56 protein-coding genes, 1 pseudogene and 1 other annotated feature (2 of these 58 cut by a window edge) are annotated in these 56,910 nt (G+C 60.4%); of the genes and pseudogenes, 24 read left to right on the top strand and 33 right to left on the bottom strand.

Annotated elements, in window-relative coordinates:
- The 6 genes from mobF to NUH86_RS23080 all read left to right on the top strand — a co-directional run.
- On the top strand, positions 1 to 1,634 hold the 3' portion of the coding sequence (mobF, locus tag NUH86_RS23105) for a MobF family relaxase (RefSeq protein WP_044663374.1). It extends 1,408 nt beyond the left edge of the window; only the last 1,634 of its 3,042 coding nucleotides appear in the window; its start codon lies off the left edge, out of view; its stop codon occupies positions 1,632 to 1,634.
- Positions 1,635 to 2,047: 413 nt separating this feature from the next.
- The gene (locus tag NUH86_RS23100; RefSeq protein ID WP_238320208.1) at positions 2,048 to 2,413 is read left to right on the top strand and encodes a DUF2726 domain-containing protein; all 366 of its coding nucleotides are present in this window, start codon (positions 2,048 to 2,050) and stop codon (positions 2,411 to 2,413) included.
- A 152-nt stretch (positions 2,414 to 2,565) separates the two neighbouring features.
- Positions 2,566 to 3,015: a universal stress protein gene (locus tag NUH86_RS23095; protein WP_044663569.1), complete on the top strand. Its 450-nt coding sequence runs from the start codon at positions 2,566 to 2,568 to the stop codon at positions 3,013 to 3,015.
- Positions 3,016 to 3,185: 170 nt separating this feature from the next.
- Positions 3,186 to 4,301 carry a rod shape-determining protein gene (locus NUH86_RS23090; RefSeq protein WP_323749043.1) on the top strand — a complete coding sequence of 372 codons (1,116 nt, stop codon included), beginning with the start codon at positions 3,186 to 3,188 and terminating at the stop codon, positions 4,299 to 4,301.
- 545 nt (positions 4,302 to 4,846) lie between these two features.
- Positions 4,847 to 5,101 carry a zf-TFIIB domain-containing protein gene (locus NUH86_RS23085; protein ID WP_084694428.1) on the top strand — a complete coding sequence of 85 codons (255 nt, stop codon included), beginning with the start codon at positions 4,847 to 4,849 and terminating at the stop codon, positions 5,099 to 5,101.
- A gap of 404 nt (positions 5,102 to 5,505) precedes the next feature.
- Positions 5,506 to 6,465, top strand: a complete 960-nt coding sequence (locus NUH86_RS23080) for a Tim44 domain-containing protein (protein ID WP_196227625.1) — start codon at positions 5,506 to 5,508, stop codon at positions 6,463 to 6,465.
- Positions 6,466 to 6,546: 81 nt separating this feature from the next.
- On the opposite strand, the gene NUH86_RS23075 is transcribed toward NUH86_RS23080, so the two are convergent.
- From NUH86_RS23075 to NUH86_RS23055, 5 genes are all read right to left on the bottom strand, one after another.
- On the bottom strand, positions 6,547 to 6,753 hold the full coding sequence (locus tag NUH86_RS23075; RefSeq protein ID WP_157009862.1) for a hypothetical protein: 207 nt from the start codon (positions 6,751 to 6,753) through the stop codon (positions 6,547 to 6,549).
- Positions 6,754 to 6,769: 16 nt separating this feature from the next.
- The gene (locus tag NUH86_RS23070; RefSeq protein WP_044663378.1) at positions 6,770 to 7,204 is read right to left on the bottom strand and encodes a CBS domain-containing protein; all 435 of its coding nucleotides are present in this window, start codon (positions 7,202 to 7,204) and stop codon (positions 6,770 to 6,772) included.
- Between the two features lie 48 nt (positions 7,205 to 7,252).
- Entirely contained in the window at positions 7,253 to 7,471 is a 219-nt protein-coding gene (locus tag NUH86_RS23065) for a hypothetical protein (RefSeq protein ID WP_157009863.1), read from the bottom strand.
- 533 nt (positions 7,472 to 8,004) lie between these two features.
- Positions 8,005 to 9,201: a tyrosine-type recombinase/integrase gene (locus NUH86_RS23060; RefSeq protein WP_052628280.1), complete on the bottom strand. Its 1,197-nt coding sequence runs from the start codon at positions 9,199 to 9,201 to the stop codon at positions 8,005 to 8,007.
- Between the two features lie 318 nt (positions 9,202 to 9,519).
- A complete protein-coding gene (locus tag NUH86_RS23055; protein WP_044663379.1) occupies positions 9,520 to 10,107 on the bottom strand; it encodes a hypothetical protein in 588 nt (195 codons plus the stop codon).
- A gap of 201 nt (positions 10,108 to 10,308) precedes the next feature.
- Here NUH86_RS23055 and NUH86_RS23050 point away from each other — a divergent pair, with 201 nt between their 5' ends.
- Together NUH86_RS23050 and NUH86_RS23045 are read left to right on the top strand one after the other, a co-directional pair.
- A complete protein-coding gene (locus NUH86_RS23050) occupies positions 10,309 to 10,584 on the top strand; it encodes an HU family DNA-binding protein (protein WP_044663380.1) in 276 nt (91 codons plus the stop codon).
- Positions 10,585 to 10,652: 68 nt separating this feature from the next.
- A complete protein-coding gene (locus NUH86_RS23045; protein ID WP_044663381.1) occupies positions 10,653 to 11,495 on the top strand; it encodes a hypothetical protein in 843 nt (280 codons plus the stop codon).
- 23 nt (positions 11,496 to 11,518) lie between these two features.
- Here NUH86_RS23045 and NUH86_RS23040 read toward each other — a convergent pair whose 3' ends face one another.
- Positions 11,519 to 11,929, bottom strand: a complete 411-nt coding sequence (locus tag NUH86_RS23040) for a MarR family winged helix-turn-helix transcriptional regulator (RefSeq protein WP_044663382.1) — start codon at positions 11,927 to 11,929, stop codon at positions 11,519 to 11,521.
- A gap of 79 nt (positions 11,930 to 12,008) precedes the next feature.
- Here NUH86_RS23040 and NUH86_RS23035 point away from each other — a divergent pair, with 79 nt between their 5' ends.
- Together NUH86_RS23035 and NUH86_RS23030 are read left to right on the top strand one after the other, a co-directional pair.
- A complete protein-coding gene (locus NUH86_RS23035) occupies positions 12,009 to 13,787 on the top strand; it encodes a chloride channel protein (RefSeq protein WP_044663383.1) in 1,779 nt (592 codons plus the stop codon).
- A gap of 34 nt (positions 13,788 to 13,821) precedes the next feature.
- Positions 13,822 to 14,205: a hypothetical protein gene (locus tag NUH86_RS23030; RefSeq protein WP_044663384.1), complete on the top strand. Its 384-nt coding sequence runs from the start codon at positions 13,822 to 13,824 to the stop codon at positions 14,203 to 14,205.
- Between the two features lie 135 nt (positions 14,206 to 14,340).
- Here the strand turns inward: NUH86_RS23030 and gdhA are convergent, their stop codons facing one another.
- From gdhA to cfa, 3 genes are all read right to left on the bottom strand, one after another.
- Complete coding sequence (gene gdhA, locus NUH86_RS23025) at positions 14,341 to 15,705, bottom strand: NADP-specific glutamate dehydrogenase (RefSeq protein ID WP_044663385.1); 1,365 nt, start codon at positions 15,703 to 15,705, stop codon at positions 14,341 to 14,343.
- Positions 15,706 to 15,735: 30 nt separating this feature from the next.
- Positions 15,736 to 16,146: a nucleoside diphosphate kinase regulator gene (gene rnk, locus NUH86_RS23020; protein WP_044663386.1), complete on the bottom strand. Its 411-nt coding sequence runs from the start codon at positions 16,144 to 16,146 to the stop codon at positions 15,736 to 15,738.
- Between the two features lie 343 nt (positions 16,147 to 16,489).
- Complete coding sequence (cfa, locus tag NUH86_RS23015; RefSeq protein WP_084694429.1) at positions 16,490 to 17,572, bottom strand: cyclopropane fatty acyl phospholipid synthase; 1,083 nt, start codon at positions 17,570 to 17,572, stop codon at positions 16,490 to 16,492.
- Between the two features lie 561 nt (positions 17,573 to 18,133).
- Here cfa and NUH86_RS23010 point away from each other — a divergent pair.
- Complete coding sequence (locus tag NUH86_RS23010; protein ID WP_157009865.1) at positions 18,134 to 18,406, top strand: hypothetical protein; 273 nt, start codon at positions 18,134 to 18,136, stop codon at positions 18,404 to 18,406.
- Positions 18,407 to 18,612: 206 nt separating this feature from the next.
- Here the strand turns inward: NUH86_RS23010 and NUH86_RS23005 are convergent, their stop codons facing one another.
- The 7 genes from NUH86_RS23005 to NUH86_RS22975 form a co-directional block, all read right to left on the bottom strand.
- Entirely contained in the window at positions 18,613 to 18,999 is a 387-nt protein-coding gene (locus NUH86_RS23005) for a DUF488 domain-containing protein (protein WP_044663393.1), read from the bottom strand.
- Between the two features lie 358 nt (positions 19,000 to 19,357).
- Positions 19,358 to 19,603 carry a hypothetical protein gene (locus NUH86_RS23000; protein WP_044663571.1) on the bottom strand — a complete coding sequence of 82 codons (246 nt, stop codon included), beginning with the start codon at positions 19,601 to 19,603 and terminating at the stop codon, positions 19,358 to 19,360.
- A gap of 37 nt (positions 19,604 to 19,640) precedes the next feature.
- Positions 19,641 to 20,813: a cystathionine gamma-synthase gene (metB, locus tag NUH86_RS22995; protein WP_044663394.1), complete on the bottom strand. Its 1,173-nt coding sequence runs from the start codon at positions 20,811 to 20,813 to the stop codon at positions 19,641 to 19,643.
- Positions 20,806 to 21,726 (bottom strand): flavodoxin domain-containing protein, encoded by a 921-nt coding sequence (locus tag NUH86_RS22990; RefSeq protein WP_238320212.1) that lies wholly within the window; start codon positions 21,724 to 21,726, stop codon positions 20,806 to 20,808. The genes metB and NUH86_RS22990 overlap by 8 nt, the downstream gene beginning before the upstream one ends.
- A 269-nt stretch (positions 21,727 to 21,995) precedes the next feature.
- Positions 21,996 to 23,144, bottom strand: coding sequence for an aspartyl protease family protein (locus tag NUH86_RS22985; RefSeq protein WP_238320213.1), 1,149 nt, complete (start codon positions 23,142 to 23,144; stop codon positions 21,996 to 21,998).
- A gap of 181 nt (positions 23,145 to 23,325) precedes the next feature.
- Positions 23,326 to 23,808 (bottom strand): DUF6306 domain-containing protein, encoded by a 483-nt coding sequence (locus NUH86_RS22980; RefSeq protein WP_044663395.1) that lies wholly within the window; start codon positions 23,806 to 23,808, stop codon positions 23,326 to 23,328.
- The gene (locus tag NUH86_RS22975; RefSeq protein WP_044663396.1) at positions 23,805 to 24,653 is read right to left on the bottom strand and encodes a LysR family transcriptional regulator; all 849 of its coding nucleotides are present in this window, start codon (positions 24,651 to 24,653) and stop codon (positions 23,805 to 23,807) included. Before NUH86_RS22975 ends, NUH86_RS22980 begins: the two co-directional genes overlap by 4 nt.
- A 711-nt stretch (positions 24,654 to 25,364) precedes the next feature.
- On the opposite strand from NUH86_RS22975, the gene NUH86_RS22970 reads away from it, so the two are divergent.
- The 3 genes from NUH86_RS22970 (at position 25,365) to NUH86_RS22960 (ending at position 27,672) form a co-directional block, all read left to right on the top strand.
- Positions 25,365 to 25,997 carry a peroxiredoxin gene (locus NUH86_RS22970; protein ID WP_044663398.1) on the top strand — a complete coding sequence of 211 codons (633 nt, stop codon included), beginning with the start codon at positions 25,365 to 25,367 and terminating at the stop codon, positions 25,995 to 25,997.
- 10 nt (positions 25,998 to 26,007) lie between these two features.
- Positions 26,008 to 26,655, top strand: coding sequence for a carbonic anhydrase (locus NUH86_RS22965; RefSeq protein ID WP_052628281.1), 648 nt, complete (start codon positions 26,008 to 26,010; stop codon positions 26,653 to 26,655).
- A gap of 468 nt (positions 26,656 to 27,123) precedes the next feature.
- The gene (locus NUH86_RS22960; RefSeq protein WP_052628282.1) at positions 27,124 to 27,672 is read left to right on the top strand and encodes a hypothetical protein; all 549 of its coding nucleotides are present in this window, start codon (positions 27,124 to 27,126) and stop codon (positions 27,670 to 27,672) included.
- A 27-nt stretch (positions 27,673 to 27,699) separates the two neighbouring features.
- Here NUH86_RS22960 and NUH86_RS22955 read toward each other — a convergent pair whose 3' ends face one another.
- The 8 genes from NUH86_RS22955 to NUH86_RS22920 form a co-directional block, all read right to left on the bottom strand.
- Positions 27,700 to 29,124, bottom strand: a complete 1,425-nt coding sequence (locus tag NUH86_RS22955) for an efflux transporter outer membrane subunit (protein ID WP_044663400.1) — start codon at positions 29,122 to 29,124, stop codon at positions 27,700 to 27,702.
- Positions 29,118 to 30,017: an efflux RND transporter periplasmic adaptor subunit gene (locus NUH86_RS22950; protein WP_044663401.1), complete on the bottom strand. Its 900-nt coding sequence runs from the start codon at positions 30,015 to 30,017 to the stop codon at positions 29,118 to 29,120. Before NUH86_RS22950 ends, NUH86_RS22955 begins: the two co-directional genes overlap by 7 nt.
- 1 nt (position 30,018) lies before the next feature.
- On the bottom strand, positions 30,019 to 30,243 hold the full coding sequence (locus NUH86_RS22945; RefSeq protein ID WP_044663402.1) for a DUF1656 domain-containing protein: 225 nt from the start codon (positions 30,241 to 30,243) through the stop codon (positions 30,019 to 30,021).
- Positions 30,240 to 32,303, bottom strand: coding sequence for an FUSC family protein (locus tag NUH86_RS22940; RefSeq protein ID WP_044663403.1), 2,064 nt, complete (start codon positions 32,301 to 32,303; stop codon positions 30,240 to 30,242). The genes NUH86_RS22945 and NUH86_RS22940 overlap by 4 nt, the downstream gene beginning before the upstream one ends.
- A 217-nt stretch (positions 32,304 to 32,520) precedes the next feature.
- Entirely contained in the window at positions 32,521 to 32,721 is a 201-nt protein-coding gene (locus NUH86_RS22935) for a hypothetical protein (protein WP_044663576.1), read from the bottom strand.
- Positions 32,722 to 32,956: 235 nt separating this feature from the next.
- A complete protein-coding gene (gene hmpA, locus NUH86_RS22930) occupies positions 32,957 to 34,168 on the bottom strand; it encodes an NO-inducible flavohemoprotein (protein ID WP_044663404.1) in 1,212 nt (403 codons plus the stop codon).
- 9 nt (positions 34,169 to 34,177) lie between these two features.
- Positions 34,178 to 34,483, bottom strand: a complete 306-nt coding sequence (locus tag NUH86_RS22925) for a DUF1971 domain-containing protein (RefSeq protein ID WP_084694432.1) — start codon at positions 34,481 to 34,483, stop codon at positions 34,178 to 34,180.
- Complete coding sequence (locus NUH86_RS22920) at positions 34,476 to 34,886, bottom strand: group III truncated hemoglobin (protein WP_044663405.1); 411 nt, start codon at positions 34,884 to 34,886, stop codon at positions 34,476 to 34,478. Before NUH86_RS22920 ends, NUH86_RS22925 begins: the two co-directional genes overlap by 8 nt.
- Before the next feature lie 104 nt (positions 34,887 to 34,990).
- Between NUH86_RS22920 and NUH86_RS22915 the strand changes: the two genes are divergently transcribed.
- Positions 34,991 to 35,467, top strand: a complete 477-nt coding sequence (locus NUH86_RS22915) for an Rrf2 family transcriptional regulator (RefSeq protein WP_084694433.1) — start codon at positions 34,991 to 34,993, stop codon at positions 35,465 to 35,467.
- Between the two features lie 408 nt (positions 35,468 to 35,875).
- On the opposite strand, the gene NUH86_RS22910 is transcribed toward NUH86_RS22915, so the two are convergent.
- The 4 genes from NUH86_RS22910 to NUH86_RS22895 are packed head-to-tail and all read right to left on the bottom strand — an operon-like array spanning position 35,876 to position 39,893.
- The gene (locus NUH86_RS22910; RefSeq protein ID WP_044663406.1) at positions 35,876 to 37,504 is read right to left on the bottom strand and encodes a Na+/H+ antiporter; all 1,629 of its coding nucleotides are present in this window, start codon (positions 37,502 to 37,504) and stop codon (positions 35,876 to 35,878) included.
- Between the two features lie 36 nt (positions 37,505 to 37,540).
- Positions 37,541 to 37,849: an alkylphosphonate utilization protein gene (locus NUH86_RS22905; protein ID WP_044663407.1), complete on the bottom strand. Its 309-nt coding sequence runs from the start codon at positions 37,847 to 37,849 to the stop codon at positions 37,541 to 37,543.
- Positions 37,850 to 37,873: 24 nt separating this feature from the next.
- A complete protein-coding gene (locus NUH86_RS22900; protein ID WP_044663408.1) occupies positions 37,874 to 39,574 on the bottom strand; it encodes a SulP family inorganic anion transporter in 1,701 nt (566 codons plus the stop codon).
- Positions 39,564 to 39,893 (bottom strand): helix-turn-helix domain-containing protein, encoded by a 330-nt coding sequence (locus tag NUH86_RS22895; protein WP_044663578.1) that lies wholly within the window; start codon positions 39,891 to 39,893, stop codon positions 39,564 to 39,566. Before NUH86_RS22895 ends, NUH86_RS22900 begins: the two co-directional genes overlap by 11 nt.
- 120 nt (positions 39,894 to 40,013) lie before the next feature.
- Between NUH86_RS22895 and NUH86_RS22890 the strand changes: the two genes are divergently transcribed.
- From NUH86_RS22890 to NUH86_RS22880, 3 genes are all read left to right on the top strand, one after another.
- Positions 40,014 to 41,621, top strand: a complete 1,608-nt coding sequence (locus NUH86_RS22890; protein ID WP_044663409.1) for a phosphoenolpyruvate carboxykinase — start codon at positions 40,014 to 40,016, stop codon at positions 41,619 to 41,621.
- On the top strand, positions 41,614 to 42,075 hold the full coding sequence (locus NUH86_RS22885) for a DUF983 domain-containing protein (protein ID WP_084694434.1): 462 nt from the start codon (positions 41,614 to 41,616) through the stop codon (positions 42,073 to 42,075). The genes NUH86_RS22890 and NUH86_RS22885 overlap by 8 nt, the downstream gene beginning before the upstream one ends.
- Before the next feature lie 93 nt (positions 42,076 to 42,168).
- Positions 42,169 to 42,348, top strand: a complete 180-nt coding sequence (locus NUH86_RS22880) for a hypothetical protein (protein WP_172668341.1) — start codon at positions 42,169 to 42,171, stop codon at positions 42,346 to 42,348.
- A 423-nt stretch (positions 42,349 to 42,771) separates the two neighbouring features.
- Here NUH86_RS22880 and NUH86_RS22875 read toward each other — a convergent pair whose 3' ends face one another.
- Positions 42,772 to 43,062: a hypothetical protein gene (locus tag NUH86_RS22875; protein ID WP_044663411.1), complete on the bottom strand. Its 291-nt coding sequence runs from the start codon at positions 43,060 to 43,062 to the stop codon at positions 42,772 to 42,774.
- A gap of 818 nt (positions 43,063 to 43,880) precedes the next feature.
- Positions 43,881 to 45,413: a DUF389 domain-containing protein gene (locus NUH86_RS22870; RefSeq protein WP_044663412.1), complete on the bottom strand. Its 1,533-nt coding sequence runs from the start codon at positions 45,411 to 45,413 to the stop codon at positions 43,881 to 43,883.
- Between the two features lie 319 nt (positions 45,414 to 45,732).
- Positions 45,733 to 45,788, top strand: a sequence feature (sul1 is cis-regulatory element that is thought to sense ions involved in sulfur or methionine metabolism; They are found in Alphaproteobacteria).
- Between the two features lie 70 nt (positions 45,789 to 45,858).
- Here NUH86_RS22870 and NUH86_RS22865 point away from each other — a divergent pair.
- A pseudogene (locus NUH86_RS22865) lies at positions 45,859 to 47,341 on the top strand (SulP family inorganic anion transporter).
- 96 nt (positions 47,342 to 47,437) lie between these two features.
- On the opposite strand, the gene NUH86_RS22860 reads toward NUH86_RS22865, so the two are convergent.
- Entirely contained in the window at positions 47,438 to 48,238 is an 801-nt protein-coding gene (locus NUH86_RS22860; protein WP_044663414.1) for an AraC family transcriptional regulator, read from the bottom strand.
- A 95-nt stretch (positions 48,239 to 48,333) separates the two neighbouring features.
- Here NUH86_RS22860 and NUH86_RS22855 point away from each other — a divergent pair, with 95 nt between their 5' ends.
- From NUH86_RS22855 to NUH86_RS22835, 5 genes are all read left to right on the top strand, one after another.
- Positions 48,334 to 49,539 carry an MFS transporter gene (locus NUH86_RS22855; RefSeq protein WP_044663415.1) on the top strand — a complete coding sequence of 402 codons (1,206 nt, stop codon included), beginning with the start codon at positions 48,334 to 48,336 and terminating at the stop codon, positions 49,537 to 49,539.
- A gap of 457 nt (positions 49,540 to 49,996) precedes the next feature.
- Positions 49,997 to 50,347 (top strand): DUF2200 domain-containing protein, encoded by a 351-nt coding sequence (locus NUH86_RS22850; RefSeq protein WP_044663416.1) that lies wholly within the window; start codon positions 49,997 to 49,999, stop codon positions 50,345 to 50,347.
- A 146-nt stretch (positions 50,348 to 50,493) separates the two neighbouring features.
- Entirely contained in the window at positions 50,494 to 50,949 is a 456-nt protein-coding gene (locus NUH86_RS22845) for a carboxymuconolactone decarboxylase family protein (protein ID WP_044663417.1), read from the top strand.
- Entirely contained in the window at positions 50,949 to 51,800 is an 852-nt protein-coding gene (locus NUH86_RS22840) for a sigma-70 family RNA polymerase sigma factor (RefSeq protein ID WP_267253179.1), read from the top strand. Before NUH86_RS22845 ends, NUH86_RS22840 begins: the two co-directional genes overlap by 1 nt.
- A 262-nt stretch (positions 51,801 to 52,062) precedes the next feature.
- Positions 52,063 to 52,494: a PaaI family thioesterase gene (locus NUH86_RS22835; protein WP_267253054.1), complete on the top strand. Its 432-nt coding sequence runs from the start codon at positions 52,063 to 52,065 to the stop codon at positions 52,492 to 52,494.
- A gap of 277 nt (positions 52,495 to 52,771) precedes the next feature.
- Here the strand turns inward: NUH86_RS22835 and NUH86_RS22830 are convergent, their stop codons facing one another.
- The gene (locus NUH86_RS22830; RefSeq protein ID WP_267253053.1) at positions 52,772 to 54,079 is read right to left on the bottom strand and encodes an Hsp70 family protein; all 1,308 of its coding nucleotides are present in this window, start codon (positions 54,077 to 54,079) and stop codon (positions 52,772 to 52,774) included.
- A 475-nt stretch (positions 54,080 to 54,554) separates the two neighbouring features.
- Positions 54,555 to 56,910, bottom strand: partial view of a S8 family peptidase gene (locus tag NUH86_RS22825; RefSeq protein ID WP_267253052.1) — the 3' portion only. It continues 101 nt past the right edge of the window; only the last 2,356 of its 2,457 coding nucleotides appear in the window; the start codon falls outside the window, past its right edge; the stop codon is at positions 54,555 to 54,557.

Genomic DNA, 56,910 nt, shown 5'->3' with positions numbered 1-56,910 from the left:
CCCTGATCCTCACCTCGGCCGACCGCACGGTCTCGGTGCAGGGCGTCGCCGGCGCCGGCAAGTCGACGATGCTCGGCGCGGTCGCGCGCGTGGCGGAGGCCGAAGGGCGCGTCATCACCGGTCTTGCCTTCCAGAACAAGATGGTCGCGGACCTCTCGGAAGGCGCCGGCATCAAGGCGCAGACCATCGCGTCGTTCGTGCTTGCCAACGAGCGGTTCATCGCCGAGCGCGGTACCCCGCGCTTCGAGGCCGCGCGCGAGAAGTTCGCCGGCACGATGCTGGTCGCCGACGAAACTTCGATGGTCTCGTCGGCCGATATGCTGAAACTCCACCAGATCAGTGAGGCGCTGGGCGTCGACAAGCTCGTCCTGGTCGGCGATCGGCAGCAGCTCTCCTCGATCGATGCCGGCAAGGCCTTCGCGATGATCCAGGCAGGCGGCGGCACCATGGCGCGCATGGATCAGAATATCCGCCAGCGTACCGATCTGCTGCGCACCGTTGCCGCGCTCGCCAATGTCGGCAAAGCCAGCGCCGCGATGAAGGTGCTGGGCGACCGGGTCGTCGAGTCCGGCGCCCCGGCGGAGCAGGCGGCCGACATGTGGCTCGCGCTTGGCGCTGCCGATCGCGAGGTAACGGCGGTCTTCGCCTCAGGGCGCGACGCGCGCGCGACCATCAACCAGCGGATCCAGGACGGCCTGGTCGCGGAAGGGTCGGTGAAGGGGCCTTCGGTTCACCTCACCGTCTACGAGCGGGTCAACACGACCCGTGAGGAGCTGCGCTACGCCTCGACCTACCGGGCCGGGCAGACGCTCGAGGTGGGGCGCGGCGGCGCGCAGGATGTCGGCCTCAAGGGCGGCCGCTACGACGTGCTCAAAGTCCACGCTAACGGCAAGGTCGATCTGGCCGATGGGCGCCGCAAGATCCGGTTCGATCCCCAGAAGCTCTCCCCGACCGAGCAGCGCGACCGGCTCCAACTGGCCGGGAAGAAGAGCATCGAACTGCGCGAGGGTGACCGCATCCGCTGGACCGCCAACGACAAGGATCGGGGGCTCCTCAATGCAGCGATGGCGCGGGTTGTCGGGATCGATGAGGACGGCGTTCGCGTCGAGACCGCGGACAAGCAAACCCTCACACTCGGCCTCGGCGACCCCATGCTCTCGCGGCTCGACCTTGCCTACAGCCTCAACATGCACATGGCGCAGGGCATCACCACCGACAAGGCGATCACCGTCATGTCGTCGCACGAGCGGCACCTTTCGAACCAGCGCCTGTTCAACGTCGGCGTCACGCGCGTGCGCGACGAACTGACCTTGGTGGTCGACGACAGGGAGAAGCTCGAACGGCAGCTCGACCGCAACCTCGGCAACAAGACATCCGCCCTCGAAACCCTGGGTCGGCTCGATATCGACGGGAAGAAGGGACCCTCGTCCCAGCCGTCGGTGCCGTTCGATCCCGGCCCCATCGATGGGATGGATCTGCCCGATCTGCCGCCGCTCCCAAGCGATCTGCCGCCTCTGTCGCCTGGCCCGGCACACTCGGCCGAGGAGGCGAAGGCGCCGCCGCCCGATCTCAAACCCGATCGGCGTGACCAATTGCCGCCGCTGCCCGAACGCAGCCTTGGCCTCGACTTGTGATGCGAAGCGGCCGGCACGGCGCCGGGTGAGATGAAGGAGGACATGATGGGTCGGGAATTTGAACGAGCCGGCAAGTTGGGCAGCGAGCGCACGACCGAGACGTGCGTCGAGTGCCCCGGCGCCGACCGGCGCGACCTGCCGATAACGCAAGGCGGATGAGGTGGAACTCAGCATTTACCGATCACTGCTCGAGCGCGGCACGCGCAGCCGCGCCGAGGGGCGCTGAAATGGATGAATTGAGAACGCGAACCATGGAAACTTTGAACATCGGCGGCCCTATGGAGCGTGCGATCCTGCCGGTTGTTATCCTTGCGGGCGCGCTGTGAATCCTTCTCGCGCTGCTGTTGGGAGGGGGTGGTTCCATCCGGCTCGCCCCGGTCGCCAAGCCGTTCATGACCGGCCGGGAAGAGGCCATGCTGATCGTGTTGGAGGAGATATTCCCGATGTACCGCTTCCATGCACAGGTCGCGATGGGCGCTCTTCTCAAGGCTCCCGCATCAATCGGGCGCCGGGCGACATCTGCGGATCGCAACGCCTTCTCGCAGAAGATCGTCGATTTCGTGGTGCAGGATCCCACGACCGGTCGTGTCGTCGCCCTGATCGAGGTTGATGACGGCTCCCACAATGCAGCGCGCGACCGGATCCGCGATACGATGACAGGCGCCGCCGGTTACCGGCCCTTCCGGATACCGGCGTCCGTTCGTCCGACCATTCCGGCAGTACTCAGAATCGTCCACCCACTTCGTGAAGACTTGGTGCAGGGGCGGCGCCAGGACTAATTTACCATAAGGATAGATGACTGCCTCGGGCCTGGCCCCACATCAAGCGTTGGCTCTGGTCACACGCCTCGCGCAAGAAGGTAGAGGCTTGACGAAGCGGCGGGATATTGATGCACTTCAAACTGAGTGACAACCCGCTGGGAGGCATGCTCATGTATAATCATATACTCATTTCAACTGACGGATCGGAAACTGCCCAGAAGGGCGTGGATCATGGTCTTGCCTTGGCCAAGGCCCTGGGTGTCAATGTCACCATCATGACCGTTACCGAACGCTTTCCCGTATATTCAAGTGGAGTGGGTTACGATCTCGCTTGGAGCGAGGCTGCACTGACCGAATATGCTGAGGGACAGAAAAGCGCAGCCGAGGGCATCCTCGCTAGCGCGAAGGACTCGGCCGAGCGGCTCGGAGTAACCACAGAAATCCTCCATGTGCCTGACGCGGAGGTTGCCGAGGCAATAATCGCTGTGGCCAAGGAGCGCAATTGCGGACTTATCGTGATGGCGTCGCATGGACGCAGAGGATTGGGTCGGCTGATGCTCGGCAGCAAGGCATTCGAAGTGCTGACCCACAGCGTGATCCCGGTGCTCGTGGTGCGCTGACCTCATTTTGAACGAGCTCGGGCGCCATATCCAGCCTTCCTACCCTTATCGCGCCGAGCATGCAGACGCTTGCACAATGAATTTGCGTTGCTCTGGCTTGGCGACGTAGCGATTTTGTCCGCAATATTTCTTGGCTGAACACCGATAGAGAAGAACATATAGTAGAAGTTTTGGGCGATATTTTCTCTTGGCCGCACCTCGCCATGCTCGGAGCCAATTTTATCCGGTTCCCAGCTGCTGCAAAAACGAAAGGGGACAAAGCGGGACCAGCACATTATATCGATCCCATGGTTTCATTTTCATCATGGACGCGGCCGGAACTAGCGATTGATTTCGGGACTGCGAACCTACGGGTCATCGATCGCGATGCGGGTGTTGTTTTCGATGAGCCGTCGCTGTGCTGTTTTACAGATCTTGGCACCGCTCCGCGCCTGGTTGCGGCTGGAGCTGCTGCTCAGGCCATGGTGGACCGAACCCCGCCCAAGTTGGCAGTACGGCGCCCGCTGCGCAGGGGTGTGCTACAGGACATTCACACTGCTACCGAATTACTTCGGTATGCCATTCCAAAGGAACTGAAGCGAAAGCCATGGCGCAAGGCGCGCGCTCTCATGGGAGTCCCCGCGGACGCGACGCAAGCCGAGAGGCGCGCGCTGTTCACCGCTGCTATCGATGCCGGGCTAAGCCCTCAGTTGGTTCTGGAGCCGTTCGCGGCGGCTCTTGGCGCTGGTGCTCGAGTGGATGAGCCGCGTGGCGCACTCATCGTGGAATGCGGTGCCGGCACCACCGAAGTGGCCGTCATTTCACTTGGAGGAATGTGCCTTACGCGTTCAGTGCGCGCGGGTGGCGCGGCCCTCGACCAGGCGATCACTGATCACCTGCATTTTCGACACAAGATTTTGATCGGCCGTCAAAGCGCCGAACGCATCAAAAAGGATTATGCCGCTCTTCATGCCGAGGCCCCGTCCGGCGATGGGCTGATCGAGGTCCGAGGACGAAGCCTCGTGTCGATGGCGCCTCAATCGCTGCATATTTCCTCTGCTGAAGTCGGGCGCGTGGTAGAAAAGCACGCTACCCAGATCGTTGCCGTCATACGCGACGTTCTCAACGAAACGCCGCCGGAACTCAGCCACGACGTACACGTAAATGGGATCCTCCTCACCGGCGGCAGCGCGCTCGTGCCGCAGTTGCCGCGAATGATAGAGCGTGAAACCTCCGTGCCGGTGGTTGTCGCTCAACACCCCTCGCTCTGCGTGGCTCAGGGCCTTCATCATATGCTTCAGGGCTGAGCATCGAGCGTTCGCCGTTCGACACGCGATCGATCAGCAGAAGCGCAGAATGAAGGATCGAGCGTTTCTGGCTAAGCTGCCCCGCGTTCGCAGATTGCGTTGAATGACTCCGTTGAGCCATTTTCCGATCTGGACACCCGAGACAGCGTATGGCGACCACAACGCCACAATACATATGGAAAGAGCCAGCAGCCATTCCATAGCAAGTCTGCGGGCCGGCCCCCTCTGGCGGTCGTCTGAGAGATGATCGTAATGTCGGACCGCATCGGGTTGGCTCGGTGCAGGTCAGTGAATTTCTCCTTCCTCGCAATTGATCCGATCGATCCATTTTGATTGGAGAGAGGCATTGAAGTCGTTTCCATATAAAATGACGAGACTGCACGGACAGCTTGAGGAGGAGATCTGGAGGGAACTTAAACGGCGCACTCCCGACAATTTGCGGCTGCTGCGGCTCAATAAGGTGCGACTGCACGTCAAGGACCGCCTGTACGGCCATGTGTTCCAGGCGCGGAGGGTGTACCATACAGCGACAATCCATGGAGGCTATGCCTTGCCCAGGCTGCTGCACGGGACTGATAATGTCCGAACGCCAAGGCATCGAAATCGACTATTGCCCGGGGGGTATATGGTCTGATCGCGGCGAACTGGACAAGATCATCGAGCGCTCAGCCACCCCACCAGTTCGACTGCAAGAGCGGGATCTCCCTGATGCATGGACGCGCCTGCGTCCCCCTGACGCGCACGATAGCCGTTATCGTTCCCGGAAGAAAAAATCCTTTCTGAAAGAGCTGTTTGACTGATCGGGCTGCTCGGCCTTCGTCATCGAAGAGGAAGGCTGGCGGTTCGCATCGCACACCGCAGACCGGCCCGCAGTCCCATTAGCTGATATGAGCCGCTGTTGCATTTAAAGGACGGCATGCTATCCAGCAACCATGCGGGCCGGGCCCCTCTGGCGATCGCCTGAAAGGCGATCGTGATGTCGGACCGCATCGAGTGCGCTCGATGCTGGTCGTTAATCTAGTGTCCCATCATCTGCGCTGCTCGTTCAACTGGACCAGAATACGAGGAGGCGACCATACCGCTCCAGAAGCACCGTCCTGTAGTTCGCGATTGCGAATGTGAGGCTTGCTGTCGGGAGCGAACTTTGCCCGTCTTTGTGGGTCCAACACTTGAGGAACTTGGCTGATAGCCAGAAGGATTTTCGATGATTGGAACTACGTTTCGCAATGCCTCTGCGATTGCCATGAGTCTCGCGATCGCCGTTATGGCCGTCAGCCCGGCGGACGCCCGGCGCGGCGGCAGCTTAGGTAGCCGAGGCTCGCGAACAGCTGTTGCTCCGCCTGCCACGAAAACCGCGCCCAATCAGGCGCCGGCGGTGCAGCGGACCGCAACGCCGACCCAGGCTCCGGCGCAGAACACCGCCTCAACGCCGCGCCCGGCGACGAACACGCCCAATCGGTTTGGCGGGCTCGCAAAGGGCCTGATCGGGGGTCTCGTTGCCGGCGGCCTGCTTGGCATGCTGCTTGGCAATGGGTTTGGCGCATTGAACGGCAGCGGCATGCTGATGGCTTTGCTGCAGATGGCGCTTTTGGGTGGGCTTGCCTGGCTCGCGTTCAGGATGTTTCGTCGCCGGCCTGCCTTGGCTCCGGTAGGTGGCGTCGCCTCTTCCTCATTCGCCACCCGCCCGTTGACGGGAGCGTCACAGGGCGGGTTTGACGCCTTTGTGTCCTCGGTCGCTTCTTCTGCTCCCCTGTCGCGGGAGATTGCCATCACGACGAGCGACCAGCAAAGTTTCGAGCGTCTGCTCGTAGAGGTGCAGGACGCTTTTGGGCATGAAGATTATGCCCGGTTGCGCGTCTGCACGACGCCTGAAATCATGTCTTATCTGGCCGAGGAAATGAGCCAGAACGCGACGCGAGGCCAGCGTAACGAGGTATCGGGAACCGAGCTTCTTGAAGCGGAAGTTGCGGAAGCCTGGACGGAAGATGGGACGGACTATGCCACGATCGCCATGCGGTACCAGAGCATCGACGTCATGCGCGATCGCAATAGCGGCGCAGTTCTGACAGGTGATCCCGATCGTCCCACTTTAACGACCGAACTGTGGACTTTTGTCAGGAGCGGACACGGCGCATGGCGTTTATCGGCCATCCAGGAAGCATGATCTCTAGGATGCCGCAAATACCAGAGCCAGTCGGAAAAAGCGCGAAAGCTTCAATTCGCCTCTAATATTGCATTCCGGCTATCAGGCCGTGGAAGACGGCCGGGTCTCTCTCTCTCTCTTTGCTGGTGGTGAATGGCGGCCTTTTCCGGGCCGCCATTTGGCCAGACTTGCGCGAGCGGCACCAAGAATCGAGAATCCCTTGAACGGCAGCCTCCGCTCGTTCTCGCCGAGCCAGATGTTCGTCGTTTGGATGGGTTTGTCGAAGACCTTGAGACCCGTGGCGCTCATCGCACGTTCCCGCCGATCAGATCGCCTGGGAATGGAGACCGCTAGGCCGGGCGATCTCGCACAGCGCTTCGCCGCTGTGCGCCGCCTCACCATTGGTGGCGAGATCGGTGATCGACACGATGCCAACCAGACGCTTGTCGCGGTCGACCACCGGTAGCCGCCGAAGCTGCTGCTGTGCCATATTGTCAAGAATGTCTTCAACCGTGTCGTCGGCATAGCAATATCTGACTTCCTGGCTCATCACGTCGCCGATTTTCGCATTTGAAGATCGCCCGGTGGCGACGGCGCGGATCGCGATGTCGCGATCAGTGATGATGCCGACGAGCCGGTCGTTCTTGCCGACCGGCAGGAATCCAGCATCGATCTCCGCCATCGTGCGGGCTGCGTCCTGCAGTGTCTCCCCCGGATCCACGATCCGGACATCTTGTGTCATACATTCGCTGACTTTCATGATATTTCCTCCGTCAGGGGAGCCGCACTTGGAGGAGGCTCCCATTGCTCAGTGCCGGAACTCCGGCTTATTTCCGGGGCGTCCGCTCTGGGTGACACCGATGCTCGGCGCGATAACGCTGCCCAACGCTTCTCGCGCATTGTCGAATTCGCGATAGACATTCTTGGAGGCCCATTCTGCTTGCCGGTAAATGGACAGGAACGGGCTGGCGATGCGAAACGGCTCGAGTGGGCAGGACCGATAACGGGTAAGTGACTGGGAGGCCATGGTGTCCTCTTCTGCCTTGATTTGGTGCTTTCAATCGCGCCGCCTGACGCTTCGGGTGCACCCGAAGGGACCGGGAAATGCCGCATCCGGCCACCTCCGCTTCAAGGTTGCCTACCCGTGTGTCGCCTTCCTTGACGTACCCGCAAAGTGAGCGGGACGCGATCACCGATCGCAACGGGGCCGGCGAGGCGACGTTCCCGCCAAAGCCCTGCCATGTGATGGACGGTGGCTATACCGGGCCAGTCCGTTCAAGACCGCATGTCTGCCCTGCCGCAATGACAGGATTTCTCCGGCACCTCAACGCCACACTCATAAGCGATCTTGGCCGAATATAGCCTAATGATCTGACTGGGGTTGTAGTTCATGTTGTCCGTGACCAGCATATGGCCCTCGATACTGACCATGTTCCTTGCAGATGGGAAGTAGGTTGCAATGAGAACATCCCAACGGCGTAGTGGACATCGAGCGAAGTGGGATTGGAGGGCGCTTGAACCCCGGCCCGATCTTGCGACAGGCTGTTCAGATCTAGCCAGTCAACGTCGAACGCGTGAAAGCACTCGCGCTGCAACATTGCTGCGTACAGCAAGCTTTCTACCATAGCGCAAAGCGGTGGTCGGCGAACTCCAGCGAAGCGCCTGAGCAATTCCCAACCCGTCCTCGCCCGCGGCAAAAAGATCCTGGGTCAGACCGACACGTAACGAATGGGTGGACAGCGCCTGGACAGCCGCCACAAGCTTGCCGGAAGGCAGGGTCACCAGACCTTGCTCATAGGCTCTGATGGCGATGCGGCGATAAATGGCGTTGACCCCCTGTCGAGTGAGCGCTGTCAGCCCAATCGAATAGGTCTTTTCCGCCGATGCGAGCTGTCGTTCCGTTCTTCCCGTGCGTCGGCGGTCGACTCCGACCCTTCGGAAAATCGGACCTTCCTCAATCATGCCCGCGTTCGTCCATGCGTGGACGCGCCGCACCGTCTCGGCTGACAACCAAGCCCAGGCGCCTTCCTGCTCCTGATCTGTTTTGGAAAAGGGGATGAACAACGTCGCTGAACCGTCCTCCTGCGATTCAATATGGTTCGCTTCCACCCGGGTCAGTTCGCTTACGCGCAGGCCAGCGTCGTACCCAAGGGATAGCAGAGCAGCGTCCCGCAGTCCTTGAAGGTCATCGCCACAGGCGTCGAGCAAGGCTGAAAGGGTAAATCCCTCCGGAGCATTGGAATCCAATGCCTTGCCAAGCCGCAACGGTGCCGCCTGCCGCTGCAGCGATCCCCTGCGCCTGCGGATGGCCTTGAGCGCCGCGCGTACGATTGCTGCCTCGGTGGGAGCCGCATTTTGGGCCAGCCCCAGCACTCGATGCAACGCACCAAGGCTTGCAACCCGTCGAGCGAGCGTCGAAGGCTTTTTCCCCCTGACATCGAGGTCGTTCACATAATGTACAAGATCTTCGGGATCAGCGGGCATGGGCGACCGGCCTTCTTTGACGCACCAGGCATGCCAGCATTCGATATCGGCGGCGATCGCCGCCTTCGTGGCTTCCGCCATGGCGGCAAGAGCGGTTTCGACGGCAAGACGGCTGACCGGCGGCAGTCCTTCGGGAACGAGCATTCCCATGGTACGAAGCAGACGTGCGTCAACCGCTTCGGCGCCCATGACGTGCGAGCGGGCCGGAAGACCCGCGCGCTGCGGTTGGACAAGGATGATTTCCTTATAAGGAGTTGTGGAGCGCTCGGTCATCACCTTCCTGTGTGTTACTCAGGGGAGGTAAACGATTTTTGCCCTCCCCCGCCGTTTTGGCGTCCTATACTTACCATAATCTCCCATTATGGTAACTAAAAAAATCGCGCGGGGAGGGGGCGTGCCTGCGCAGAGACAGCACCTCGTCTCAACAAGAATGCGATCACTTTATGTTGTCCCCGCGGTCCCAGCGCGGGTCGGATGAGTTGGCCCAGGCGCAGACAGGCTTGCACTTACCCGTCGACCATAGTTCAGCGTTCGCTCCAGTGGTGGAGCGGCATTCCCGCAGCAACGCGCCTATGATTTGTTCGCGGGCGGTCATGAAGCTGCCGTCCGGGACCGCGGAATGACATTCGATGATACGCTGCCGATGATGCCGGGATGGAGAGCCGTTCGAACGTCGTCTGTCACGGTGTAAACCGCCTGACGCTGCGCGCCGCGGTTTTCATGATCGACCCGGTATCCCTGATAATGGCGCTTGATGAGACCGGCGCGCACCAGTTCGGAGACGGCACGGCTGATCGCCGTTAAACTCGTTTCCCTGATCCGTTCGCTGACTTGAGCGTCAATCATTTGGTCAGCCTCAATAGGGTCGGTTGGCAGCTCGCCGCTGGCCGCAAGGGCAGCGCGGACTTTTTCCCTGGTAGTTCGCCGCTGGTGATGACGCGCTGCACTGGGAGCAATGGTGGCCGCGAGCCATTCCCGGATCGGTATCAGGGCGGCGCCTTCGCAAATCAGCGGACCCGCCTGCCCGTTCGCGCGGGCAACCCGCGCAATGAGGTCGAGCACCATGAAGGTATAGCGCGGCCGCGTGGAATGTTCCGCAATGATACGGACCAGATCGGGCAGGCCGGCCCTCCCCACGGGAGAGACGGGTTCGGATGAAAAGAGATCCTGCTGCATCATGGAACGAATCAAGCACAAAGCGAGACTCTTGGGAATCCGGTAAATGCTCTTCACCCCACCGGAGAACGATTTTGCCGCCTGTGTCACTTTACCACTGGTGTTCTGGTAAAGTGACACAGACGGCAACAGAACCATCGCCATGGCGCTTGCGACCGGGACAGGTTATGCAAGATCGCCCCTGAACATCAGAAGAGGTACAGTATGACGAACGGTGATCTTGCAGACCTTCTCGCCAGCGAAACCGGTTCCACAAAAGCCGATGCCCGCAAGACGGTGGATATCGTGTTCGCCGCGATCGTCGCAGCCTCTGTCAGAGGCGAGGAAGTGAGCCTCGGCGGCTTTGGAAAATTCAAGGTGAAGGAGCTATCCGCCCGTGAAGGCCGAAATCCAGCGACCGGCGAGACCATAAAAATCGCCGCCTCGAAGAAACTTACCTTCTCTCCCGCGAAGGCGGTCAAAGACAAACTCAACGGCTAGGCGACACCCGGCGCTTGGGGGTCCCATGGGTCCAAGCGCCTTCCTTGCGAGGAGCTCGTGTCATCCGGTTGCGCTCAGTTCCGTTATTCAAGGTTCTACCCGTCGAGAACCTGCCGCCGATCGACGGCGAGGCTGCAGTCACCGGCGATGGACAGCTCCGTTTCTTGATGGAGGAACTGGTCGAGGCCGCGAATTTCAACATCCTCCCTCCGCCCGGGGTCGCGCCCGATAGCCCCAGTGTTGCTGATGCCTTCGCCGCGTTACGGAACGCAACCTCTGCCTATCATGTGGCCGCAGACGCCCCTCTTTCCCATCATTTCTGGACTTTCTGCTCGGCATTAAGGAATGGAGACGTTGCCCGAAGGCTCCTTGAAAGCGCCCGCAAAGGCTGCGCGGTACAAGGCTTCGTTGCTCTTCATGCAGATGAGATCCGTTCGGGCGTACTTTACAGTCCGCGGACGATGCCTATTCGTGTTGGCCAAGAGATATCGCTGCCGGCGAATATTGGCGGCCCCTATCTCGTTTTGCTCGCCTGCGAACTTACGCCGGACGGTCGCGCTGAGGTTGCCGCAGTCGACGCCGTGCCGATATACAAGGTAGGGCGCCTTCTGCCAGTTCGCTCAGAACTCGATCGGGATGTGCTCAAAGCCCTTGAGCATCTCCAATGCGCGCTCGATGTTCACGGCGCGGAATGCACAATCACGCGCATTCGACCGTTCGCACATACGGACGTCACCCATCTCTCCCTGACCATCAGGAGCCGAGCTTTCAGGCGGCGGGATGCGGTGCTCGCCATCAATCCGTACGGAGCCGCAAATGCTTCTTCTGAGGATGCTGATTTCTGTGTGACGCACCGCAATTGGACAAGTGGAGGGTTGATCGCCTGGCTCGAACGAACCATTCTCGATTGACGGGCATAACTCTGCCTCACTGCTCAACTGAGTTGAGAGAATACGTCGGCGAACAAAGGCCGAATACGTCGAATCTCCTCGCGATGTGCTGCGGAGAGCGCATCGAGCATCGCAAACGCCTTGGGCGTCAAACGTAGGAGCGCACGTCTGCGGTCCTGGTCCGACGCCTCGCGTGTGATGAGCTGCAGCGCCTCGAGCCGATTAACCAGCCCGGTGGCGCTGTGTGGTTTGAGGACCAGGCATTCAGCCACATGGCCCACCGTCGCTTCAGCCGCGGTGCAGCCCCGGATCGCCAGGAGCGCCTGATGCTGTTGAGGGGTTAATCCCACCTCCACCGCCTTTTGCTGGCTGAATGCCTGGAAGCGACGGATGACGTGTCGAAAGGAGGCCAGCGCGACATAGTCGGCGTCTGCCAGGGCTTGATTCTTTTTCAATCCTTTGCCTCATCGGTTGAACTGTATCGTGACACGATATAACGGGTGGTGCGTCGTCTTCCCAGGATAAACCTAATTCATGTCCTTTACACCTCCACGCGCTACCGAGACTCACCAACTCGCCGATCATAGTGCCGATCGCCGCATGATCATGCTCGCCAGCATGGCGATTGTCGTTGGATCGGGAGGCGCGATCGGCGCCTGGGTGCTCGTGAAGCTGATCGCCATTGCCACCAACCTGTTCTGGTTTGGTCGGCTGTCTACCGATCACGCGGCTATCACCGACGCGTCAGTTGGAGCCATGGTGATCATCATACCGGTGGTGGGCAGCCTCATCGTCGGCCTGATGGCGCGCTTTGGATCCGAGAAGATCCGTGGACATGGTATTCCTGAAGCCATCGAAACGATCCTCTTTGGCGAAAGCCGCCTCTCCCTGAAAGTGGCCATTCTCAAGCCGCTGTCATCGGCCATTTCGATCGGTAGCGGTGGACCGTTCGGCGCGGAAGGGCCGATTATCATGACCGGCGGCGCGATCGGCTCCCTGTTCGCGCAATGCTTCCATCTCAGCGCCGCTGAGCGCAAAACGTTGCTCGTAGCAGGGGCGGCAGCGGGCATGACCGCCATTTTCGGAACGCCCCTCGCGGCGATCCTGCTTGCGGTTGAAGTCTTGCTTTTCGAATGGAAGCCGCGCAGCTTCGTGCCTGTGGTGGTCGGTGCGCTTGTTTCGTACGCATGGCGCCCATTGCTCATCGGGTCAGGCCCGATGTTCCCGATGGAAACGCTACTGCCGGGCGATAGCTGGGCGTTGCTCGGGTCGGTCGGAGTGGGCCTTGTTGTCGGTCTTGAAGCCGCCATATTGTCGACGTCGCTCTACCGCATCGAGGATCTTTTTCATCGCCTGCCATTCCACTGGATGTGGTGGCCCGCCATAGGCGCGATCTTCGTGGGCTTGGGCGGACTGATCGACGCGCATGTTCTTGGCGCGGGATATGCCAGTATCGAGGCTCTCCTCAATGCGTCCTTGCCCCTGAAAGTTGTCGCGGCACTTCTCGTTGTCAAGGCGATCGTCTGGCTGGTTGCCCTCGGATCGGGAACGTCGGGCGGCGTACTTGCGCCTCTCCTCATCCTTGGCGGCGCCGCCGGTTTCTTGCTGGGGCAGTTTCTGCCGGGCGATCCGGGTTTCTGGGCCATGATCGGCATGGGCGGGATCATGAGTGGCGCCATGCGCGCGCCGATGACGGGCGCAATCTTCGCTGTTGAGCTCACAGGCCATTTTGATGCGATACCCTATACCATCGCTGCGGCAGGAACTGCCTATGCCATCAGCGTTTTGCTGATGCGCCGTTCGATCCTCACGGAGAAGATCGCACGACGCGGGCGCCATATTCTGCAGGAATATACCGTCGACCCCCTTGATCTGCTCCAGGCGAGCCAGATCATGACCCCCGACCCGGCCACATTGCCCGGCAACATGACCGTGGAGGCTGCGGTTTCGTTTTTCTCGAACGATGCTGTCCATCGTAGCTATCCCGTCACAGATGCACAGGGGCGCCTGCTCGGCCTTGTGTCGCGTTCGGATGCGCTGCGCTGGCAAATCGACAGGGAAAAGGATCAAACGCCATTGGTCGACGCCACCTCGGACGCGGCGCAGCCCGTCGCTTATCCCGACACACCAAGCGGGGCTGTCGCTGACCTTATTGTCGAGTCCGGCGTGGGGCGTATTCCGATCATAGAAGCTGGGACAAGGCGGGTTCTTGGCATCCTGTCGCGCCAGGATCTCCTGAAGGCACGCAGCGCAAATCGCGCCGCAGAGTTGGGGCGTGCCCGTTTTGTCGGAGCGAAGGGGGGCGCAAAATGATGGGTGAAAAGGTGATCCCATACAACCTCAGGACATGCCGAAGGCATTCGAGACAGCCTGGAACAACCACGATGTCGAGGCCCTTGGTGCAGATGCGACCTTTGTGAACCGATTTGGCCGCTATGTGCGCGGCGTGGGCGACATCATCGAACTTCACCGCACCGTTCATGCGACAATCTATCGGGATTCGACGCTGGAAAATGAACTGATCGACCTCACTCCCATCGGGGAAGACGCAACTGTCGTCCATTTCTGGAGCCGCCTTGCCGCCGGCACGGCGCATCCGGCCGGACCCCATGTTGTGGATACGTTGATACTCGCCGTGCTTGCCCGGCAGGACATGATGTGGCGAAGCCAGGCGCTTGAGAATGTCGCATTGACAGACCCGCGCTCCGGGGAAGCCGTTCTGCGATATTGACAAGAACAGGCCGTGACGCTGCCAGCTCCAGGAAGGCAGCTGTTGCCCTTGATATGCCTTCTTGCCGGCCAGTAGAGCCGCAGGTGGTCACTCCGCGCCTGGAAAGTGACCATCACTACGCCGCATCAGGCGTCCTTAGATAACCCCCATGGCCTGCATGGCTTCTGCTACCCGGACAAAGCCGGTCACATTGGCGCCCAATACATAATTGCCCGGCGCGCCATAAGATTCAGCCGTTTCGGCGCAGCTGTCATGGATACGGCGCATGATCATGGCCAGCCGCGCCTCGGTTTCCTCGAAGGTCCAGCTATCGCGCGAGGCATTTTGCTGCATTTCAAGCGCTGATGTGGCGACACCTCCCGCATTGGCCGCCTTTGCCGGACCAAAGAGCACATTCGCATTCTGGAACAGACGAACGGCCTCGGGGGTGCAAGGCATGTTTGCACCCTCACCTACCGCGATCACGCCGTTACGGATCAGTGTGGCCGCATCATGGCCGTTCAACTCATTCTGGGTCGCTGACGGTAAAGCAACATCGCACGGTATTTCCCAAACCGTTCCTTGCTCCACGAAATAGGAGCCGGAGCCCTTCAATCGTGCATATTCAGCAATCCGCTCCCGACGCAGGAGCTTGATTTCTTTCAGCAGTTCGAGATCGATCCCGGCTTCATCGACAATGAAACCCGACGAATCGGAGCAGGCGATCGCTTTTCCGCCAAATTCCTGGACCTTCTCGATCGCGAAAATCGCGACATTGCCTGAACCGGAAACGATAGCCCGCTTGCCTTCCAGGCTCGCGCCCCGTGTCTTTAACATCTGATCGACGAAATAGACCGTGCCATATCCCGTCGCTTCGGTGCGGGCTCTGGAACCGCCATAAATGAGCCCCTTGCCGGTCAACACCCCCGCTTCATAGCGGTTCGTCAATCTCTTATACTGGCCAAAGAGGTAGCCGATCTCCCTGGCGCCGACGCCGATATCGCCAGCCGGAACGTCCGTATACTCGCCCAGGTGGCGGTAGAGCTCGGTCATGAAGGACTGGCAGAAACGCATGATTTCACCGTCGGAACGCCCGCGTGGATTGAAATCCGAACCGCCCTTCCCTCCGCCGATCGGTAGTCCCGTCAGCGCATTCTTGAACGTCTGTTCGAACCCCAAAAACTTGATGATTCCAACGTTGACGGACGGATGAAAGCGCAGGCCGCCCTTATAGGGTCCCAATGCTGAATTGAACTGAACGCGAAAACCGCGATTGATATGCGTTTGTCCATGATCATCGACCCAGGGTATGCGGAAGATGATCTGTCTTTCCGGTTCGCAGATCCGTTCGATCAACGCATTGTCCATATATTCTGGATGTTTGGCTACAACGACACCCAGACTTTCAAGCACTTCTTCCACCGCCTGATGGAACTCGGTCTCGCCCGCATTGCGTCTGAGCACATCCTCAAATATCGGCAGAAGTTTCTCGTCGATCCGGGGCAATTCCTCGTCTCCCATTAATGTTGCTGGAATGCAGATCTGTCGTGCTCAAATGCGGGTCGGCTGCGTAACCTTGACGATGGTCAGCCTTCGCTTGCGGCCCTCCCGGTCGGGCCAGCTGATGGACTGGCCCTCGCGAAGTCCGATCAAGCCCGCAGCGATAGGGGTCAAGATAGAGATTTGCCCCGCGCCGATGTCAGCTTGAGCCGGGTAGACGATCTGGACAGTCCGTTCGATACCGCTCGCCTCGTCGATAAATTCGACCGAGGAGTGCATGGTAACCACGTCTGGAGGGATCCGCTCGACGCGATGGGTCTGCGCGCGAGCAATTTCGCCCAGCAGCAGTTCGCTGACCTGCGGCATGCTGTTCGCAGCACCCAGGGCAAGATTGGTGAGGCTCTCGGCTTCGCTGTCTATGAGATTGACGGAGGGACTTCCCCGGTTGGGCATTCTAGCCATGGCATTGTCTTTCGAGAGGATTTGTCACACGCCTTCCGGCGAGCGGCAGTCTGTCGATTTGCCCCGAGTCCGGAGCAAGACGCGCCGAAACCCGGGGCTAGATGCCCGCGAGAAGCTGTCCCCCTTGGTAGCGGAAGCGCACATGATCGCTGCGTGAATGCATAGCCACTTCATTGCACGCGCGCACCGGACGAGTCAAACATGCTCCCTTGTGAAGGCAAGGAACTCTGCGACTTGCGTGGGAGTGCTTCCGGGACGCCGGGGCGTCGCTATGAGATGCACGAGCAGGGCAATTCCCGCGGGGCAGAGGCGCAATCAGGTCGACCGGCTCATAAACCGACTTTTAGTTGGGACGCTGATATCCGCCAGGAATGCCCTTCTTCGCCAAGACCCATTGCCATAACTGAACATCCCGGGATCTGAACGCTCCCGCGCAGGAAAGCAGATAATATCGCCACATGCGACGGAAGCGCTCACCCAGCTGTTCTTCGAATTCCGGCCAGGCATTCTCAAAGTTGCGATGCCACGCCATCAATGTCTTGTCATAATCCGCGCCGAAATTGTGCATATCTTCAACGATGAAAAGGCCGTCTACGGCATCCCCGATCTGCCCTATCGATGGAAGGTCTCCGTTCGGGAAGATATAACGGTCAATCCAGGGATCGGGTATGTTTCTTCTACGGTTCTTGCCGATCGTGTGGAGAAGAAACAGGCCGTCATCTTCAAGGCAGCGCGCCGCTACTTCCATATAGGTTCGATGATTCTTGCGACCTACATGCTCGAACATGCCGATGCTCACGATGCGGTCGAATGTCTCGCGCATATCCCGATAGTCCTGGAGCCTGAAATCGAGATGCGGGCTGGAATGATGCCTCTTGGCCCATTCGCATTGCTCCCTGGAGATTGTGACGCCGACGCACTGGACGCCATAATTTTCAGCAGCATAAGCCATGAAGCTGCCCCATCCGCAGCCGATGTCGAGGACTCTCATTCCCGGTTCCAGTTGAAGCTTTCGGCAAATGAGATCCAGCTTTGCGATCTGTGCCTCAGCCAGGCTGGTCGCCTCCTTCCAATAGCCACAGGTATAGGTCATGAGCGGATCCAGCATGCGCTCATAAAATGCATTCCCAAGATCATAATGCCGCTCCCCCACCTTCCAGGCCTGCTTGCGATTTTGACGGTTCGTCAGTCGGGTGCGCAAGGCATGCAGCAGGAGCGAAGCAGGATTGACCATGTCTGTTATGCCCGATCGCAGTAATCGGGAGAAGAATTCATCCAGCGCAGGGCAATCCCAGTGGCCGGCCATATAGGTTTCGCCTAATCCCAGATTCCCCTGTGCAAGAACGCGCCCTGGGACATTGCTGTCGTAGATACGAATGTCCCAAGGGTCATTCCCATTCAACCGAAGTCCTGCCTCGTTGAGCATGTTCTCCGCCAGTCGAAACCCGCGGATAGCTGCAGGAGAAAGGCCTGGTCCTTGATTCACTCGGGCCTCTTGATCTGGCATTGGGGTTTTAGAAAGAGCGAAAGACATATCCATAGTCCTGATGAATAATAAAATTATAATCGTTCAACTTCATTGGATGGGATGTATCGCAAAAGCATGTTCATGGATCAGAACAACGACCGGTTGAACAATCTGGAATTCTATTGGACGCTGGTTGGAGCAGTCACGATGGAGAAAGAAAAGACCGTTCGCGGCCTGTAACATCCGGATAAAAGTTCAAAAAGATAATTTTAAGTTACAATGATTGAAAATATTTTCATGTTAACCGATAATGTCTCAGAGACGATTATCGATGAAATAGTTTCAAGTTAAGATGCAATAATATTCATTTGCATGACATCATGAACGGCGACAAACGTCGCGCGAACCCCGTCCTGATCCCCGCGCATGTCCTCATGCTGGTGGAACCATAGCAAGGGAAAGACTGCCCTCACCTTAGTGAGTGGGACAGATACCCGTGAACATCTCATAGAGAGGAAAATGATGCTTGTTTCCATTTATCTGGGCCAGGATATTCCGAGCGCAAAATTGCATGGAGCACTTTATTTCTCCCAGCTGCCTCAGCCTGGTGAAAAGGTGATGCTCGGCTGCAAGCAGATGACCGTCAGCAAGGCGTGGCACACGCCGGATACGCTCTTTGCTGGTCCAAAATATGCTGTTCTTGCAGATGGTTATCACATTAACTCCGCAACGGAGCCAAGGCGGGATGATCAAGAGGCGGCAAAACAATTCGCCGGACACCGGAGTAACTGATCACCCCTGTCATTGCCCCATTCACATATGTCGATCCAGCGGCCGCCCCGCTGGCGGATGCCGATCCGAAGCAGCCTGCCCCCACGGATCGGCATCCATTTTGCCGTGCAACCGACTGCCGAACGACGGCCGGGATCTCGGCAGATCTTATTTAGGGCGCGGCTGCGACCGGGCACTCGTTTTCGTTCCGCTCCGTGGATGTATAATCACGCGACATTGCTCGCATGCCGGAGCCTGCATCCGTGCTCCTTCAGATATTCGGCCAGGACCACCGCGTGATTCACACGTCGGTCATGCGCGGCATAGAGCAATGTCACGTCCCCTTGATCGGCCAATTTGTAGATTTGGGCCAATATGTCCGGGTTCGCATCAAGTTCCAGGCGATACCTGTCCCGGAAGGCCGCAAAACGCGTGGCATCATGATTGAACCATTTGCGCAAGTCCGCGCTGGGGGCGATTTCCTTCAGCCATAGATCGAGTGCCGCAGAGTGAAGCGAGACACCTCTTGGCCAGAGGCGATCGACCAGGACACGTTTTCCATCACTGCTGCTGGCGGTTTCGTAAATCCGTTTGATATCGATCGTGCCGCTCATGAGCGTATCCAGACCAGCCGCGGGTCGGCCGCAGAACGCGATGTCTGGGCTCTCCCCTCGCGAAGGACGTCGAAATCATCTCGGTCTTGACTGACACCTCCAAAGCAGGACGCCGGGAACCTCTTCACTATCCGAGTATCGTTGCGCCGTTGAGCATCGCTTCGATATGGGCGAGAAAATCTACAAGGTTCGCGGTCCTCGATCGTCCAGGGCCAGGCCGTCGGGCTATGAACGGGGAGGCGGCCGGGCAAATGAGCAGCGCACCCATGATTTGCTGTCGCTATCATCGAATCCTTCCCATTTTTTGGACGAGATAATATCGGGATGATGCCAATCACCCGGCCACTGCCGAAGTGATCTAATCCAGATTGAATAGCGTCAGCATTCCTCCGATAGCAATGCCGAAGACCATGATCATGACTCCGGCGATCCTCAAAATATAGGTCAGCGGATCTTCCTCCTGACCGGTTGAGACGCGTGACCGAGGCGGCTCGGACGCACGGCCGAGCAAACGGCGGACAAACGGTTGACGGAACGCCATGTTGAAGCCGACGAAAACGAGGACAAGGCCGAAGACATCGACCGCAATCACATAGCCAGGCAATTCCATTCTCCTCTCGCTTCAGCGATGCCCTGATCGACTAGCCCCGGCATGCCGCAAGACCCACCTCAAGACCCGCTAGCAGATCTCCTTCCGCCTCAAGGCCGACCGATAGCCGTAGCAAGCTGTCGTTGATGCCTGCCAGAGCCCGCGTCTCCTCGCCCATGTCCGCGTGGGTCATGGTTGCCGGATGGGAGACCAAACTCTCCACGCCCCCCAGCGATTCAGCGACCGTGAAGAATTTGACGTTCGTCATGAATTGGCGAACTGCCTCGACCCCTCCAGCCAGCTCGAAGCTCAGCATGGCGCCGAACCCTCGCTGCTGCCGCAATGCAATGGAGTGACCGGGATGTCTCACTAGTCCCGGATAATGGACGCGAGAGACGGCCGGATGGGTCTCCAGATGGCGCGCTATCGCCATAGCGTTGCTCTGCTGGAACGCCATGCGGGCAAATAGCGTCCGCAATCCCCGGAGCGTCGCCCAGGAGTCAAATGGGGAGCCTGCCGTACCGATGACATTAGCCCAGGAAAGCAATCGATCCGCCTCGTCTGCCCGCGCTGAGACAATCGCGCCGCCGATCACGTCGGAATGTCCATTGAGATATTTCGTGGTGGAGTGGATGACATAATCCGCGCCCAGGCTGAGGGGGCGCTGGATTGCCGGGGTAAGAAACGTGTTGTCGACAGCAACCGCTGCGCCCGCCTTTTTTGCCTGTGACGCGAGCGCCGCGATGTCCACCACACGCATGAGCGGGTTGCTGGGGGATTCGATCAGCACCAGGGCGGGGGCGTCGCTCAAAGCGCTCAAGAGGCTTGCATCATCCGTCTGATCGACAAAGCGGACCGAACAATGACCAAGTTTCGCGCGTGCCTTGAGCAGGCGCATCGTACCGCCATAGCAATCATGTGGGGCCAGCACGAGTTCGTCGCGGCGCAGACCGCCGACAAGAAGATCAAGAGCAGACATTCCACTCGAAGTGATGACAGTCCCTGCCCCGCCTTCGAGCGCGGCGATCGCATCCGCAAGGAGATCTCGTGTCGGATTGGCCGCGCGTCCATAATCATATAGTCGCGGCTTCCCGAACGCCTCAAATTCATATGTGCTCGAGAGATAAAGCGGTGGCGTGACCGCGCCATAGGCCGTATCGGTCGCAACACCGAAAGCTGCCGCGATCGTTTCAGGATGCATGGCCGCCATATCCTCCTCATTCATTGAACATGCGCCCTTCGCTAACCGCCCGGACGATGCCGGCGCGAACGGCAAAATCGCCGAAATGCTCACCAGCTTCACGTTCGCGGGCGAAACGCCCGATTGCATCCCGGAGCACTTGCAGAATGATCGGCTCCCCGACATTTTCGCGGACCATGCGGTTGAGGCGTTCGCCGTGAAAGCCGCCGCCCAGATACAGATTGTACTTGCCCGGCGCCCTGCCGGTAAGACCGATCTCGGCGAGATAGGGACGCGAGCAGCCGTTGGGATAGCCGCTCATCCGAATGATGATAGCATCGCCGGGTGAATGCAAAATGGGCGCTGGGGACGCTTGCCCTCGCGCTGGCTCTGCCTGTTGTCGCGCAGGAGACGCCGACGCGATCCACTGTTCTGCCCGTTCCTCATAGTCCACGTCACACTCGACGCGCGGCGCAAGCCGCGCCGCTCCAAGTTCCTCCAGCCGCCGGTCCAGCCTCTTCCCAGCCTGGCAGAAATATTCATAGGTTGGGTCGCCCAAGGCAAGGACTGCGAACCGGATTCCCTCGAGCCGCGGCGCCTTGCGGCCCTCGAGGAATTCAAAAAAGCCGGTCGCCGGCTGAGGAGGATCCCCCTCCCCATAGGTGCTGACGATAATGAGCAGGTCCTGCTCTTGCGCCAGCTGCCGTGTCTTGTAATCGGCCATGTCGACCGCGATGCAGTCCATGCTCCTGGCATTCACCGCGGCCTTGAGCGTCCTTGCGAGCTCGGCGGCATTTCCTGTCTCCGTTCCATATATTATGGTCAAAGAGCGCAGATCGGCTGTTTTGGTAGACGCCGGCTGCGTCAGGGGTTGCCGCAAGCCGACGTCTAACCCGGTGAAATAGCCGCCAAGCCAGACCGCCTGCATCGGTGTGAGCGACTGGGCCAGTGCCTCCACTTGTCGCCTCTGTTCCAGGGAAAGGGAGTGCCCTGGCGGTTCCGATACAGACATCGTTCTCGTTCCTCGGCGTCCAGCTCCTTCCCGACGGCAAATCCATCCTCACGGATGTCGCTGTCGCATTGGGCTTGTTCCGAAGCCGCTTCACGCCCAGGCCTTTTGCGCGGAACGATAACATAACACAAACGAATGTTATTTCTCATTCATATGAAATATATTGTGCTATATCAGCGGATAGTGGCTCCCGGCCCTCGGTTGACCTGAGGCTTTCAATAATAGTCTATCAGCATGATCTCGAGGGTGCGGCCATCGGCGAGGCCCAGTCTGACGACGCTGCCTGGTGCCCGAAAGCCGACGCGATCTCCAGGCGCGGGGTAGCCACGGCTGATCGCGCGGCCATCGACATTTACCAGGACATCGTTGCCGCGCAATCCGGCATGCCAGGCAGGACTGCCCGGGGCGACATGGGAGATGACAAGTCTCTGTTCTTCCCGTCGGCCGGAAATTCCCAGCCTGTCTCTCGGAATTGGCGAAGCGAGGACTTGCCTGTTTGCCGTCATGTCCATCGTCCTGGCGCCCAGGCTCAGAACGATGTGAAAGGCTTGGAACAATGGCCACCCGACGGATATGGGTTGCGCAAGCTTCCAGTTCTCCACAGCTTGCACCGGCACATCATGCCAAGCAAAGTCACCGATGCTCACGTTGCGGAGTGTAAACGCGATATTTGTCAGAACGCCTTCAAGGCCAATTGATACCGCGGTCGACTGGCGGCGTCCTTCAAACAAGCCGCGCTCTTTGGCAAACGCGGCGGACATCGTGACCGGCGTATCGCTGCCCAGGTCAAGCAGGCATCTTTCCTGTGTCATGCCTTCAATGGCCAGATCGATCGACGGAAAGGCCGCACGTTCGCCGCATAGCGGCAATCTGAGGCCGGGCCTGACATTCCGCCGTGGTCCGGGGGACGTCCAGCGAATGCGATCCCCGATAAAATCGATCTCCACATCGATCTTCTTCAGGACATCGCGTCCCACTATCAAGGGCAGTTGGCGGCGTGCCAACGCCTCTATGTCTGCCGTCTCGTAGCTATCGAACACGAAATCCTTCAAGATCGTGCCAGCCAATTCCATTGTCGCTGCCCGATAACTCACACCGGCGACACGACGTGTAAAGGACGTGACAGACGTCTCTCCCAGCGGCACCAATCCCAATTCCCTGGCCAGGCCGCTATTGATGATGGTCCGGGAGGTGCCACTGTCCACCAGCGCGGATATGATGGTGTTTTCCAGTTTCACAGGCGCGAAGATCATTCGACGCTCGGCAAGATCGAGCGCCTCCCATATTCCGTCGATGGCGCCGCCCGGACATGTTGCTGCTCTCGCCCTATGGATCGGCGATTTGCCCAAGAGCCATTTCAACACGCTGATTTCCCCCGCGCCATTCAATCTTTTTCGAGGTCCTATTGTCTACCGTATTGCCTGAATCAAATGAATATAATTGGGTGATTGAAGAGATATTATTGCGGTTATTTCGGCGCCTGGTTTTTGTCCGACTGAGCGGGCGGCCACGCCGATGGGCGGGTGACGGCATGACTGGAATCGATCAGCCGGCGTCTTGGAGAAACGCTTCTGCCAGCTTGATATTCGTCCCATGCCTTTCAGCCATTCTCTGCAAATCCCTGTGCAGAACTTCATCCCTGACCCGCGGCATCAGAGCCTGAAGCTTGCGTACAACCCAGGACTGGCCCCGATTAAGGAACAGCGTGCGCTCATGGGGGTCCACGATGTCCATCGCGCGACCATAAAATGCTCCCGTGCGACGGGAAGGAACAGCGCCCAGCTCTCGAATCTGCCGCGACAGCATGGCGCACCAATATGCCTCATCCGCCCGTATGATCCGCATCAATTCTGAGAAACGCACGTTCTCCGATCCACGTCCGCTGGCCAGGGCAACGCGAGCGCCAGCCCGCTCCGCTTCAAGCAGTTCGTTGAGAGCGGCGACAATTTCGTCGCGTGAAGCAAAGCCCATATATTGGTCATCGGCGCCGGCGCCGTAACATACCGGGGAGGAAGGCTCGTTCATCATATCGCGATCGCTGCTGCGGCATGGAGTCCGGCCCGGACACGGTCCATCACGCCGGGATCCGCCTTGGTGGAATGAACCATATAGGCCGAATAGGAAAATTCAGGACTACCCGCCACAACCGCGAGGCGTCCCTCCTCCAGATAGGGACGAATGAAACCTTTCCGGAAATAACCACTGCCGCCCGTTGCGAGGATATAATCCAGCGCCAGAGGGCCATAGCTGATCGACACGACCGCGTTGGGCTGATCAGGGAAGGCCGCCTGGTAGCTCGCCGCAAATTCTTCACCCCAGTCGATCTGGACATGGTCCTCGGGTTCAAGCCGCGCGTTGGTCGGGGTGGTCCGCACAAGCACCAGTTTCTCTTCGAAAAGAAGTTCGGCGATGATCCCGGGCCGGCTGGGTGCTGCGTAAAGCACGGCGACATCGAGTGTTCCGTCCTGAACCTGCTCCATCAGGCGTTCGGACGCATCTATATGCGTGCTTACGGCGATTTCGGCGCACTCGCGCCGCATCCATAACAGCCAGTGCCGCAGCAACGGGCTCCACAAGCTAAGCTCCGCCCCCACCGTGACCACTGTTTCACGACCCGGCGGGAGTGCGACTGCCCGTTGTGCGCGCGCCCACACTTGAACGAGGGTCGTGGCGAAACGAAGGAACTGTTCACCTGCCTGGGTCAGCTTTGCGCCTGCCTTGTTTCGGATGAATACAGGCCGATCGAGCTGCTCTTCCAGAACGCGAATGCGGGCGCTCACGGCGGTCTGCGTAAGATGCAGATTGTTCGCCGCGCCTACGAAGCTACCGGTCTTCACCACCTCGAGAAAAGTGCGGGCGATGCCGATGTCCATCTATGCCGATCCTTGCGGTTAATGCGCAATAATAATCATTTGCTTGATATGTGCCTAGCAGGGAGAAGATATGGCGACAAGGAGAGATCGCCGTGGCCGCAGCCACGTCCCCCATCGCGCCGACCGAGGTCAGCACCAGACCATGAAACACCCCGGACCCTTCTGGCATGAGCCGGCTCCCCCAGGCAGAATGGGTCGCTGGCTGGCCTTCGCACTGACGTTACTGACCATTGGCCTCGTTGCAGGCGTATATTATCTCCATCATCGGAACTTCATTGACGATGGGCTCCTGCCATCCATGATCTGCTTCATCGTGGCGGCGGCCATAGGTGCATTTGCGGCCTCTGATATCGGGAAGCAAAGACCGCGCCGCCCCTATGGAGATTGTGAGGAGGTCGCTCCTCCACCAGAATTGTACAACGTATGGCCCTTGACGTTCGGAGCCGATCCGGGCCGCTCGAAACCGGAAGCGGGCAACGGGGAGCAGGCATGAGCGGAAGCCATAGCCCAAGCCCATTTTTGCTCCTGGACGACTGGGGTTCGGCGTGCGCTGCTCTCCGCCCACCTCTTCTTGTCGGCGGCCATGACGGTCACGACCCGATGGCCACCATCGCCCTTGTGTCCGTAAAATGATTGTATTCAACAAGAAATAACATTCATTTGTTTGATCGCATTTGCTGGCGCACATTGGGGGCGGAAAAAGGAGGATTCATGACGATCCATCTCGGGCAGATCGCCCCCGACTTCGAGCAGGACAGCACGCACGGCCGCATCCGGTTCCATGAGTGGCTGGGATCGCATTGGGCCGTGCTATTCAGCCATCCCAAGAACTTCACGCCGGTCTGTACGACAGAGCTCGGCGAGGTCGCCAGGCTTCGTCCGGAATGGGACAAACGCAACGTCAAGCCCATCGGCCTCTCCGTTGATCCGGTCGAAGCCCATCGCAAGTGGGAAGAAGACATTCACGACACCCAGGGCGTCGCACTGGACTTCCCGATGATTGCCGACCCTGACGCTCGCGTCTCGAGGCTGTATGACATGATCCATCCGGAAAGCGATCCAGCCGTGACGGTCCGCTCCGTATTCGTGATCGACCCCTCCAAAAAGGTTCGGCTGATCCTCACCTATCCACCGAGCACGGGTCGGAATTTCCCGGAAATTCTGCGCGCGATCGATAGCCTCCAGCTCACAGATACCCGGAGCATTGCGACCCCGGTGAACTGGCTCCCGGGCGAACCCGTCGTGATTTCGCCAAAGCTTTCCCAAGAGGAGGCTAACCGGCAGTTCCCGCAAGGATACAAAACGCTCAAGCCCTATCTGCGGATTGTCGATCTCCATCAATAGGCAGGATGCTATGCTCCAAGAGGATGGAGACGCAAGGCCAGTTCCGGGGGACGGAGCCCTGCAATCTCTGTTTGAGAGCAATCGGGCCTGGGCGGAAGCCAAGACTCATGGTGATCCCACCTTCTTCACCCGTCTCGTGGACCAGCAGCGTCCGCGATACTTCTGGATCGGCTGCTCCGATAGCCGCGTGCCGGCAACCGAAATAGTCGACCTGGATCCAGGTGAAATGTTCGTGCATCGCAATGTAGCCAATCTCGCCCAAAGGGACGATCCCAGCCTGGCTGCGGCGCTGCAATTTGCCATCGAAATCCTCGAAGTTCATCATGTCATCGTGGTGGGTCACTATGGATGTGGCGGCATCCAGGCGGCGATGGCGACAGAGACTGAGGACGCGATCGGCCACTGGCTGGCTCCGATACGAGATCTGCATCAAAGCCAGTCGCGCAAAGCTGAAACCATTCCGGTCAGTCCAAATGAGCTCTGCGAACTCAATGTCAGGATGCAGGTCGAGGCCCTGGCTGCCAACCCGTTCGTGCGACGCGCCTGGGAACAATCAGGAGAACTGACTCTTCATGGATGGGTGTATGCCATCGGCGATGGCCGTCTGCGAAGGGTCTGCCCACCCGTCATCAATCCCTTCATTACCGAGCAGAGATGATGGCCGGCGATCATTTTACATGCCCTGGGCGGACATGATCGCGGACAATTTGGAACTCAAGGCGGCCATCGCGGCCTGTGTAGGCGCCACCGTTCCCAATCGGGGGCTGGATGCCCGGATTTCGTTAGCGGTTTTCCCAGGCTTGGGCGACCTCCCGAGAGTTGGTCCGGGCGTGTGGCGCCAGATTGATGGAACCCATGCTCGCGCCCTTCGATATTCGGCCTTGCAATCCGCAGCTGCGACGCTTGTGCCCCCCGGATGCTGGATCGAAACACATGGCCGTGAAATACATGTCCATGGAGAAAGCGGAGCGTGGGTCGGGATCCATGGGATACAAGCCATCGCCATCTGCATCGCCGCGCTTAAGGCACGGCTGCATGAGGAAAGCGGGCTGCATCGACTGTCATGATTGTCCCGCACGATCGGGTGAAATTGCGCGGATCCTTGTCCTCATGGCATGAAACGCGGATGAAGGGGACATGGCCAACGGCGAAACAAGGAACGGCCGCCCTCGCTGCCGCCGACCACCCGACAGATTTGCTCATCCCCGATCGCAAGATTATGCATTACGCTAATCAAGCCTATTCCGTTAGAACAATGAGACATTCACCGCGAGCAGACGTCCCGACGATGAGATCATGCAAATTCATTTCCGCCATCCTGATGTTGTCCGCAGTACCGGCGGCGCATGCGGAAGCCTCCGCGACGCGATCCTTCACTTTCGAGGGGTTGGAAAGCGACTATCAATGGTACGGCGATATGCAGCACGCCAAAGCGTCCCTGCTGCAGGCCGTGCCCATCGGAACGTCTTTTTGGGGTGCTCTCGAGATGCTCGAAAAAGCCGGGGCACGATGTTCCGGAGTGGCAGGCGACCCTCGATCGGCCAGATGTAGCAACGCTCAAAGGATCACCATCAACGACTATTATCCCGCCGATGCTATCTGGACGGTGGCGTTGCATCTGGAGGATGGAAAGGCGGACAATATTACCGTCACGCGTGATGTCGACGAAAGATGAGAAGGTCTCTGAGACAGAACGATGACTTCATTCCCCGATGGTTGACGCTTTCCAGCCTCCGCCTAGAGCCAGGAAAAGGGTGATCTGGTCGTTATTCACGGCTGCCCTGCCCTCGGCGGCAGCTTGCTCTGCAATCACAAGATCACGTTCCGCCTCGACTGCGGGTAGTTCGGCTATCTTGCCTCCGCGGCGCAGTTGCGTGATGCGTCGTGCCACGCGTTCGGCCTCCTCGCGCGCCTCATCCAGTTCCCGTTGCTGTTGCAAGCCCGCATCATAGCTGTTGAGCGCTGCCTCGACTTCGCGCAGAGCCTTGACCACCGCGCCGTCGAATGCGACGAGATCGGCGCTGCCTTGCGCCTGGGCGGCGGCGATCCGTGCACGCGCTGCGTGGCGGTTGAGCGTCCAGCCGATGAGAGGGCCAAATCCGAAACGATTGGTGAGTGGCGACAGAATATCGGCTACGGCGCCAGTCGATCCGGCCGAGGCACCCAGGCGGATATCGGGATATAGCGCCGCCGTCTCGACGCCGATGCGCGCAGTCGATGCCGCGAGGCGCCGTTCCGCCATGCGGATGTCAGGCCGGCGCTTTAGCAGTGCCTGTCCATCACCAACCGGCATCACCTGCGCCAGTTCCAGCGGTCGACGGCAATCGAGGAGTCCCATGTCCGCCTGGCTTGGCACCTTTCCCTGCAGCGCCGCTATGCGAAAGACGGCGTTGCGCCGACCGGCTGCGAGCCGGGGCAGGCGCGCCCTGTTGCCGGCGAGCGCCGCGCCCCGGCGATCCAACTCATAAGGCGCGGCACGACCGTTACGGACCAGCACCCCGGTGATCTGAATGCCTTTCTCCTGAAGTGCGATTGACCGCATCAGCACGTCAATCTGATAGCCACCGTTGCAAACGTCGGCATAAGCACGAGCGGTCTCCGCTGCCACATTGACCCGCGCCAGATCCCGCGCCGCAACAGCGGCTTCCATATCAGCACTGGCAGCCTCAATCCCGCGCTTGAGGCGTCCAAATAGATCAAGGTCATAGCTGACGCTGACACCTGCGTTGTAGATCTGGCGAACGGGGGGCTGAACGTGCTGCAGTTCTGCCTCGCCCGATCTTTGGGCATAGCTTGTCTCCGCGTTGAGACTGCCCTGAATTTCCCGGGACGAGCCGCGCGCGTCCAGCAGGGCAAGAGCGCGCTGCAGATTGGCTTCGGCCACGCGCAGGTCCGTGTTCGTTTCCAGCGCCTTTTCGATCAGCGCGTCGAGCGCTGGATTGTCATAAAGTTTCCACCAATGGTCAGGGAGAGGTTCCGCTTTCGTCGCAAGGGTGCCTGAAAGGAAAGGTTGGGCCGCGCCAGGGGCGTTGATCATCGCAGCGCGGGGCACATGGTAATCGGGCCCAACACTTGCACAACCGCCCAGCAGGACGACGAGACCAAGATAGTGCGCACCCCTTACCATGGCAGACTCCGGTGTGCGCTGCGTCCGTCCTTGCGGGGGTGGACGACGACGGTTGCAGTCTGACCGGGGATCATCCGCACCTGCGGGGGAATTTTGTCGATGGTGATCCGCACGGGAATGCGTTGCGCCAGTCGAACCCACGTGAAGGAGGGGTTCACATTGGCGAGTTGTCCGTCCGTACCCGCCCGTTCGCGGTCCTCAACGCCGCCAGCGATGCTCTGTACATGCCCCTGGATCTCGTCCGCAACGCCCATCAGATAAATGCTGGCGGGATCGCCAACGCGAATGGCAGGCAGCTTGGTTTCTTCAAAATAGCCCTCCACCCGCATCGACTTGTCGTAAACAAGTGCCAGCGCCGGCTTGCCTGCCGCAAGATAGACGCCTGGTTGCAAGGACATGTTCGCAACCGTGCCGTCAACCGGCGCGCGAACGAAAGTGCGATCGAGGTTGAAACGGGCCAGATTGCGGGCGGCGATCGCCTGACCGACACTGGCGCGCAGCTGGTCGACCCTCGCCCGTCCCTGCTCAATGGTTTCGGTTGCGATCACTTCGGTCATCGCATGGTTGCGCCGGTCTTCCCGGACCGCCTGCGCCAGCGCTGCCTGCTGGCTGGCCACATTCGCGCTCGCCTGCTCGAGCGCCAGCTGATAGCGCGGGCGATCGATCACGAGGAGGATATCACCCTTTCTGACGGGCTGATTATCGCTAACGCGCACTTCCGTCACGAGGCCACCCACGTCGGCAGCTATCGGAACCATGTCCGCGCGGACCTTGCCGTCCCGCGTGACAGGTTCAACCTGATAGCGCAACCAGAGGGCGTAGATCCCGCCGAGAATGACGAGGATGACGAGCAGCGTCACAATCGAGCGCAGAAGATTTTGGCGATGCAGCATATCAGGAAGCGAACCATCGATAGAGGAAGGCATCGGCAAGGGTGGACAACCCCCACCAGAACAGAATGAACAGGGCGAGCTCCAGCAGACTGGGATGCCAGAGCAGGCGATAGAAGGGCAATCGCTGCAACGGTGCGCGGAGCAGATAGACCAGTACGATCGCCAGCACGCCCCAAAGCAATGCGGCGGGCATATACACGCCGAGCAGATGGATTTCCTCGATCATGCCGTTGCTGCGATGGCCGGCGGCAAGGCGCCCGGGAACAGATTGCACCGCATGCCGACGAGTGCGCGAAGCGCCGGCCGTCGGAATTCGTCCATCGGCAGACCTAATAAGGCATGCAAGGCGCGGTCGATCGCTGCCAGGAGTGTCGGGGGTGGCGCGTCTGCCCTGCCTCCTCGCCAGCGCACGGAATAGAAGCGCGTCAGGCCCGCCAGCACGGCCCCGAGACTGTGCCGGGCATCGTGGGGCACATGGGACAGCGCCCTGCGCAGGGGGATGATGTTGCGCCCGATGCGCAGGTCGGCAAGGCCGTCGGCAGCATGCAGATCATCGCCCGGCGCGACGATCGCCATCCGGGCTGCGACCTGCCCCAGCCGATCGACCGCCATCGCCGTCCAGCGTTGAGGCGTGAATGGCCTGCGAATGTCCGCCAGCTGCGCCATGTCGGCCCAATTGGCGCGCAAGATGCGGCGTGCCGTCCAGAGCACATTGGCCGAACGGAACATCTTGGTGACCGCGAGTGTCGTCGCGATGCCGCCAAGCTGCGCCAGTCCGGTATTGATGAACAGGGCGAAGTCCGCCTGGAAACGTGCAAGGAAGCCCATGGCGACAATGAAGCAGGAAAACATCGGCAGCGCCTGCGGCGACCGCTTGGGATCCGCCTGCACATATCCCATCCACAGCAGGGCAGGCGCCAGCGTGATGATCAGCATTTCATAGCCATCCACCCGCGGCAAGATGACAAACAGGTAGAGGGCCGCCAGCGGGAAAGTCTTGAGCGTTGCCAGCAGATAGCGGCCGATGACTGGTGCCGGATCGTCCTGAGCCGCGAATGAACATGTGATGAGTGCGGCAAAGGCTGCAGTTGCAGACCCATTCGGCCAGGCAAGCAGGATCCAGACCGCGCAGTAGATCATGATTGCGGTCGCGGTTGCAAGACCCGCCAGAGCTGCCACGCCATGGTCGCGCGCAAGAGCAAAAGACGTCTGGGACAAAGTCTTGTCGCCGCCCCGCCCCGGCTTGCCGATCCTGTTGGCAAGTCTTCTGCTCGCAGCCATGGCAGTGAGAAATTCTGCCATCCGCGCGCAAGCACTCGCGGTCAGCAGGGAGGTCCAGCTTCCCTCGGATTCCGCATCTGCGGCCATGCGCTGGCATTCCCGGATCAGCGATGCGGCCTCGCCCGGCCTGCTCTCCTTGTCCGTCAGCCAGGCGGATATATCATCGAGCAACCGCGCCAGATCAGGACCAAGCGCCTGATCTGCCCGCAACAGATCGAGACGGTTCGCCGATGCCGATGCCAGTGGCAGGATATTGGCCAATTGTTGCTGAAGCGCTGTCACCCGGCGCCGGGTCGCGGGAGCCCACCGCTGGTCGAACGGCAGGTGTATCGCGATCATGCCAAGTTCGGTGACGTCCGCCGCCAGCATTCGGCGATGCTCATATTCGAGCTTGGTGTGCTGGCTTGAAAGCGCTTCGGCCGCCCACCGGCGCGCGTGCCCCAGAAAGGACTGGGCCCTTGCCCGGATGACCGGCGTTGCGCTCCACGGCTGGAACAGGGCGTGGACGGTAGTCACGCAAAGGATCGCGACCGTCATTTCCTCGACGCGCGCGATGGTTGTCTCGAAGATATTGGCGGGATCGTCCAGATAGGGGAAGCTGATCACAGCCGAACTGAAAGCTGCCATCTGGAACAGAAAGGCTCGAGGTGTTCGATCCAGAACTGCAAGATAAATACAAAAGCCCGTCCATGCGGCGAGGCACAAGACCAGCAATTCGGGAGAATTCTGCAGATTGGGAACAAGCAGGATGGTCGCCAGTGCGCCTGTTGCGATCCCACCCAAGCGATAAAAGACCTTCGGACGAAATGCGCCCGCCATGGGCTGCGCGGTCACATAGACCGTGAGAAGGGCCCACCAGGGCCGAGACAGGCTTGCCGAAAACGCGATCGCCAGCGTGATGGCTGCCGCGAGCAGGCTGCTCAGGGAAAAAAGCAGCTTCTGTGGATCGAGTTTAAACGAGGGAAGTTGCAGGCGTCTATTCGGGTCTGCGAGCGTAACCGTCATCTCTGGCAACCGTGACATGAGGGATTGTCACGTTCGAAAATGACCGTGCACCTGCCCCCTTCATGCCGGGCTGACTAATGATCTTCCTTGGCGATCCATAGATCAAAATATTGATGGTTGCCTGCAATAGTTTTGCGGCGAATTTGTGCAGGGTCGCTTCACTCCCATGATGCGGTCGATGAGGCCTGTTTCCGCCGAGGCACTTGCGTTGTTTTGATTACCCCGATCGATCCTGGCCATGCCCCGTCAACAGAAAGGTCGATATCGGGACAAGGACGAAAATGGACAGCATCAACTGTTCTTCCGTCATGATCCGGCGTCTGTGCAGGAAGAAGATGACATAAGCCGCGGCCGCCATGATGATGGTCCAGACTATGCCCCGCCAGGGCAAAGTGGGGCTTGGACTTGACGGCTTCATCCGCTGCCCTCTCCTGGACATCCTCTCCTGTCGGAACAGCATTCGAAGCGGTCTTTCACCATGACGGCCTGATGTCCGGTTTGGGCAAGCCAGGTTCATGACGCAAATGAATGTTTTTGCAGGATGACTACAAATATTATGATGTGCTTCAAGGCGATGCACGCAAACGCCATGGAGGGCAAAGGGGCGGAACTGACAATGTCATGGCCACTGCCTGCCTCCGCCCCGCCTTCGTTCAGGCTGCAAGCAACTCGTCTGCGGGACCAAAAAATTCATAGTGGATGCGCGTTGCCGGGACGCCCGCGAGCGACAGAGTGGAAACAGCATGGCGCAAGAAGGGGCGCGGCCCGCAAATATAATAATCCGCATCGTCAACCGGCGTGTTGCCGATCAGCCAGTCGTCCGTGATGATCCCTGCCACGTCATAGTCGCGACCTTCAACCTCGCCCGGAAGCGGATTCTGATGGAAATCTGTCACCTTGACCGATTTTCCCCTGGCAGCAAGCGCGCGGACATGGTCGCGCATCGCATGCGTCTTGTGGTCATGCGTGCCGTGGACATAATGGATGGGGAACTCAGACCCACCTTCGATGAGCGCCTCGAGCATGGCCACCATCGGGGTCAAACCCACACCGCCCGAAAGCAGGACCACCGGCCGCGTGACAGGATCGGCCAGAAAGAATTCGCCGGCGGGAGCAGCCACCTTGAGAACTGTCCCAGCCGCGGCTTCCTCGTGGAGCCAGCCGGATGCAAGCCCGTGAGGTTCGCGCTTGACGGAAATGCGATAGGTCCGCCCGTTGGGCGCCGCAGAGATTGAATAATTGCGCTTGAGCGGCGCCTGACCGGAAATCTCCAGCCAGAAAGTGAGATATTGGCCGGGCCTGTGCGCCATGACCGGACCACCGTCCACCGGGCGCAGCACGAACGAATGGATGACGCTGCTCTCGCGCACGACTTCTTCAACATGAAAATCGCGCCACCCATTCCAGCCCCCGGCCGTGTCCTTCTGCTCGGCGTAGATACGATTTTCCCGTGCGATCAGGATATTGGCGAGGAACCAATAGGCTTCTCCCCAGGCGCCCAAAATCTCGTCTGTCGCCGCGTCGCCCAGCACAGCCTTGATCGCCCCCAGCAGCGCCTCTGCAACATGAGGATAATGATCCGGCTTGATCTGCAGGCCGACATGCTTTTGCGCAATCCGTTCGACAGCCGGAGCAAGCGCGCCCAGATTATCGATGTTGCTGGCATAGGCCAGAATGGCGCCGGTCAAGGCACGAGGCTGCGAACCCGCATCGCCGTGATGCGACTGATTGAAAAGATCACGGATATCGGGATTCTGGAACATGCGCGCATACATTTCATGTACAATATCAAGCCCATGGGCCTCCAGCGCGGGAACGGTAGCTTTGACGAGCGCGATCGTCTGCTCGTTCAAGGGTTGTGACATCGATACCTCCTATGCTGCGGATTTGGGGTCGGGCGGTCGATCAGGAAAAGGCGCCTGATCGTAGAAATCGACTTGCATTTTCATGGGGCCGATTGGCTGGACAAAATGGGGCTGCCGGGGAAGCACCAGGCCAGGATTATCAGGCGTTAAAATTGCTTCTGAGGGCGGATCGAGGCAGATGAGCCGGACGCGCCCCTCAAGAACACGGATCAGCCCCCAGACGCCTTCCTTCGTGTCATGGCGCACGCGCAATGCCTTGGGCAGCGTATCCTGGTCGAATATGGGCGTGGACCGATAAGGGATCGGCTCAACCACGCAATGCGCTCCGGTTTGCACCTTGTTCTGTTGGCAGTCGGAAGAACATTGCAAGCTGCAGACTCTCGGCTATTCGCGCCGCCCGGGACTGGAGGGCCGCGGCCGCCCCCGCCGGCAACAACTCGTTCGTCGTCTGCTGCCAGAGCGCAAGCCAACGCTCGAACATCTCCGTCGTGATGGCATCTTTGTGTTTCAAATGAGCAGGAACGGGACGTCCCTTGTAACGTCCGGTGCCCAACATCACCGACGACCAGAAATCCGTCAATTTTTCAAGGTGGTGTGGCCAATCGTTGATCGCTTCGTTGAAGATGGGCCCCAGCTCAGGGTCCGTTCGCACGCGATTGTAGAAAGCGCCCACAAGTCGGGAGAGCTCTGCTTCGTCGATCCCGGAGACGTCTTCCACGACTCATTCTCCAATCATGCATCTTGGATGCATCTATACCGCCACTTTGAAAGATGCAAGTAAGAGGCCTATAATGGTCGGCCGCGCGACATTGGGAAACGGTCATGAAGCTGACCTTGTTCACCGACTATTCCATCCGGGTGCTGCTCTTTGTTTCCGCGCGGCCCGACCGCCTGTGTTCCATCGCTGAGATCGCTCGTGCCTACAGCATTTCGCAGAACCATCTCATGAAGGTCGTCAATGACCTTTCAAGGGCGGGATATCTCGAAAGCGTCCGCGGCCGGGGCGGAGGTATTCGTCTGGGCAAGCCGCCCGGCGAGATCAACATGGGTGCGCTGGTCCGTCACACCGAAGAAGGATTTGATCTGGTCGATTGCGCTAGCTGCGCCATTGCACCTCTTTGCGGGATGACAGCTGTGCTCAAGGAAGCGGTGTCCGCCTTCCTCTTGGTGCTGGACAGCTATTCTCTCGCCGATCTCATGACGAAACGCCGGTTGGGGGACGGCTGGCTGCCAGCCGCATCATCCTCCCTGCCGGACCCTCTGGCCGAGACGCAAGCTGTCCCCCGGCCATTGCCCTGACGCCAATCTCGGCAGGAATTTGCCAGCAAAGACCCGGCTTGCTGCGCTCAGCATGCGATTGTCGGGTTCCAACTTCAACAACGACGAATTGAACGCCATGTCCTGGCGCTCGTACAAGCATTGATTCCATCCGTCGCGGGTCGCGCGCTTCTCACCCCTGGGATGATTGCTTTTCAAATTGATGAAATCTACGCGGATGCACGGTCCGGCATTTGAGCCATGGGCCACCCACTCCTGGCAAACGTAAATTCCCTGGTTTACGCTTGTCGGGAGACCAGTGCAGGCGGAGGGAGCGGAGACATTTTTGCTGATGCCTGACCCTTGCGGTCCTCCATCATCGCGCAGCACCCATGAACGCTCACAGCATCGACAGCGCCTTCCTTCGGGCGGCCGCTTCAATCGGCCAGGCTATGTTGAGTAGCGGGCTTCCATAAGATCCAGTTCCCGCACCAGCCGGCGCGCAGCCTCGCTCCCCAGCTCGCGCCGCCGCACGAGGCGATATAGCTGCGCGCGCTCGGCCCTGAGCGCCGCCAGTCTCATCTCGCGCTCAATTCCCTCCAGCTGTCTCCCGCGTCCCCCATTGGCTGTTGCGGACTGACGCGCCTCGATCCGGGCGCGATAGCTCTCCATGATCCGGGCCGCCACGGCGACATAGAGATCAGCGTCAGTTCGTCCATCCGCCATATTATGCTGTGCCCGCTCGATCGCTGCGATGGCGGCCTCCGCCGCAGAGATCCGGGCTGCGTCGATCTCCGCCACCTGCGACGCCTCGGCTGGCATCGCCAGGCCCCGCAACAATAGCGGCAAGCCGATGCTTGCCGCGATCAACGAAATGATGATGACCCCCATGGCGAGGAAAATGGCCAGGTCGCGTGCAGGAAAATCCGTCCCGTCGGTCATCGTGAGCGGCAGCGTGAGGACGCCCGCCAAGGTAATCGCACCGCGCACGCCTGCGAACGACATGGCGGCAACGAGCCTCCAATTGGGCGTTTGTCGCCAATCGCGCGCCCGGAAGAAGGTCAAACGGAAGGAGAGCCACACCCACAGGAAACGCAGGCCCGCGAGACCGACATTGATCGCGAGCACATAGATTGCGAGCCACCAGGGTTCGTGATGGCCGGCCTGCCGGACTGTATCGGCCGCGCCGGCAAGAATCCCGGGTAGCTGTTCGCCAAGCAGCACGAAGATGACGCCGTTGGCGGTGAACTGGATCGTATCCCATACCGTGTTGCGGCGAATCCGTGTCGTTGCTTCCAGCTCGCCCGTCGATTCGACAAATCCCATGGTGAGACCGGCAGCGACCGCAGCGAGGATACCTGAGCAGTGCAAGTGCTCAGCGAGCAGATAGGCGCCAAAAGGAATGAGCAGGCTGATGAGGATCTGCGCGCCGCCTTCTTCGCCGAGCCTGCGGCTGACCCAGTTCTTGGCGCGCGACACCATCCAGGTGAGGCCCGTGCCGACGGCGATTCCGCCAAATGCCACCCACAGGAAATTCAGCGCCGCCTCGTGAATCGTGAAGGCGCCGGTCAGGGCCGCGGCGATGGCAAAGCGAAGACAGACGAGGCCGGAAGCGTCGTTGAGGAGCGATTCTCCCTCCAGAATGTGCATCATGCGCTTGGGGATCGGTACACGTTGAGCAATCGCCGAGACGGCGATCGGGTCGGTCGGCGAAACGACAGCGGCAAGGGCGAAGGCCACCGCGAGCGGTATCGAGGGGATCATCCAGTGAATGAACCATCCCATGCCGACGACGGTGAAGACAACGAGCCCGAGCGCCAGCTCGATGACAGTCTTTCCGTCCTTGAACAGTTCCTCTCGCGGGATGCGCCAACCATCGAGGAAGAGCAGCGGCGGCAGGAACAGCAGAAAGAAGATCTCGGGATCGAGCGTCACGCGCCAGTCGGCGGTGAGGCCGATCACGGCACCGAGCGCGATCTGGAAGAGCGGCCGAGGCAACGGCAACGGCACGGCGCGCGATACGATGCCGCTGATGATGACCGCGAGCAGAAGGAGCAAAATGATCGTGATGGTTTCCAAGGCGTGTTCCGCGTTGTGGGAGGCAGATGCGAGGGATCAGTGCTTGCGCACGAATTCCGCTCGAAGGACAAGACCCTTGATGCCCTCATAACGGCAGTCAATCTCCTGGGCATCTCCTGTGAGCCGGATCGACTTGATGACGGTCCCCTTCCGAAGGGTCTGACCCGCCCCTTTGACCTTAAGATCCTTGATCGTTATGACGCTATCGCCATCCGCGAGCAGATTTCCGACAGAGTCCCGTACCTCGATCCGGTCAAGCGCTGCGGCCCGCGTGGCCGCGTCAGCGGCGCTTACCCATTCGCCCGTAGCTTCATCATAGACATAATCGTCGTTGTCATCGGTCATTGGCATGATCCTGTAGGCTGTTGATCAGTGGAGGCGCATCCGGCTTGCCGGCGGCGCGGCTGTGATTGCGGCGGCCACGCGCAACGCTTCGGGCAGGTCCGCGCTGTGGATGAGGCGCCGGCTCTGGACCCCGAGCGCGCCGCGCTCCAGCATCGCCATGGGTTGGGCCTGAACGCCGGAAAGGATGATTTGCGTGCCTGTCGCCGCAGCCCGGGCGACAATCTCGCCAATCGTGGCCACACCGCTTGCATCGAGCAGCGGAACCCGTCGCATCCGCAGAATGATGACCTGCGGGACAGGACCGATGCGACGCAGCGTATCGAGCAGCTCATTGGCCACGCCAAAGAAGATCGGTCCGTCGATCCGGAATATCTCGACGCCATCTGGCAGTGCCACACGCTGGTCGATTTCCTCGTTCTCATCCTCGCGGGAGGAAGCCTGCCGGTCGCTCGCTATCTCGACGGTACGGCTCATACGCATCATGAAGACCAGCGAGGCCAGCGTCACGCCGACGCCAATGGCGACGGTCAAATCGACCAGCACCGTCAGGAAGAAGGTCAGCAGCAGCAGCGCGCGATCTCCGTTGGGCATCCTCAGCAGCTGGATGAACCGGTGATGTTCGCTCATGCCCCATGCGACCATGAACAGGATCGCCGCCAGCGCGGCCAGCGGCACATAGGCCATGAGACGGGACGCGAAGAGCATGAAGAGCAGCAGGAATACCGCATGCAACATTCCGGCAATTGGCGTAATGCCGCCGGCCCTGATATTGGTGGCGGTGCGGGCGATCGCACCGGTCGCGGGCAACCCGCCCAGCAACGCCGAAGCCAGATTGGCGACACCTTGGCCGACCAGTTCCTGGCCGGAACGATGCCGGGAACCGATCATGCCATCAGCGACGACCGCAGACAGGAGGGCCTCGATGCCGGCCAGAAAGGCTATGGTGAACGCGGACGGTATCAGCGACTGTATCTTGAGAAGCGAAATGTCGGGCAGCGCAGGAGCGGGCAATCCCGTCGGCAAGTCGGGAAATCGCGATCCGATTGTCTCGACCGGCAAGTGCAGCAGCGTCACGACAGCGGATGCGGCAAGAACGGCGATCAGGAACCCCGGCAAGCGCGGCGCCCATTTGCGCAAGGAGATGATCAGCGCCAATGACCCCGCGCCTATGGCCAAAGCCCCGATTTCAACGCTGCCCAGCGCCCTGAAATAGGCGCCCCATCGGGGAAGGAAATCGGCCGGCACTTGGGCCATGGACAGTCCAAGGAAATCCTTGACCTGACTCGATGCAATGATCACCGCGATGCCCGCAGTGAACCCGGTGATCACCGGCTGCGGAATGAAGCGCACCAGGTTGCCAAGGCCAGCGTAGCCCGCTCCAATCAGAATGAACCCCGCCATCAGGGTGGCAAGAACAAGTCCATCCAGCCCGTGCTGCGCGATCACGTTGAACACGACGACCACGAAAGCGCCGGTCGGTCCGCCGATCTGGACGCGCGATCCGCCCAGCAGAGATATGAGGAACCCTGCGACGACTGCGGTCACAAGCCCTTTGTCAGGCGAGGCCCCGCTGGCAATTGCAAGCGCCATGGCAAGCGGCAATGCGACGATAGCGACGGTCAGGCCCGCCAAGGCGTCCCGGCGGAAATCCACTGGCGTATAGCCTTCGTGCAGAACCGTGATCAGCTTGGGCGTGAAGGCAATGCGCCGTGCGTCACCGGGCATTGTCGTCACTGTCCGGCTCCTCAGCCTGGTCGAACAGAAGAGACGGGACGCGCCGGGGCCCCTTGCCGGCGGCCGTTTCCTTGAGGCGTACGCCGCGTCCTGCCCCGCTGCTCGGTGCATTTTCACCGATGATCTCGATACCGGCTGCTTCCAGCGCGTTGATGACTTTCACCAGCGTGTCGACGACGCTCCGCACCTGGCCCTCGGAGGCCTCCATCCGCTGGATGGTTGGAAGCGAAACGCCTGAGAGGGCAGCAAGACCGCGCTGGTCGAGGCCCAGGAGGGCGCGTGCGGCACGCATTTGCTGCGATGTGATCAACGAAACCTCCATGATGTTTAAGACATCAAATTACAATCTTACCTTTCACATATGCCATATGCTAACGGGCTGTCACGGGATTTTCATCGCTCGATGACATAAGGTTCAAGGAGTATAGTCATGCCCAACCTCTTCGGTCGTACCCTGCTGGCCAATCTCAACGATGATCCAAAAGTCCAGCGCAATCTCGGAACGGCGCAACTCATCGAGGAAGCAGTCCGGAACGGCGAGGGATTGATTGCCAAGGACGGCCCGTTCGTGGTTGCGACGGGCAAGCACACCGGCCGTTCGGCGAAGGACAAGTTCATTGTTCGGGACGCGGAAACCGAAAGCAGCGTCTGGTGGGGCAAAACCAATGTAGCGAGGACGCCTGAGCACTTCGCCAATCTGCGCGCCGATTTTGTGAAGGCGCTGGAGGGCAGGACCAGGCTTTACGTCGCGGATCTCTTCGGCGGCTCGCAGCCCGAGCACCGCGTTCAGGTGAGCGTCATCACGGAGCTCGCCTGGCACAGTCTCTTCGTGCGCACCCTGCTTGTGCGCCCTACCGCCGCAGAGCTCGACGCATTCCTCCCCGAGTACACCATCATCGACCTTCCCAGTTTCCGGGCCGATCCCGCGCGCCACGGCACGCGCAGCGAGACGGTGGTCGCCGTCAACCTGACCGAGAAGCTGATCCTCATCGGCGGGACCGCCTATGCGGGCGAGATGAAGAAATCGGTCTTTGGCATCCTCAACTACCTGCTCCCGGCCAAGGGCGTGATGCCGATGCATTGCTCGGCCAATATCGGTCCGAAGGGCGACACCGCCGTCTTCTTCGGCCTGTCGGGCACGGGCAAGACGACGCTCTCGGCTGACGCCAGCCGCACGCTGATCGGAGACGACGAGCATGGTTGGTCGGATACCGCCGTGTTCAATTTCGAAGGTGGCTGCTACGCCAAGATGATCCGTCTGTCGGCGGAGGCGGAGCCGGAGATCTTCGCGACGACACGCCGTTTTGGCACGGTGCTCGAAAATGTGGTGATTGATCCTGCCACGCGCGAGATTGACCTCGACGACGCCTCACTCGCGGAGAACAGCCGCGGCTCTTACCCCATCGACTTCATTCCCAATGCCTCGCGGGACAATCTCGGTCCGGTGCCGAAGAACATCATCTTTCTCACCGCCGATGCCTATGGCGTGCTGCCGCCAATCGCCCGCCTGACTCCGGACCAGGCGATGTATCACTTCCTGTCAGGCTATACCGCGCGCGTTGCCGGCACTGAGATCGGCGTGACCGAGCCGGAGGCGACCTTCTCGACCTGCTTTGGCGCACCGTTCATGCCCCGCCATCCTTCTGTCTACGGCAATCTGCTCAAGGAACGGATCGCCAAGGGCGGGGTCAAGTGCTGGTTGGTCAACACCGGCTGGTCGGGCGGCAAGGCGACCATGGAAGGCATCAGCCGGATGCCGATCAAGGCCACGCGCGCGCTGCTCAATGCCGCGCTGGATGGCAGCCTCAATAATGCTGAATTCCGTGAGGACCCCAATTTTGGCTTCGAGGTGCCGATCGCGGTGCCCGGCGTCGATGACAAGCTGCTCGATCCGCGTGGTGCGTGGGCTGATCCTGCCGAATATGACAGAACCGCAAGAGAGCTGGTGGCCAAGTTCATCGATAATTTCGCGCAATTTGAAGATCATGTCGACGCAAGCGTGCGGTCGGCCGCCCCCACGGCCAGGGTCGATGCCTGAGGAAGGCTTCACGCCCCCCTGCAACGGCATCGAACGATGCCCGGCTGCGCGCGGAGACCCTCGGAATAATTGCGCGACGGTCTCCGCCTCAGTCCTTGAAGCCGTAAGACGGGGTGCGATCGGACGATGCCCCCGTTGTGGCGAAAACCGGCTGTTCCCGCGATTCCTCAAGCCCGTCGCGCAATGCAGCGCATGCGGTCAGGACTGGACGCCTCAACAGGCGGACGACTTTCCGGCCTATGTATCGATCTTTGTGACGGGCCATCTCCTGGCGCCTCTCATCATTGCGCTGACAAAGGATGCCGGGCTCTCGGCAGGTGTGGTGGTCGCCATTATCCTGCCGCTTGCCGTCATCCTGATGGTCGGTTTGCTTCAGCCTGCCAAAGGCGCCATCATCGCAATCCAATGGTGGTATTCAATGCACGGTTTCAAACGCCTGCCGGGTGATGGCTGATGAGGATTGCCCATTCGCCATCGAAAAAAATGTCGCTTCGGTCCGGGTCGCGACCAGCAGTCTGCAGCTCTGGTCACCTGTATGAATGACCCCTTGTCAACTGGAGGGGCGCCGCCGACCGAGATCGGCGACAACAACCTGCGGGAGCTTGTGAGGCGCCTTCCGGCATGGTTGCGGGCAGACCTTTCGGCCACCGATGCGCAGAGAAGGGAGCGGGCCGAGGACGCGCTCGTCGCCATCATCCTGTCCCTGTCCGACGATCAGCATAACTGATCTGCGCGATCAGCCTTTTCGCGGAAATGAAGTTCAAGCGTACCGCGTTGATCGTCGACAGGCCATGGCGCGGTTCGCAGAGAAGCAGCCTGCGGACTGGGCTCGTGCCACCGATGGCGAGCAAGATTGCCCCGGGCATCGACGGCCGCCGGCGTGAAGGACATGTGCGTCCATCATGAACGCGCAGTGCCAGGTCGGAATTCAGGCTCCGCCTGAAGCCTCTTGACCTTGCACAATCGCTCCCGCGAGATCCCGTATGATTTTGCGGCGCCGGCTATCATCAGGAACCGTACGGGTTTCGCGACTAATCCGCCTCATCAAAAAGCGCATCTCGCCGAACGTCGGCAATCTTGCCTGGCCGATCGCTGCGACAATCGCGGGATAAGACCAAAGTTGCTCCCGGGCCATGCTGGTTCCTCTCTGTTAACGATGGCGCTGTATGCCATTTTGGCGCTTTCCTCGTCCCTCGTCCACGCCCTGGAGATAGAGTGCGGCTGAAGCTGCAATCCCGAGAATCGCACTCATCCTCACAAACTCGCTGTCACCCAAAGCGAGAAGCGTCGTCGCGGCTGCAGCGAGCAGGATCAGCCACGCCTGCCGGCGGCAATGCAGGCGGCGTGCGATGTTCCAGGCCAGCACAGCCGAGATCATCGCTGCCAAAACGCTGCCGCCGATCAGCGCGACAGCTTCAACAAGGATTTTCAGCAATGGCATGGCGGCCTCGCATTTCAGTTGTTGGAAAGCTTGCCAGGCTGCGCCTTGCGATCCCATCAACCGAACAGAAATTATATCGTCTTACGATATTATCGCACATCGCTGCTGTCCGCAAGGGCGCAGGCCCGGATCCCGGCGCGGAGCAGTGCAAACACATCCCGGCGGACCTGAGAAAATGCGTCAGGGTTGAAGACCCGTTCATTTATGGCTCCACTTCGACGCTCAAGTAGACCATTAATAAAATGTTAACCAACCTGGCATATCGTTACGGCCCCATGCAGGGTGGAGATGTTCAGATGGTGCGACTTCAGCGCAGGCCCAAGCGCTCCCATGCCCGTCCAGCGGACCCTCGCCCCTGCGCTGCCCAACCCCGCCGCAAGGAGCCCGTCATAGCTGAATGGACTCGCTTCTGCTTCGAGGTGGATTGCGGATAGAAGGGAGAAGGCGTCGCACTCATCGAGCGGCACGCCCCCAAGGATTTGCCGCCGCAGCGCAGCGAGTCATCATCCCTCAACGCTCCTGCTATGAGCTTCATTCGCCTGCCCCCCAGATGCAGCTTCTGGGGATTTAGCCCATCCTCCAATGCTGCTGGCGAGCTCCTTGCAGATCAGCCTGGGAAATGGGTCACCCGCTGCAATTGGGTTGGGGCCGAACGTACGATCGCCGCGGCCGCCGGGACATGCATTCGCCGACCGTGAATCCATAATCCAACAGTTATGTTGTCAAACAGCCGCCCCAAATGGCCTGCGCTATGCGGTATCCCTGCTGATTTGAAGGGGGATTTCCAGACAGAGCCCATCGCGGCGCAATTTCGGGTTTCAGGGACGCGGACCGGTGACCTGGATGGCGTCGCCCTGCCCCTCGCCCGGCATGGACGTCTCGCGCTCAATCCAGGCCAGCCGGATGGCTCCCGCCGCGGCCCCGACCCTTGCACGTCCTCCTCGGGAAACGATGCCCTCTGCTATGGCGCGGCGTTGAGCGGCCGTCCCTCCCTCTACGGTCAGCTCCTGCGATCTGCGTGTCGATGCCCATGCTGCAAGATCCAGCACCTTGCCATCGACGACGCCCTGGTCGATCCGCACGTCAGGCAAAACTGCTTGATCGGGCGGCGTCAGCAGCACCGTCCAATCCGGCAGCGCGCGCCGGGCACGATCCTCGAGCGCGCGATACCCTTCAAGACCAAGGCCCGGCAAGACGGCGGCGGCCGCTGTCAGCGTTCGATCCCCCAATTCAAGCCGCACCGCGGTTGGCTCGACGCCCACGATCAGGCCGAGAGTGGCGGTAGCCTGATGGCGGCTACCATCGAGATTCTGGCGGCCGGTATCGCTCGCCCGCGCGATCTGGGCCGCTTCTGTCGCCCCCGCGTCTTGGGATGTGCGCAGCTGATCAACATGGATGTCCACCGGGCGGCCCAGCCGCGCCTGGAGATCGTCGGCGATCAGTGCATCGGCTCGGGCAACGATCCCCGGCGTCAGCATGACGGCGCGCACGCGGATCGGCGAGCGCGCATAGTCGATTTCGACCTGACTCAGGCGTGCATCGGACGGGAAGCGCGCACGGACGGTATCGCGCACCTGACGCTGGGCGAGGGCTTCGAAGGCGATTTGCCTCAATGCTGCGCTCAGTGGGACAGACAGAAGACCAAGCGCTGCAAAAAACAGGACTAACTGCCATCCGGTATGATGTGGCGAGAGATGACTGCCAAAGCCATAGACCCGCGCAACCAGCGCGGCTGTCAGCGAGATCGTAACCGCGTTGGTGATGAAGAGCAGCAGTGCGCCTGAGAAGATGGTCCAGTTCCAGGTGGCGATGCCGAACCCCACCACGACCAGCGGCGGCATGAGCGCGATGGCGATGGCTACACCTACGACCGTGCCGCCACGCCCCCGGATAAGTGCGTAGGCCCCCGCCACGGCAGAGAGCAGGGCTACCAGCAGATCAAACAAAGTGGGCTGTGTACGGCCCGCGATTTCGCTCGTGATCGTCTGGACCGGCGAGAGGGAAATCAGGACAACTGAAAGGATCATCGCGACTGCCGATCCAAGGCCCAAGGCGGTTGCGGCGCGCCGGACTTCCCGGAAGTCGAGCGTTGCGATCCCGAAACCCAAACCGATGATCGGCATCATCAGGGGAGAGAGCAGCATGGCGCCGATCAGCACCGCTACCGACGGCATCAACAAACCAAGAAGGGAAATCGAAGCGGAAATCAGGACGAGAAAAAGATAGCGGCCCGACCAGCCGGAGTCCTCGCTTATCTGATCGAGAACGGCCGCGTGATCGACGCCACCCACGACCCAGATATTCCACCAACGACGCAGCTTGCTTCTGCCTTCGCGGTCAGCGACTTCCACGATATAACCTCTCGAATGGGGTAGAGCGGTTCCTGCTAGGGTATGGGAAGCGTGCTCGCAACCGGCGCTAGCCGGCAAGAGCAACGCCAGACGGCTGCAGTGTTGGCTACCCGGCCATTGTGCAACGCGTGCCTGCGGATCGACCGTGCCTGGGCCGACCATGGGTGCGCGGCCGCAGCCTTTCGACACGCCCGCCATGGTGAGCGGGCGTGTCCCTCTTTGCCCCGCGATGCGCGACCTTCCCATCCAGCAATCCCGTCGCCCGCGGGGAGGTGGCAATTGCGCTTGTGAGCCCATGACGTTAGGAGCCGCCCATTCGTAAGGACCCGGTGAAAATCCGGGTGGCTATTCCGGCCGCCGATCCGCCGGACAATGTTTGTCGCAGGCTGATATTCGCCACATCACGCTACATCATCCCTGCGACTTCGACGGTTTTCTGCAAGCCATGAACAGCACCTCTTTATCGCGCTACCGCGCTGAATGGTTCGACGGTGCCTCCAACGCCCGGCGCGATATTCTCGCCGGCATGGTCGGTACGTTCGCGCTGATCCCGGAAGTGATCGCCTTCTCCTTCGTCGCCGGCGTCGATCCGGAGGTCGGGCTGTTCGCGTCCTTCATCATCGGTATCGTCATCGCTTTTGCAGGTGGACGTCCGGCGATGATCTCTGGCGCTGCGGGATCGGTTGCGCTGGTCGCGGCGGCGCTGGTGAGCGCTCATGGGCTGCAATATCTGCTCGCCGCCACCTTGCTTGCCGGATTGCTCCAGATCGCCTTCGGCCTCATGAAGCTCGATATACTCATGCGCTTCGTCTCGCGATCGGTGCGGACGGGCTTCGTGAACGCGCTCGCCATCCTCATCTTCTCCGCGCAGTTGCCGCAGATGCTGCACGTGAGCTGGCATAGCTATGCCATGATCGCGGGCGGCCTCGCGATCATCTATCTCGTTCCCCGGATCACGACTGCCATTCCCTCGCCACTCATCTGCATTCTCGTGCTCACCACGATCAGCATCGCCTTTCCCATGCCGATCCACACGGTCGCCGACCTTGGCCGCCTGCCCTCTTCCCTGCCGTCTCTCACCTGGCCCGGCGTGCCGCTCGATTGGGAGACGCTGGTGATCGTGCTTCCCTATGCGATTGCCATGGCGGCAGTAGGACTGCTTGAATCGCTGATGACAGCAAGCGTCGTGGACGACCTGACGGAAACCACAAGCTCCAAGGCGCGCGAATGCACCGGCCTGGGCCTTGCCAATGTCGCGGCGGGGCTGTTTGGCGGCATCGCCGGCTGCGGGATGATCGGGCAAACGGTCGGCAATATCCGCTATGGGGGGCGCGGGCGGCTGTCCACCCTCGTCGCCGGCGTCTTTCTTCTCCTGGTGATGGTACCGCTACGCCCATGGATCGCGCAGGTGCCCGTGGCGGCGCTGGTCGCAATCATGATCATGGTATCGATCAGCACCTTTTCCTGGGCGTCGATCCGCGACCTTGCGCGCCATCCCAAGGTATCGGGCATCGTCATGATGGCGACCGTGATCGTCACGGTCGCAACGCATGATCTTTCGGCGGGGCGTGGCTGTCGGCGTGCTCCTGAGCGGCGTGTTCTTTGCCTTCAAGGTGACGCGCATGATGGATGTCGCGTCTCATTATGATGAGGCGACGGATACGCGGACCTATATCGTCTCCGGTCAGATTTTCTTCGCCAGCGCAGACATATTTGCCGATCGGTTCGATTTGAGGGACACAGCATCGATGGTTCGCATAGATCTGTCCGCCAGTCACTTATGGGACATCACGGCCGTTGGCGCATTGGAAGAGATCGTCATGAAAATGCGCCGTCATGGCATTGGAGTGGAAGTGATCGGTCTCAACCGGGCCAGCGCCATCCTTGTCGACAGGCTGGCGCCCGCCGTTTCGACCGGACCATCCTAACCGACATGGTAACATGAAAAGGGTCAGGCCCCCGCCCGGCCTTCCATTGGATCAGGCCATGTCCCAGCGGCGAGGACTGCGCATATGGGCTTTGGTCTAGGGGCCCGTACTTGCATTTGTTCCCCCTTCACCCGCGGGAAGATAGTGGCTTGGTGATACACCGACGCGCCGTTTGAACATCGTCGAGAAGGCGGCGGCGCTGTCATATCCAAGGTCGAAAGCGATCGCGGTAACAGACTGGCCCTCGGCAAGCCGCGGCAGCGCTATGAGAATACAGGCCTGCTGCCGCCATGCTCCGAAGCTAAGGCCCGTTTCCCGGCGAAAGGCACGGGTGAAGGCGCGGCGGCCCATGCCCAGATCATCGCACCACTGATCGATGCTGTCATGCGGGGTCGGGCGTTCGAGAAAGGCATGGCACCGGGCGGCGATCGGCCCTGTCTTCGGAAAAGGAACAGCCAGAGGTACGGTGGGCGCCGCCGCCAGTTCAGCCAGGAGCAGCGCCATCACCTTGCCGTCGCGCCCGTCCTCATCATATTCCGGCGGAATGTCGCACGCCGCTTCGAGCAGCGCGCGAAGCAGCGGCGACACCTGAATCACCTTGTTGCTGTCACCAAGCGAGCCATCCGTGCCGGGTTCGATCAGGACAGCGCGGGTACTGACGGCGCCGACCATCCTAATGGCGTGCGGGCAGCCGCCTGGCGTCCAGACCGCGCGCTCAGGCGGCGCCACCCACGCACCGTAAGGTGTGCTGACGACCACGACCCCACGTGCTGCGTAGAGTAATTGCCCGCGCCGATGCTGATGCCAGTCCAGCTCGAAGGCAGGCGGATATTCGTTGCCGATCCCGACAATGGGCCGATCGATATGCTCGACGAAGGCAGGGTCGTTCCAAGGCACGGCATGTCCCGATCGCGAAGATGATAGTCCCATATAGGAATGCGGGCGCTTGCGGGAGGGGTTAAGGCCGCTCTGTCATCAAGGACAAGAATAGCATGAACGCCACACGATCAGCCCTGCCCGCCCCCGCCGCCGACGCAACGGTTTTCGGCATAATCGCGGCGATCAGCGCCTGTCATCTCATCAACGACATGCTGCAGTCGCTGTTGCCCGCCATCTATCCCAGCCTCAAGACGGAACTTGACCTGTCGTTCAGCCAGGTCGGGCTGGTGACCCTGGTCTACCAGATGACCGCGTCGATCCTGCAGCCGCTCATTGGTCTTTACTCCGATAAGCGGCCGACACCGCTTGCACTTCCGGCCGGAACGCTCTTCTCCCTGGCGGGGCTGCTGGTACTCTCTGTTGCACACAGCTACGGGCTGCTGCTGGCAGGCGCATCCCTGCTGGGCATGGGCTCTTCGGTCTTCCATCCCGAATCCTCGCGCGTCGCGCGCATGGCCGCCGGGCGCAGACATGGCCTTGCCCAGTCGATGTTCCAGGTCGGTGGCAACGCCGGATCCGCGCTCGGTCCTCTGGCCGCCGCGCTCATTGTCCTGCGCTGGGGTCAGACCAGCCTCGCCTTTTTCGCGATGCTGGCCCTGTTATCCTGCGCCATCCTCTGGAATGTCAGCCAATGGTATCGACATCATGGCCTTGCGCGCCTGTCCCCACGGAAAGGCAGTGGCAAAGTCATTGTCGACCCGCCTCAAGGAAAAGTGCTGGGTGGCATCGCCGTACTGCTCGCCCTCATCTTTTCCAAATATGTCTATATGGCGAGCCTTACCAGCTACTTCACTTTCTATCTGATCCATCGTTTTGGCGTGTCGGTCGACGTCGCGCAGCTATACCTGTTCGCCTTTCTTGCCGCCGTCGCGCTAGGCACGATCGCGGGCGGGCCGCTGGGAGATCGCTTCGGGCGGAAATATGTGATCTGGTTCTCGATCCTGGGCGCGCTCCCTTTCACCTTGCTCCTCCCCCACGCGAACCTCTTCTGGACCGGGCCCCTGGCGGTTGCGATCGGCTTGATCCTTGCGTCCGCTTTTCCGGCCATCGTCGTGTACGCGCAGGATCTGGTCCCTGGAAAGATCGGCATGATCTCCGGCCTGTTCTTTGGCTTTTCCTTCGGCATGGGGGGCGTGGGCGCGGCCGTTCTGGGTGAGGTCGCCGATCGTTCGGGCATTGGGACGGTCTACGGCATCTGCGCGTTCCTGCCCGCGATCGGGTTGCTCGCCATCCTGTTGCCCGATCCCAGGAAGAAATGATCATGCCAGCTTTCCCTTGCCTCACACGCTCCATGACCCAGTGATGCGCTTCGGGCTGCGAACGCGCCATCTTCCGGGCGAGCCAGGTCATGGCTCCCTTGGTGGGTAGCGCCGGTCCAGTCCTTGGTACGCCCAGTGCGAAGGACGCCGGTCTCGCGATTGCTGCCGGCGAAAACGTTAGTCGATCTTCGCATAGCTGGCATGCTATGTTCCGAGAGAAAGAGCGCGCCCCGGACAAAACAGGACGCCTTGCCATGCGAGCCTTGAATGCGGGTCGCGACCATAGGAAGGTCTACACAGGCGCGGCGTTTGAGGCGGCCCGGGCGCACGCCGTTGGCAGGCGCAGCAGACATCGTCTACGAACGCACAGATTTTATGTCATGCGCGCGGCGGCGCCATAGGTTTGGCGGCAGCTTTGCCGCGCGGTGGCTGAACGGTTCGGACGGGGAAGCGCATCATGGCGGAACATCGCATCTACGGCATCAGCTTTGCCAGTGTCTATCCGCACTATGTCACCAAGGCGGAAAAGAAAGGCCGCAGCAAAGCGGAGGTCGATGAGATCATCCACTGGTTGACGGGCTATACCCGGTTAGAGCTCGACGCGGAGCTGGAAAAGAAAAGCAGCTTCGAGAAATTTTTTGGTCAGGCGCCTTTACTGAACCCCTCGCGAAAGTTGATCCGAGGCGTGGTCTGCGGCGTTCGGGTCGAAGCTATCGAAGACGGATTGATGCAGGAGATCCGCTATCTCGACAAGCTGATCGACGAGCTCGCACAGGGGAAGGCGATGGAGAAGATACTTCGCGAGTGATGCGAAGACGACCGACACCATTGGCTGCTTTGGCCGGCATTGGCGCATAGCCGATACGGGCCGAAAGAAAATGCGCTAGGCGTGTCACAGAGCCTCCGGCTGCCTCGTCATGCGGGTATCCAACTGCGATGAAGGAATGCCGACATATGCATGACCGCACCAATATCTATGCCGGTGGCGGGCCGCTTTTCAAAGCCTGGTACGATCTGTCGATGCAGGTCGAGAAATCCGGGCTTGAAAAGAACCTGCTCGAACTGGTCAAGATTCGCGCCTCACAGATCAACGGCTGCGCCAACTGCCTCAACATGCACACGCATGATGCCCGCAAGGCAGGCGAGACGGAGCAGCGCATCCATTTGCTCGGCGCGTGGGAGGAGGCGCCATGTTATAGCGCGCGGGAGCGGGCGGCTCTTGGCTGGACCGATCATCTGACGCAAATTGCCACGAGGCGCGCGCCTGATGCCGTTTATGCCGCCCTTGCAGCGGAATTCAGCGCGGAGGAGCAGGTGAAACTGACACTGGCGATCAACGTCATCAACGGCTGGAACCGACTGGCGGTCGGCTTCCATCTCTACGACCCCGCGCTTGGCTGGCCGGCGTGATCGACGATCGCCTTGCGAGCTTTGACGCGCAGCGGACCAATCTGCTGCGCGTCGCCTATCGCATGCTCGGTTCGATGGCTGACGCAGAGGATGTAGTGCAGGACGCATTCATCCGCTGGGCGGCGACAGACAGGCAAACCGTGCGTGTCCCCGCTGCGTTCCTGCGCCGCACGGTGACGCGTCTGTGCCTCGATCACCTGAAATCCGCGAGGGTGCGGCGGGAAAACTATGTTGGCCCGTGGCTGCCCGACCCCATCGTGGAGGCCGAGCCCGTAGAGGACGTCACCCTCCCCCTCATGCTTGCGCTCGAACGTCTCTCTCCGCTCGAACGGGCGGCTTTCCTGCTGCATGATGTGTTCGGAGAAAGCTTCGATGACGTCGCCTCCTCCATTGGCCGGGGCGCTGCCGCCTGCCGTCAGCTTGCTGCGCGGGCACGCGAGCATGTGCGGCGCGAGCGGCCGCGCTTTCCTGTCGAACGCGACCGGGGCCAAGCGATCGCCGCTGCCTTTTATGAAGCGGCTCGGGCCGGCGATGTCACAAAGCTCGGTTCGCTGCTGGCAGACGATGTACGCTTTCATTCCGATGGAGGAGGCAAACGCCCGGCGGCGGGCCGTGTTCTCAACGGCGCAGGCGAGGTTCTACGCGGACTATCCACGATTATCCGTCTGCGCCGCGGTGATCCTGAACTGGTGAGGCAGGCGTTCGTGAATGGCCTGCCCGGCTTTGTTACGCGCGAGGCCGACGGCATGTTGCAGACGACGGCGCTACTCATCGAAGACGGTCGCGTGAGGGCGATCTATATCATGCGAAACCCGGACAAGTTGCGGCACGTGGATGGGATGATGCACTGATGCGAACGCTTTGCGGCAACTGACCCAAGGCAGTCGGCATGAGGCCAGATTTGCCAGGAACCTCCATGCCCATTCCGCTTGCCGCCAGCGAACCTTCGTCGTCGTTCAGCCGCCAATTTCCGATCAGTAGGCCCGGAGGGGCAGCTATTCAAAACCATGCCCCAAGAACCAGGCGATCGAGGACGGCCAAGGCTGCTGTCATGATCCGTCTCGCGATGTTGTTATTGTTGGAGACCTGCTTTGTCCGATAAGGCCAGACCCGATGAACAGAGAATATCCTCAACCCCAGCTCGATCTTGACGGCCTGTCTGCATTTCTCGAAGCAGCCTTTCCGCCCGAAGCGCGCCCCAGTCTGGGTTCGGTAGTGGAAATCGCTCCCGGACGTGTGCGAATGCTCCTCGATCCGACCCCTGCTATGGCGAGACCCGGTAATATTGTATCCGGCCCATCGCTCATGGCTCTGGCCGACGTGGCAGCCTATGCCGTGATTGCGACGCACCACGGGCCTGAGCCGATGGCAGTAACGCATGGCCTTTCGATCTCCTTCCTCCGCGCCTGTCAATTCAAACCCATCTATGCCGACGCCCGCCTTTTAAAACTCGGGCGCAGGCTATCCACAGTGGATGTCCGGATCTGGCAAGGAAGCGAGGATCGTCTCGTGGCGCAAGCGACGGTCGGGTATGCGCAACCATAGAACGAATAACGACCCTTCCCTAGCCGCTCAGCGCCTAATTTCGCGCTCTCAACTGCGGACGGGCTGTTCCCCTCGCTATTCAGGACAGGCGCAGTGCTACTGAAACTGCCGTCGCCGGTCAAAATGCACAATCTGCGGCGCAGGCATCGCCTACCAGCCTGTGGAGCAACAGTGATGGAAGACCACTATCACTAACCGCTTCACGGGGCTGCTACTGCTATTGTTTTGGCACATCCGAACATTGTGATTGGACAGAGCGGTTCTCTCCCGCTCTGTTTCACTCCTCACTGTGCGCAGCCCATTCGCCGATGTTGGTTTCCTGACCGATCAGCGCCAGCCCATGGGCGATCGATGTCAGTTCATTGCCCGCCGCGATGCGGTTATCCGGGAAACGCGCTTCAAACAGGCGTCGCACCGCAGGGATTAGCGAGGAACCGCCGGTAAGGAAGACATGATCTATCCCTCTGGCTGAAAGACCAGCTTTAGCAAGCGCCTCGTCCACTGTCGCGCCGATGCGGTCGAGATCCGGAGCGATCCACTGTTCAAAATCGGTGCGGCTGACATCCGCCTCCACACGCACGCCGTCGCTGTCAAAGTGGAAATGCGCATGCTCTTCAATGGAGAGCGTCCGCTTCAACTGCCCGACCGCGTCATAGAGGGAGTAACCAAGCTCATTTTCCACGACGGCGATCATGCGACCTATCGCCGCGGGATCGGTCGCGGCTCGCTTCAGCTTCTGCAATTCAGCGATGGCGCGGCGATTGTGCATCAGCGCAAGGCGCGCCCAGTCGCCAAAATCGGCGAAATGGCCCGCTGCTATCTCCAGCGTCTTGCCCATGGACGCATAGGTGCCGCCTTTCCCCAACATGGGGAGAACCAGCTTGTCCATGATGCGATAGTCGAAGCGATCGCCGGCTATGCCGATGCCGGCCGACCCAAGCGGGACGCAGCGTTGCGGCGTCCCTGGCGCTTCGATCCGCACGATGGAAAAATCGCTCGTCCCGCCTCCAAAGTCGGCGACCAGCAAGGTCGCGGGTTCTATCAGGTGCGCGGCGAAGCTGAACGCCGCGCCCAATGGCTCATAAACATAATGCACTTCCCGCTCGAGCGCCGCGAACATGAGATCGTAGCGCTGGCGGGCCAGCATATTGTCCGGTCGCTGCCCCGCATAGCGAACCGGACGCCCAACGACGACGCGCTCTGGCAGCATCTTCAGTTCATCGGCCGCATGTGCCCGCAACCGTTCGAGGAAGATATGGCCCAATTCTTCGAAGCGGAGTCGCTTTTCGAAGATGGTGGCATGCTCGAATGCCTTGCTGGCGGCGACGGATTTGAAGGATTGCAGAAAGCGGCTGCCCTGCGGGAAATCCAGAAACTCGGCGATCGCCCATGGCCCCGCCTCCCTCGCAATGCTGCCGGGCACGCCGTTATCTTCCCAGAAACAAAGGGCTGAACGGAAGATGGGACCGGCATTGCCGAATGTGGGGTAATCGACCAACCTTGCCCCACCATCCGCGTCGCCAAGTGCCACAACCGAATTGGTGGTCCCAAAGTCGATGCCAATCGAACGAGCTGGGGAAGTCATGTCATTTCCATGTTAGTCGGGGAAAGCTCGGCTCCGACCTTGAACTGCGGGGCCCGCGCCTATCACAGGCGCGAGCGTGTGGCGCAAGCCTACGATATCGCGACCCACTTGGCGCGGCTCGCCTGCAAGGTCAAAGCGGCCGGCTGGCTGCGCTACGCTGCATGTTGATCAGGCGATCCAGCACTTCATCCAATTCGGACAGGAAGCGGGATCGATCTGCCTTGCTGAAGGCCAAGGGACCACCGTTCCCGCCGCCATCCGCTCGGCACTCCAGTCGTCCACCGCATCGAAGGTGATCGCCGACGCCCTGAACCAGTACTTTATCGGGCATCCCTTTGCGGTCGTGGCGAAGGCGTTGGAGGCCGATCGAGATGCCGGGTCAATCGGCTTCCTTGCGTCAAGCGGCATCGCGCTTGTGGCGAGGAGCATTTCCACCGGCCCTGCCGCGGCTCCGACAGCGTAGGTTGGGCCGTCTTCAGATAATGATTGCTTGCGTCGCGTTGAGGACAGCCACTGCGGTTTGCACCTCGGTATAAAGATCTGCCTCGATGCCCTGGGTGTCGATCTCGACGACAAGGGCGAACCGGGCGACTTTCTCTCCATCTTTCAGGATCGTCTTGGATTTCCACCAGCCCGCTACGGGGTGAACGGCAAGCAGATGGCGACGGGCAAGGTCCGAGGCCTTGCAGGTCAACTGGTCAATATGGAGTGAGCCGACGTCGCGTCTCACACTCCCGAACTCCCACAGATCGTCTTCATCGACCTGGGGGCCGGCAGGTTCGACGGCTTTGCTGATGCGCGCCATGAACTGCTGCGCATTCTCTCCGGCACGGTTCAGCTTGAACCGAAGATTATGCGATGCGTAGCGGTATCGCGAGCCACGCGATGCCTCCGCCGGATTTGGTGCGACAAAGGAGCTAAGGGCAACACGCAGGGTTATGTTCGCGTTGCCGAGCTTGCGCAGCTCCTCAACCGGCCATGGCAACGAGAAGAGTCGCATCTCCTTGTGGACGTCACCGCCGGTCTTCTCGGAAAGGCCATAGGGAATGATGACGTCCTGAACGATCAGGGTCAGAGCGTTGGACGCGCTCCGATGGGCGCGTGCCAGATCGGGAACGCCATAGCCATAGCGCTGAAACAGCCGGGCATAGCTTCCCTTGTTCGAATGAGCAGGTAGGTGCGACCGCATCTGCGGCGTCCACCGTGCGGATGCGACATACAGCGCCCGGATAGTTTCGGGCCAGAGCTGCGGATACTCCGACCAGAGTTCAGTGATTTGCTTCGCGGCGATAGCCGTCGCTGCGCTCGTGTCGTGGGTGAAGCTGAACGAGCGTTGCGGATAGGCATGATGGGTTGTGAGAAGAGACAGCCAGCCATGCCGCAGCGGTGGAGGCGCCGCGCCAGCAGCCCAGTTTCCGCCCTCGAGCACGATATCGGGCTTGAGCGGCCAGGTCGAAGTCCAGGATGCGGTTCGAGAGCTGGGCGACAGGTCGCCGAAAGCCGCAACGCTGTTGAGGCCCTCGGCCGGCGGAAGCATCGTCTTCTCGGTATAGGCTCCCACGCTGATGGCGTTCCAGGCCTGCGCCGGCGACTCCAGTTCATTGTCGGGATGATCGCACCTGTCGAGATAATGACCCGCCGTGAACGTGAAATTGTTGGTGTTGCCCGCAGAGATCAGCATCAGCCGAGGATCTGTGCGGGCCCCCGATACGCCCGCAGCGAGCTGATCGACTTCTGTTGACCAGGACGTCGGGGCGCCATCATGCGGCGTGTCCTCGTCGGTCGTGACCGCCATGGTAAAAGTCCGGCGGCGAACCGTCTGTTCGACGATATTGATCGCCCTTCGCGTGACGACGCCCAGCAGATGATGCGGATTTGCGCCGGCGTCAGGGATTAGCTTCACGGACTCCAGGCGATGCGAGACGGTGACCGGCATCGTCGACTGGAGATTGAGCGTCAGATCACCGAACAATGCGAGACCGGCAAGCTGGGTGCCGTGCCCCTTGACGTCGTCCAGCCCCCAGGCCGGGTCTGCGGCGTGGCGGTCCTGCGCGGCGAGGACCGGCGCGGTCAACGGATGGGCGCGGCTGATGCCAGTATCGAGAAGGGTGACATATCCGCCATTGACGGCGCCCGAAAAGGTGGTGCGCTGGATGAGATCCTGAACCCAGGCCGCTTGTTCGGGCACGTCCATGGCATCGAACAGATCGGCGGTCACCGCAGGCGCCGCGAGGGCCCGCACGGCACCAAGACGTCTTACGGCGAGTGCAATATGGTCCCGTGTCCCGCGGCCGATGACGACGACGTCTTCGGGAAAGTGCAGGCGATCGGCCCCGATCTCGACATGATATGCGCCGGCCTGGGCGATAAAGGCTTCTGCCTCGCTGGGTTCGAGCCAGATTTCCCAGTGCGTCGCACCAGCGTTCGCGGGGAATTTGTCCTGCGGGCCACGCCAAAGCGCTCGCAGACCCGCTTCGGTGATAGCCGCCAGGCTCTGAACGAGATTGGCGTTCCTAGGACGGCCGGGGATGATTTTGCCGTCTTCTTCCTTAGCCGGCGTGTCTTCGGTCTCGAATTTCTCGATCTTCTTGCGAAGATTCTGCACGCCCTTGGCGGTGGCGAAAACGGTGGCGGTTTCTGTAGCGTTTCCGTTGATGACTTCAGCCCCGGTGCGCAATAGCGCGATACCGCTTGATCCCAGACTATCCTTGGCGAGTGGCTCGCCCGGTCGGCCTTTGACTTCCAGATAGACCCCGGGAAGGCCGTCCGTCGCTATGGCAGGAAGCTGATCGATCGCCTGCAGGAGAGCCTGCGCGTGACCGCTACGATCA

Origin of the sequence: Sphingobium sp. JS3065, assembly GCF_026427355.1 — a bacterium.
Classification (GTDB): domain Bacteria; phylum Pseudomonadota; class Alphaproteobacteria; order Sphingomonadales; family Sphingomonadaceae; genus Sphingobium.
This window is presented reverse-complemented; position numbering and strand designations above follow the sequence as displayed.

Bases quoted from the DNA above. Each gene is read 5' to 3' on its own strand.
- NUH86_RS23060 (WP_052628280.1), bottom strand. From the start codon at position 9,201: ATGACCGAGCGCTCCACAACTCCTTATAAGGAAATCATCCTTGTCCAA.
- NUH86_RS23080 (WP_196227625.1), top strand. From the start codon at position 5,506: ATGATTGGAACTACGTTTCGCAATGCCTCTGCGATTGCCATGAGTCTC.
- rnk (WP_044663386.1), bottom strand. From the start codon at position 16,146: ATGGCTAGAATGCCCAACCGGGGAAGTCCCTCCGTCAATCTCATAGAC.
- NUH86_RS23055 (WP_044663379.1), bottom strand. From the start codon at position 10,107: ATGATGCAGCAGGATCTCTTTTCATCCGAACCCGTCTCTCCCGTGGGG.
- NUH86_RS23070 (WP_044663378.1), bottom strand. From the start codon at position 7,204: ATGAAAGTCAGCGAATGTATGACACAAGATGTCCGGATCGTGGATCCG.
- NUH86_RS22830 (WP_267253053.1), bottom strand. From the start codon at position 54,079: ATGACTTCCCCAGCTCGTTCGATTGGCATCGACTTTGGGACCACCAAT.
- cfa (WP_084694429.1), bottom strand. From the start codon at position 17,572: ATGCTCAACGAGGCAGGACTTCGGTTGAATGGGAATGACCCTTGGGAC.
- NUH86_RS23030 (WP_044663384.1), top strand. From the start codon at position 13,822: ATGCCGAAGGCATTCGAGACAGCCTGGAACAACCACGATGTCGAGGCC.
- NUH86_RS23005 (WP_044663393.1), bottom strand. From the start codon at position 18,999: ATGAGCGGCACGATCGATATCAAACGGATTTACGAAACCGCCAGCAGC.
- NUH86_RS22845 (WP_044663417.1), top strand. From the start codon at position 50,494: ATGCATGACCGCACCAATATCTATGCCGGTGGCGGGCCGCTTTTCAAA.
- NUH86_RS22905 (WP_044663407.1), bottom strand. From the start codon at position 37,849: ATGACCGATGACAACGACGATTATGTCTATGATGAAGCTACGGGCGAA.
- NUH86_RS22945 (WP_044663402.1), bottom strand. From the start codon at position 30,243: ATGATCGAGGAAATCCATCTGCTCGGCGTGTATATGCCCGCCGCATTG.
- NUH86_RS22900 (WP_044663408.1), bottom strand. From the start codon at position 39,574: ATGCCCGGTGACGCACGGCGCATTGCCTTCACGCCCAAGCTGATCACG.
- NUH86_RS22960 (WP_052628282.1), top strand. From the start codon at position 27,124: ATGAAGGGGACATGGCCAACGGCGAAACAAGGAACGGCCGCCCTCGCT.
- NUH86_RS22915 (WP_084694433.1), top strand. From the start codon at position 34,991: ATGAAGCTGACCTTGTTCACCGACTATTCCATCCGGGTGCTGCTCTTT.
- NUH86_RS22855 (WP_044663415.1), top strand. From the start codon at position 48,334: ATGAACGCCACACGATCAGCCCTGCCCGCCCCCGCCGCCGACGCAACG.
- NUH86_RS22935 (WP_044663576.1), bottom strand. From the start codon at position 32,721: ATGAAGCCGTCAAGTCCAAGCCCCACTTTGCCCTGGCGGGGCATAGTC.
- NUH86_RS22940 (WP_044663403.1), bottom strand. From the start codon at position 32,303: ATGACGGTTACGCTCGCAGACCCGAATAGACGCCTGCAACTTCCCTCG.
- NUH86_RS23075 (WP_157009862.1), bottom strand. From the start codon at position 6,753: ATGAGCGCCACGGGTCTCAAGGTCTTCGACAAACCCATCCAAACGACG.
- hmpA (WP_044663404.1), bottom strand. From the start codon at position 34,168: ATGTCACAACCCTTGAACGAGCAGACGATCGCGCTCGTCAAAGCTACC.
- NUH86_RS23010 (WP_157009865.1), top strand. From the start codon at position 18,134: ATGATGCTTGTTTCCATTTATCTGGGCCAGGATATTCCGAGCGCAAAA.
- metB (WP_044663394.1), bottom strand. From the start codon at position 20,813: ATGAATGAGGAGGATATGGCGGCCATGCATCCTGAAACGATCGCGGCA.
- NUH86_RS22850 (WP_044663416.1), top strand. From the start codon at position 49,997: ATGGCGGAACATCGCATCTACGGCATCAGCTTTGCCAGTGTCTATCCG.
- NUH86_RS22965 (WP_052628281.1), top strand. From the start codon at position 26,008: ATGCTCCAAGAGGATGGAGACGCAAGGCCAGTTCCGGGGGACGGAGCC.
- NUH86_RS23065 (WP_157009863.1), bottom strand. From the start codon at position 7,471: ATGGCCTCCCAGTCACTTACCCGTTATCGGTCCTGCCCACTCGAGCCG.
- NUH86_RS22980 (WP_044663395.1), bottom strand. From the start codon at position 23,808: ATGATGAACGAGCCTTCCTCCCCGGTATGTTACGGCGCCGGCGCCGAT.
- NUH86_RS22975 (WP_044663396.1), bottom strand. From the start codon at position 24,653: ATGGACATCGGCATCGCCCGCACTTTTCTCGAGGTGGTGAAGACCGGT.
- NUH86_RS23085 (WP_084694428.1), top strand. From the start codon at position 4,847: ATGCCTTGCCCAGGCTGCTGCACGGGACTGATAATGTCCGAACGCCAA.
- NUH86_RS22890 (WP_044663409.1), top strand. From the start codon at position 40,014: ATGCCCAACCTCTTCGGTCGTACCCTGCTGGCCAATCTCAACGATGAT.
- NUH86_RS22950 (WP_044663401.1), bottom strand. From the start codon at position 30,017: ATGCTGCATCGCCAAAATCTTCTGCGCTCGATTGTGACGCTGCTCGTC.
- gdhA (WP_044663385.1), bottom strand. From the start codon at position 15,705: ATGGGAGACGAGGAATTGCCCCGGATCGACGAGAAACTTCTGCCGATA.
- NUH86_RS22955 (WP_044663400.1), bottom strand. From the start codon at position 29,124: ATGGTAAGGGGTGCGCACTATCTTGGTCTCGTCGTCCTGCTGGGCGGT.
- NUH86_RS23095 (WP_044663569.1), top strand. From the start codon at position 2,566: ATGTATAATCATATACTCATTTCAACTGACGGATCGGAAACTGCCCAG.
- NUH86_RS22875 (WP_044663411.1), bottom strand. From the start codon at position 43,062: ATGCCATTGCTGAAAATCCTTGTTGAAGCTGTCGCGCTGATCGGCGGC.
- NUH86_RS22970 (WP_044663398.1), top strand. From the start codon at position 25,365: ATGACGATCCATCTCGGGCAGATCGCCCCCGACTTCGAGCAGGACAGC.
- NUH86_RS22835 (WP_267253054.1), top strand. From the start codon at position 52,063: ATGAACAGAGAATATCCTCAACCCCAGCTCGATCTTGACGGCCTGTCT.
- NUH86_RS22885 (WP_084694434.1), top strand. From the start codon at position 41,614: ATGCCTGAGGAAGGCTTCACGCCCCCCTGCAACGGCATCGAACGATGC.
- NUH86_RS23035 (WP_044663383.1), top strand. From the start codon at position 12,009: ATGTCCTTTACACCTCCACGCGCTACCGAGACTCACCAACTCGCCGAT.
- NUH86_RS23100 (WP_238320208.1), top strand. From the start codon at position 2,048: ATGCTGATCGTGTTGGAGGAGATATTCCCGATGTACCGCTTCCATGCA.
- NUH86_RS23050 (WP_044663380.1), top strand. From the start codon at position 10,309: ATGACGAACGGTGATCTTGCAGACCTTCTCGCCAGCGAAACCGGTTCC.